The sequence below is a fragment of the Polyangiaceae bacterium genome (assembly GCA_020633235.1).
GTDB lineage: Bacteria > Myxococcota_A > Polyangia > Polyangiales > Polyangiaceae > JACKEA01.
On record JACKEA010000001.1, the window covers coordinates 1,775,301 to 1,832,971 of the forward strand.

General features: G+C 66.6%; 48 protein-coding genes, 1 tRNA gene and 1 pseudogene (2 of these 50 cut by a window edge). 29 read left to right on the forward strand and 21 right to left on the reverse strand.

Annotated features, from left to right (window positions below; all coding sequences use genetic code 11):
- The 4 genes from H6717_07750 to H6717_07765 form a co-directional block, all read left to right on the forward strand.
- Positions 1–216, forward strand: the final stretch of a protein-coding gene (locus H6717_07750) for a succinylglutamate desuccinylase/aspartoacylase family protein (GenBank protein ID MCB9576904.1). Its footprint begins 783 nt before the window's first position; 216 of the gene's 999 nt are visible here — the last part of the coding sequence; the start codon falls outside the window, past its left edge; it ends in the stop codon at positions 214–216.
- A 99-nt stretch (positions 217–315) separates the two neighbouring features.
- Entirely contained in the window at positions 316–837 is a 522-nt protein-coding gene (locus tag H6717_07755) for a DUF2179 domain-containing protein (protein MCB9576905.1), read from the forward strand.
- Positions 838–922: 85 nt separating this feature from the next.
- Entirely contained in the window at positions 923–2,401 is a 1,479-nt protein-coding gene (locus tag H6717_07760; protein ID MCB9576906.1) for a VWA domain-containing protein, read from the forward strand.
- A 52-nt stretch (positions 2,402–2,453) separates the two neighbouring features.
- Positions 2,454–6,536 (forward strand): FecR domain-containing protein, encoded by a 4,083-nt coding sequence (locus H6717_07765; GenBank protein MCB9576907.1) that lies wholly within the window; start codon positions 2,454–2,456, stop codon positions 6,534–6,536.
- Position 6,537: 1 nt separating this feature from the next.
- Here the strand turns inward: H6717_07765 and H6717_07770 are convergent, their stop codons facing one another.
- Positions 6,538–7,209, reverse strand: a complete 672-nt coding sequence (locus H6717_07770; protein MCB9576908.1) for a hypothetical protein — start codon at positions 7,207–7,209, stop codon at positions 6,538–6,540.
- Between the two features lie 80 nt (positions 7,210–7,289).
- Here H6717_07770 and H6717_07775 point away from each other — a divergent pair, with 80 nt between their 5' ends.
- From H6717_07775 to H6717_07825, 11 genes are all read left to right on the forward strand, one after another.
- On the forward strand, positions 7,290–9,419 hold the full coding sequence (locus H6717_07775) for a response regulator (protein ID MCB9576909.1): 2,130 nt from the start codon (positions 7,290–7,292) through the stop codon (positions 9,417–9,419).
- A 20-nt stretch (positions 9,420–9,439) separates the two neighbouring features.
- Complete coding sequence (locus H6717_07780; protein MCB9576910.1) at positions 9,440–11,356, forward strand: CRTAC1 family protein; 1,917 nt, start codon at positions 9,440–9,442, stop codon at positions 11,354–11,356.
- Complete coding sequence (locus tag H6717_07785) at positions 11,353–11,865, forward strand: DUF1285 domain-containing protein (protein ID MCB9576911.1); 513 nt, start codon at positions 11,353–11,355, stop codon at positions 11,863–11,865. The genes H6717_07780 and H6717_07785 overlap by 4 nt, the downstream gene beginning before the upstream one ends.
- Before the next feature lie 49 nt (positions 11,866–11,914).
- The gene (locus H6717_07790) at positions 11,915–13,126 is read left to right on the forward strand and encodes a D-3-phosphoglycerate dehydrogenase (protein ID MCB9576912.1); all 1,212 of its coding nucleotides are present in this window, start codon (positions 11,915–11,917) and stop codon (positions 13,124–13,126) included.
- A gap of 473 nt (positions 13,127–13,599) precedes the next feature.
- Positions 13,600–14,178 carry a ribosome maturation factor RimP gene (locus H6717_07795; GenBank protein ID MCB9576913.1) on the forward strand — a complete coding sequence of 193 codons (579 nt, stop codon included), beginning with the start codon at positions 13,600–13,602 and terminating at the stop codon, positions 14,176–14,178.
- Positions 14,179–14,199: 21 nt separating this feature from the next.
- Positions 14,200–15,888 carry a transcription termination/antitermination protein NusA gene (gene nusA / locus H6717_07800; protein MCB9576914.1) on the forward strand — a complete coding sequence of 563 codons (1,689 nt, stop codon included), beginning with the start codon at positions 14,200–14,202 and terminating at the stop codon, positions 15,886–15,888.
- A gap of 36 nt (positions 15,889–15,924) precedes the next feature.
- Positions 15,925–16,548, forward strand: coding sequence for a DUF448 domain-containing protein (locus H6717_07805; protein ID MCB9576915.1), 624 nt, complete (start codon positions 15,925–15,927; stop codon positions 16,546–16,548).
- Complete coding sequence (gene infB, locus H6717_07810; GenBank protein ID MCB9576916.1) at positions 16,545–19,172, forward strand: translation initiation factor IF-2; 2,628 nt, start codon at positions 16,545–16,547, stop codon at positions 19,170–19,172. Before H6717_07805 ends, infB begins: the two co-directional genes overlap by 4 nt.
- Before the next feature lie 55 nt (positions 19,173–19,227).
- Positions 19,228–19,617, forward strand: coding sequence for a DUF503 domain-containing protein (locus H6717_07815; protein MCB9576917.1), 390 nt, complete (start codon positions 19,228–19,230; stop codon positions 19,615–19,617).
- On the forward strand, positions 19,614–19,982 hold the full coding sequence (rbfA, locus tag H6717_07820) for a 30S ribosome-binding factor RbfA (protein ID MCB9576918.1): 369 nt from the start codon (positions 19,614–19,616) through the stop codon (positions 19,980–19,982). The genes H6717_07815 and rbfA overlap by 4 nt, the downstream gene beginning before the upstream one ends.
- 35 nt (positions 19,983–20,017) lie before the next feature.
- Positions 20,018–20,572, forward strand: coding sequence for a hypothetical protein (locus H6717_07825; GenBank protein ID MCB9576919.1), 555 nt, complete (start codon positions 20,018–20,020; stop codon positions 20,570–20,572).
- Between the two features lie 30 nt (positions 20,573–20,602).
- Here H6717_07825 and H6717_07830 read toward each other — a convergent pair whose 3' ends face one another.
- Complete coding sequence (locus H6717_07830) at positions 20,603–21,265, reverse strand: hypothetical protein (protein MCB9576920.1); 663 nt, start codon at positions 21,263–21,265, stop codon at positions 20,603–20,605.
- Between the two features lie 189 nt (positions 21,266–21,454).
- Positions 21,455–22,036 (reverse strand): RNA polymerase sigma factor, encoded by a 582-nt coding sequence (locus H6717_07835; GenBank protein ID MCB9576921.1) that lies wholly within the window; start codon positions 22,034–22,036, stop codon positions 21,455–21,457.
- Positions 22,037–22,146: 110 nt separating this feature from the next.
- Between H6717_07835 and H6717_07840 the strand changes: the two genes are divergently transcribed.
- A complete protein-coding gene (locus H6717_07840; GenBank protein MCB9576922.1) occupies positions 22,147–23,016 on the forward strand; it encodes a hypothetical protein in 870 nt (289 codons plus the stop codon).
- Positions 23,017–23,080: 64 nt separating this feature from the next.
- Here the strand turns inward: H6717_07840 and H6717_07845 are convergent, their stop codons facing one another.
- A complete protein-coding gene (locus tag H6717_07845) occupies positions 23,081–25,528 on the reverse strand; it encodes an OmpA family protein (protein ID MCB9576923.1) in 2,448 nt (815 codons plus the stop codon).
- Between the two features lie 164 nt (positions 25,529–25,692).
- On the opposite strand from H6717_07845, the gene H6717_07850 reads away from it, so the two are divergent.
- Positions 25,693–26,673, forward strand: a complete 981-nt coding sequence (locus H6717_07850; protein MCB9576924.1) for an ABC transporter ATP-binding protein — start codon at positions 25,693–25,695, stop codon at positions 26,671–26,673.
- 39 nt (positions 26,674–26,712) lie between these two features.
- On the opposite strand, the gene H6717_07855 is transcribed toward H6717_07850, so the two are convergent.
- Positions 26,713–27,132 (reverse strand): hypothetical protein, encoded by a 420-nt coding sequence (locus H6717_07855; GenBank protein ID MCB9576925.1) that lies wholly within the window; start codon positions 27,130–27,132, stop codon positions 26,713–26,715.
- 82 nt (positions 27,133–27,214) lie between these two features.
- On the opposite strand from H6717_07855, the gene H6717_07860 reads away from it, so the two are divergent.
- Positions 27,215–27,544 (forward strand): helix-turn-helix transcriptional regulator, encoded by a 330-nt coding sequence (locus tag H6717_07860; protein ID MCB9576926.1) that lies wholly within the window; start codon positions 27,215–27,217, stop codon positions 27,542–27,544.
- Positions 27,541–28,020, forward strand: a complete 480-nt coding sequence (locus H6717_07865) for an SRPBCC domain-containing protein (protein MCB9576927.1) — start codon at positions 27,541–27,543, stop codon at positions 28,018–28,020. Before H6717_07860 ends, H6717_07865 begins: the two co-directional genes overlap by 4 nt.
- Positions 28,021–28,041: 21 nt before the next feature.
- Here the strand turns inward: H6717_07865 and H6717_07870 are convergent, their stop codons facing one another.
- A complete protein-coding gene (locus H6717_07870; GenBank protein MCB9576928.1) occupies positions 28,042–28,761 on the reverse strand; it encodes an antibiotic biosynthesis monooxygenase in 720 nt (239 codons plus the stop codon).
- A gap of 86 nt (positions 28,762–28,847) precedes the next feature.
- On the opposite strand from H6717_07870, the gene H6717_07875 reads away from it, so the two are divergent.
- Positions 28,848–29,183, forward strand: coding sequence for a helix-turn-helix transcriptional regulator (locus H6717_07875; protein MCB9576929.1), 336 nt, complete (start codon positions 28,848–28,850; stop codon positions 29,181–29,183).
- Positions 29,184–29,321: 138 nt separating this feature from the next.
- Here the strand turns inward: H6717_07875 and H6717_07880 are convergent, their stop codons facing one another.
- The 3 genes from H6717_07880 to H6717_07890 form a co-directional block, all read right to left on the reverse strand.
- Complete coding sequence (locus H6717_07880) at positions 29,322–31,178, reverse strand: right-handed parallel beta-helix repeat-containing protein (protein ID MCB9576930.1); 1,857 nt, start codon at positions 31,176–31,178, stop codon at positions 29,322–29,324.
- Positions 31,179–31,283: 105 nt separating this feature from the next.
- The gene (locus H6717_07885) at positions 31,284–31,775 is read right to left on the reverse strand and encodes a hypothetical protein (GenBank protein ID MCB9576931.1); all 492 of its coding nucleotides are present in this window, start codon (positions 31,773–31,775) and stop codon (positions 31,284–31,286) included.
- A 53-nt stretch (positions 31,776–31,828) separates the two neighbouring features.
- On the reverse strand, positions 31,829–33,049 hold the full coding sequence (locus tag H6717_07890; protein ID MCB9576932.1) for an adenylate/guanylate cyclase domain-containing protein: 1,221 nt from the start codon (positions 33,047–33,049) through the stop codon (positions 31,829–31,831).
- Positions 33,050–33,124: 75 nt separating this feature from the next.
- On the opposite strand from H6717_07890, the gene H6717_07895 reads away from it, so the two are divergent.
- Positions 33,125–34,027 (forward strand): hypothetical protein, encoded by a 903-nt coding sequence (locus tag H6717_07895; protein ID MCB9576933.1) that lies wholly within the window; start codon positions 33,125–33,127, stop codon positions 34,025–34,027.
- 11 nt (positions 34,028–34,038) lie between these two features.
- Complete coding sequence (locus H6717_07900; protein MCB9576934.1) at positions 34,039–34,566, forward strand: hypothetical protein; 528 nt, start codon at positions 34,039–34,041, stop codon at positions 34,564–34,566.
- Positions 34,567–34,569: 3 nt separating this feature from the next.
- Here the strand turns inward: H6717_07900 and H6717_07905 are convergent, their stop codons facing one another.
- Entirely contained in the window at positions 34,570–36,120 is a 1,551-nt protein-coding gene (locus H6717_07905; GenBank protein ID MCB9576935.1) for a lipopolysaccharide biosynthesis protein, read from the reverse strand.
- Between the two features lie 12 nt (positions 36,121–36,132).
- Positions 36,133–36,975 carry an acetoacetate decarboxylase family protein gene (locus H6717_07910; protein ID MCB9576936.1) on the reverse strand — a complete coding sequence of 281 codons (843 nt, stop codon included), beginning with the start codon at positions 36,973–36,975 and terminating at the stop codon, positions 36,133–36,135.
- Positions 36,976–37,123: 148 nt separating this feature from the next.
- On the opposite strand from H6717_07910, the gene H6717_07915 reads away from it, so the two are divergent.
- Positions 37,124–37,199, forward strand: a tRNA-Asn gene (locus H6717_07915).
- A 307-nt stretch (positions 37,200–37,506) separates the two neighbouring features.
- Here H6717_07915 and H6717_07920 read toward each other — a convergent pair.
- The 10 genes from H6717_07920 to H6717_07965 form a co-directional block, all read right to left on the reverse strand.
- Positions 37,507–40,944: a DEAD/DEAH box helicase gene (locus tag H6717_07920; protein ID MCB9576937.1), complete on the reverse strand. Its 3,438-nt coding sequence runs from the start codon at positions 40,942–40,944 to the stop codon at positions 37,507–37,509.
- Entirely contained in the window at positions 40,945–41,763 is an 819-nt protein-coding gene (locus H6717_07925) for a DUF1837 domain-containing protein (protein MCB9576938.1), read from the reverse strand.
- A gap of 9 nt (positions 41,764–41,772) precedes the next feature.
- Entirely contained in the window at positions 41,773–44,748 is a 2,976-nt protein-coding gene (locus tag H6717_07930; protein ID MCB9576939.1) for a type I restriction endonuclease subunit R, read from the reverse strand.
- The gene (locus H6717_07935; GenBank protein ID MCB9576940.1) at positions 44,745–45,905 is read right to left on the reverse strand and encodes a restriction endonuclease subunit S; all 1,161 of its coding nucleotides are present in this window, start codon (positions 45,903–45,905) and stop codon (positions 44,745–44,747) included. The genes H6717_07930 and H6717_07935 overlap by 4 nt, the downstream gene beginning before the upstream one ends.
- Positions 45,898–47,412 (reverse strand): SAM-dependent DNA methyltransferase, encoded by a 1,515-nt coding sequence (locus H6717_07940; GenBank protein MCB9576941.1) that lies wholly within the window; start codon positions 47,410–47,412, stop codon positions 45,898–45,900. The genes H6717_07935 and H6717_07940 overlap by 8 nt, the downstream gene beginning before the upstream one ends.
- Positions 47,409–48,917 carry an SAM-dependent DNA methyltransferase gene (locus H6717_07945; GenBank protein MCB9576942.1) on the reverse strand — a complete coding sequence of 503 codons (1,509 nt, stop codon included), beginning with the start codon at positions 48,915–48,917 and terminating at the stop codon, positions 47,409–47,411. Before H6717_07945 ends, H6717_07940 begins: the two co-directional genes overlap by 4 nt.
- Complete coding sequence (locus H6717_07950) at positions 48,910–49,113, reverse strand: helix-turn-helix domain-containing protein (protein MCB9576943.1); 204 nt, start codon at positions 49,111–49,113, stop codon at positions 48,910–48,912. The genes H6717_07945 and H6717_07950 overlap by 8 nt, the downstream gene beginning before the upstream one ends.
- Before the next feature lie 135 nt (positions 49,114–49,248).
- Positions 49,249–49,695, reverse strand: a complete 447-nt coding sequence (locus tag H6717_07955; protein ID MCB9576944.1) for a hypothetical protein — start codon at positions 49,693–49,695, stop codon at positions 49,249–49,251.
- Positions 49,692–51,386 carry a recombinase family protein gene (locus H6717_07960; protein MCB9576945.1) on the reverse strand — a complete coding sequence of 565 codons (1,695 nt, stop codon included), beginning with the start codon at positions 51,384–51,386 and terminating at the stop codon, positions 49,692–49,694. Before H6717_07960 ends, H6717_07955 begins: the two co-directional genes overlap by 4 nt.
- The gene (locus tag H6717_07965) at positions 51,341–52,534 is read right to left on the reverse strand and encodes a phospholipase D family protein (GenBank protein MCB9576946.1); all 1,194 of its coding nucleotides are present in this window, start codon (positions 52,532–52,534) and stop codon (positions 51,341–51,343) included. The genes H6717_07960 and H6717_07965 overlap by 46 nt, the downstream gene beginning before the upstream one ends.
- 677 nt (positions 52,535–53,211) lie before the next feature.
- On the opposite strand from H6717_07965, the pseudogene H6717_07970 reads away from it, so the two are divergent.
- The 6 genes and pseudogenes from H6717_07970 to H6717_07995 form a co-directional block, all read left to right on the forward strand.
- A pseudogene (locus H6717_07970) lies at positions 53,212–53,304 on the forward strand (virulence-like protein).
- A gap of 534 nt (positions 53,305–53,838) precedes the next feature.
- Positions 53,839–55,026 carry an ImmA/IrrE family metallo-endopeptidase gene (locus H6717_07975; GenBank protein ID MCB9576947.1) on the forward strand — a complete coding sequence of 396 codons (1,188 nt, stop codon included), beginning with the start codon at positions 53,839–53,841 and terminating at the stop codon, positions 55,024–55,026.
- A gap of 23 nt (positions 55,027–55,049) precedes the next feature.
- Entirely contained in the window at positions 55,050–55,532 is a 483-nt protein-coding gene (locus H6717_07980) for a hypothetical protein (GenBank protein ID MCB9576948.1), read from the forward strand.
- 32 nt (positions 55,533–55,564) lie between these two features.
- On the forward strand, positions 55,565–55,873 hold the full coding sequence (locus H6717_07985; GenBank protein ID MCB9576949.1) for a multiubiquitin domain-containing protein: 309 nt from the start codon (positions 55,565–55,567) through the stop codon (positions 55,871–55,873).
- A 1-nt stretch (position 55,874) separates the two neighbouring features.
- The gene (locus tag H6717_07990) at positions 55,875–56,276 is read left to right on the forward strand and encodes a hypothetical protein (GenBank protein ID MCB9576950.1); all 402 of its coding nucleotides are present in this window, start codon (positions 55,875–55,877) and stop codon (positions 56,274–56,276) included.
- Positions 56,273–57,671, forward strand: partial view of a ThiF family adenylyltransferase gene (locus H6717_07995; protein MCB9576951.1) — the 5' portion only. The gene runs 5 nt beyond the window's last position; 1,399 of the gene's 1,404 nt are visible here — the first part of the coding sequence; the start codon lies at positions 56,273–56,275; its stop codon lies off the right edge, out of view. The genes H6717_07990 and H6717_07995 overlap by 4 nt, the downstream gene beginning before the upstream one ends.

Here is a 57,671-nt window from a genome sequence, read left to right on the forward strand (position 1 = left end):
GTGCTGTCCCCCGTGGCTGGCATCGTGCTCGGCATGACCACGCTCCCGGTGATGCGGCCTGGTGAGCCGATCTGCCACATCGGCATTCCAACCCGGGATTTGAAGCAGATCCGCAGCCAGATCAGTCGCTCCCCGGGCTCCTTGCACCGACAGGTACAAGAGCAGATCGCGCACGACGTACACGTCGTACCCCGCCGCCGTCGCGGCTCACGTTGACGGATTCTGGACAAAGACCGGCGACGAACTCATGTTCCGCTGCGCGCGCCCGCGTGCGGCTTCGATCTTCGCGGCGCGCCAGCTTTGAAAGGAATGGCCATGGGTCCACTTCTAGGCGCCTTGATGATCTTCGTGTTCCGGGTTTGCGACGTGTCCTTGGGAACCGCCCGCAGCCTTCTGGCAGTGCGGGGCTACAAGCGCGTGGCAGCGTTGCTCGGCTTCGTGGAGGCGAGCATCTTCGTGCTGGCCATCAGCCGGGTCGTCAATCACCTCGATAACCCCCTGAACATCATCGGCTATGCGGCAGGCTTCGCGACCGGGAACTTCGTCGGCATCACCATCGACGGCTGGATGGGCGTCGGCTATCAGACGGTGCACGTCATATCGCCGACGTGCTCCGAGGCCATCACCGAGCAGCTCCGGGAGCGTGGCTTCGGCGTGACCACCTTCGCCGGGGCTGGGCGGGCCGGACCGGTGAACCTGCTGCTGGTGATGGTGCGCCGGCGGCGGGTGGACGAGCTCATCGACCTCGTTCACGGCGTGGATCCGGCGGCGTTCGTGACGGTGGAGGAGCTCCGCTCGGTGCTGCGCGGGTATCTACCCGGCGCCAAGCGAAAATAGGGCAGATCCTCCGCACCCTTCGCCCGTCTAGCCAGAGTGTAAGGGGACCCGGCCTGGGGCCGTTGTTCCTCGAAAGGGCGAGGCGATGAAGGTACGCACGGTCGGGTTTTTGTCTTTGGTGGGGATGATGTTGTCGAGCCTGACCGTGTGGTCACTGACCCCACCGGCGCCGACCAGCGAGCCGGAAACGGTGGCGTGGACGCCGCCGGAGCCGGGTGAGACGGACCCGGTGGGGGCCAGCTTCCGCGCCGGCAACACCCTCATGGTGGAGGGGCGCTTGGGGAACGACGAGCTCGTCGCCGACCAGGACGGCGAGACGTTCCTGTTGGTCAACGTGCAAGCGGACGACTCCGGCGTTGCCGCCACGCCTGCGCCGCTGAACCTCGCCATCGTGATCGACCGTTCGGGCTCCATGCGGGGCAAGCGGCTGGAGAACGCTCTGGACGCGGCGAGCGGCATGGTGCGGCGTCTGCGCGACGACGACGTGGTGAGCGTCATCGCTTACAACACCACCACCGCGACGACGGTTCCGCCCACCACCATCGACTCGCTTTCTCGCGAGCGCGTGATCCGGTCCCTCTCCGGCATCACCGCGCAGGGCGACACTTGCATCTCCTGCGGCATCGACGCTGCCATGTCGGAGCTCCGGGGCAGAAGCGGCATGGTCAATCGCATTCTGCTGTTGTCGGACGGCGAGGCTACCGCCGGCGTGCGCGACGAACAGGGCTTTCGCCAGATCGCCGAGCGATGCAGGGGCATGGGCGCGAGCATCAGCTCCATCGGCGTGGACGTGGACTACAACGAACGTGTGATGAGCCTCTTGGCGCTGGAGTCCAACGGTCGTCACCACTTCGTGCAGAACGCATCGGACTTGCCGCGTGCCTTCGACGACGAGCTGGACACCTTGGCGAAGACCGTCGCGAAGGACGCGGAGGTGAGCGTGGAGCTCGCGCCCGGCGTACGCATGGCGCAGGTCTTCGATCGCAGCTTCCGGCGCGAGGGCGACCGCCTGGTGGTGCCCATGGGCGGGTTCAGCGCGGGGGAGCAGAAGACTCTCCTCGTGAAGCTGTCGGTGCCGCGCGGGGCGAAGGGCGTGCGTCCCATCGCGGACGTACGGATGAGCTACGACGATCTGGTGGCCGGAGGCCGCGGCAGCTGCGACGGGAAGCTCTCACTCCTGGCCGGCGACAAGAGCAGTGCGCTGGACCCCTTGGTGCAGGGCAGGCTCCTGCGCAGTGAGACCGCAAAGGCGCTGACCGAGGCCAATCAGCTGTTCTCGGCGGGGCGGACCGGGGAAGCGAAGGCGAAGCTCAGCTCGCGGCTCGCGGCTCTGGAAGAGCAGAAGAAGATCGCGCTGAAAGCGGCGCCTGCGCGGCGACGCGCGGAGCTTTCCGAGGATCTCGGGCGCCAGGCCTCGGCGTTGGGTGAGGCGGAGAGTGGTTTTGCCAGTCCGCCGCCAGCGGCTGCGGCCGCGGCGGAGCCGGCTGCGGCGCCCGAGGACTCGCGTCGTGGGCGGGCACAAGTGAAGCAGAACGCACAGGTCGCGACCGATCTCGCTTTCTGAGTCGACCTCGGCGACCGATCGCAGGAACATCGAGAGCGGAAGGGGCATCTCCATGAGCGACAAACCGAAGAAGGCGCCCATCGGGCGTACCGTGCGGCGGATCGTGCTGGCGGCGCTCGCGCTCGGCGTGATCGCGTCCGTCATCGTCTTCGTCGCGACGCGCAAACCCCCGCCCGTGAAGGCAGCACCCATCCAGGCCCGCTTGGAGCTCGCCGCCGGCCAGGTCACGGTGGACTTGGGCCAGGGACCCGAACGCGCCGTGAGCGGAGCGCCCCTTTTGGAGGACGCCAAGGTGGCCGCGGACAAGGGCGCGCGGGCGCTGATTCGACTCCCCGACGGCTCGCGCTTGTTCCTGCGCGGAGAGAGCGCGATCAGGCTGGGGGAGAGCAGCGTGGCGCTGGAGTCCGGCGAGTATTTCGTGGACGCACCACCGACGGACCGGAAGCCGACGGTGCACACCGTCGGCGGGGTGACGGTGACGGCGGTCGAAAGCGGCCTCGACGTCAAACGGCAGGGGGACGGCGCCGTGGTGTACGTGGCTCGAGGCATGGCCACCGTTACCGCCAAGGGCGGACGCGTGGAGGTGCAGGCGGGGGAGCAGGCGAGCGCCGAGGGGGACGCGGCACCGAAATCCGCGCCCCTCGCGTTCTGGGACGACTGGACCGGAGGCATGGCGGACTTCGCGTCGGGCGCGCACATCCCCGGCGCGGGCATGGGCTCCATCTACGGGGTGGACGTCGGGGCTCTCGCGGGCAGCCCGGCGCGCCCGCTGCAGATCGAGAAGCAAGCCGTTCGTGCGGTGCTTCGCGAAGGGCTCAGCGAAACGGAGGTGGATCAGACGTTCTTCAACCCGGGCGAGCGGGACGTGGAGGGCTGGTACTGGTTCACGGTTCCGGAGAGCGCCAGCGTGACCGGCTTCGCGGTGGAGACCGACGGCGTGCTGGTGGAGGGCGAGTTCACCGAGCGGCGGGAAGCCGCCGCTCAATACGGCGCGGCCAAGGCCAGTGGCCATTCGCCTGCGATACTCGAGTGGGTCGACAGCCACACCTACCGTGCGCGTATCTATCCGGTGAAGGCCGGTGGCAGCCGTCGTGTGGTGCTGCGCTACATCGAGCTTCGACCGGCCGTCGACGGAAAGCTCAGTTACGTCTACCCGATGGGGGCAGGGGAGCCGGTGCGCATTGGCGAGTTCAGCCTGTCCGTGGATCTCGGCGATGCGGGCAAGAAGATGAAGATCGCCACGCTGGCAGATGCTCGCGTGGAGAACGCGGGCAAGCACGTGACCATGCGGCGGTCCGGCTACACGCCGCGAGCCGACTTCCAGCTCGAGGCCACGATGGACGGCGAGCGGCCACCGCTGACCGTGTCGCGCTTCGCGGCGGGAGGCGAGAGCGCGGACTACGTGATGGCGCGCTACACCCCGGACATCGATTGGAACAAGGCCAAGCAGCAGCGCGCGGACGTGGTGGTGGTGGTCGACACCTCGGCAGCGGGGGACGAGTCCGCACGCCAGCTCAAGACGGCGACGGCCGAGGCCATCCTGCGCGCGCTGTCCGACGACGATCGCTTCGCGCTGGTCGCGCTGGACGTCCGCCCCACGGTGCTGCACCCGAAGGACGGGCTTTCGCCGGCTTCCGACAAGGAAATCGCGGGAGCGCTGGAGGCCCTTGCGGACCACTCCACGGGAGGCGCGACCGATCTCGCGGCGCTCTTCGACGTCGCTCTCGGTCGTCTACATGGTGCGGAGCAACCGGCGGTGGTCTACGTGGGTGACGGCATCGCAACCAGCGGCGAGATGAGCGGAGAGCAGTTGGTGGAGCGCTTGCGGCGCGCCCTCGGAACCAGCCGCGCGCGGCTGTTCACCGTGGGTGTGGGCACGGACGCGAACTACTCCCTGCTGTCGGAGCTGGCGCGGGCCGGCGGGGGTCAGAGTTTGTCGGTGGATCAAGCGGAAGAGACGACTGCCCGCGCCCTGGAGCTGGCTGCCGCCATCAAGATGCCGACGATCACGGATCTCGAGATCGACCTCGGCGCCGGGCTGGACGAGCCCTTCACGAGCGCCAGTGGAAAGGTGAGCCGCGGGTCGGAGGTGGTCGTGCTCGCTCGGACCCATCACGATCTTCCGCGCTCGGTGAAGGTCCGCGGGCGCATCGGCGGAGAAAAGTTCGAACGCGAGTACGAAACCAAGCGGGACCCGAGCGTGCTGGCCGCGTTCGTGCCGCGGCTGTGGGCCTCGGAATACGTTCGCCGTCTGCTGGGCGCCGCGGAGGGACCCGAGGCAGAGCGCGGCCGCATCGTTTCGTTGGGCATCGAGTACGGCTTGATGACGCCCTACACCAGCATCCTGGCCCTGGAGAGCGAAGCGGCCTACTCGCGCATGGGCATTCAACGGAAGCGGTCGCCCCTGCGCGGGGTGGAGCTCGGCGCCCTCGGTCCAACGGAAGAGCAGCGCCTGTCACTTCGGTTCGCCGGAGTACCCGCGGCCTCGCTGCCCATTGGCTGCAGCAAGCTGGAAGGGCTCGCAGACGAGGAGCCGGCGCCTGCCGGGCACAAGGCCCAGGCGCAGAGCGTTCCCGCCTCGCCGGCACCCGAGCAAGGCTACGCGCCCGCTGAGGACAAGGAGCTGTCGGCCGAGGTACCGGCGCCGGAGCCCGCGGCCTTCGAAGAGAAGCCAAGCGACGACATCCCGCCGCCGCCGGCGAAGATGGCCATGCGCCCGGCGCCGCTGGCGACGGGCCGAGGTGGTGCCGTTCCGTTGAGGCGCAAGAGTGGACCGGTGAAGCTCGATGGCAAGGACGAGCAGGACGAGCGCCGCGCGAACGACGGAGATCTGATCCCCGCGACCGGAAAGGTGGAGCTGTCCACCTGCAGCGATGCCGCGGAGCGTCCCCTGGCGCAGCGGGTGGTGCTTTGGACGCGACGCCTCTCCACCGCCCAGAGCCCCGCGGATCTCTTGAGTCGCTACGACGCCGCCCGCAAGGCGTGCGAGCTATCCGATTGGCGCGCGGAGCGCACGTTCTTGGACCTGATGCAGCGTCATGTGGACAGCGAGGGGGGCGCGACCCTGGTGCTCTCGCACTTCAGCGCTCGTCCGGAAGTCAAGAAGCACCTCGCGAAGCTGATCCTCCGTCGCGCGGTCGACGCCCGGCTGGTGGCTGCGGTCGAGAAGACCCTGTTCGGTTCGGCCGTGGATTGGAACGCGCTGGATCTCGAGCTGAGCGAGCTCGGGAGTGTACAGGCACGCATCGCCAAGGTCCGAGAAGCCATCGCCAAGGCGCCCGATGATCCGAACGGCGGGATGCGTCTGGTGAAGCTCCTGGTGGAGGCGGGCGACAAGGACGAGGCCGTTGCTCTCGGGCGTCGCCTTCGGGATCAGGGCATGCTCACCCCCGGCATCGCGCGACAGCTGGGCGACGTGCTCGCACGAGCAGGGCATGCGGAAGAGGCCGTGCGCACCTACTCCGAGATCGTCGAGTTCGATCCCGAGAGTACGGCGTCCCGCCGGCTGTTGGGCGACATCTATCTGGGGCACGAGTGGTACGAACCGGCGTATCGGCAATACAAGACCATCACCGAGATCGACGCCGACGACGCTCTCGGTTGGCTGCGGTTGGCGGCAGCGGCTGCGGGTACCGGCCGCGTCGACGAGGCGTTGCGGCTGGAGCGCCGAGTCGCGAGCGCTCAGGGCACGCCGGGACCGAGCGATCCGCGCCGCTGGGCCCGCCTCTGGTCGGCGGCACGGCTCGCGAGATTGATCGCGAATCCGCCCAAGTCGGCACCAGGCCCGTCGGCGATGAAGCGCGAGCTCAAGGAGCTGGGGCTGTTCAGCGGTCCGGGACACCTGGTGCTGCTCACATGGGAGGAGCTGGGCGAAGATCTGTTGGTCGTCAGCCGCGTGGACGACAAGGACGTGGGCCTCGGAGAGGCAACGGACGCCGCGAAGGCAGGCCTGTCGGCCGTGCTCCTGACGCAGGCGGACGCGGCCGATGCCAGCTTCGCAGCGCGCCTACGCAGCGTTCCCGCGGATCACGCCCTCGCGCTGCGGCGACAAGACGTGATCTGGGACGGCAAGGACTTCAAGGTGCTGGTGAAGGCCGTGGAGCTCCCGGCGCGCCAGACCGAGATCGCGCTGTAGCTCACTGGCAGGTGGCGTAGCCCGGTGGCAAACCGCTGTCGGGCTTGCAGGTCGCGGGCGCGGGGCAAAGCAATCCGTTCGGGTGGCAGAGCTCTCGCCGCGTGGTCACGACGCCCGAAACGCACTGCGCCGTCGGCCGGCAGCTGACGCTACCGTAGCCCGCCGGCACGAGCTGCGTCTCCGCGCAGCAGACCTGACCCAACATGCAGTCTTCCGGCCCGTCGCAGGTGACCTCCAAGGTGTTGCAGCCAATACCCGCGCAGCTGCAGGGATTCCCTGCGCCGGAGTTGGCGCAGTAGAGGCCCTTGCTCGACGACACACAGCAGCTGGCGCCCAGCTCGAAGCTGCACAGCGCTTGGCCGCAAGGACCAATCCCTTTCTGGATGCTCCCGCCGCCCCCGCCGGAACCTGCGGCGCCAGCGGTGCCCGCGCTGCCGGCGCTGCCGGCGCTGCCGGCGCTGCCCGCGAGCCCACCACTGCCTGAGGCGCCGGACACGCCGGCAGTCCCCGCGAGGCCCGCGGCACCACCGGCGTCGGGAGCGACGCCCGCCGCCCCGCCATCGGCAGGGCTTCCGCCGCTTTCTGCACCGTATAGGCCTGCTTCGTCCGAGCCGCCGCAGGCGGGCATCGCGGACACGCCGACCCAAACGACGCCGAGCCAGACGCGATTCACGAGGCGTAGCGTGCGCCGCCGCATGATTTTGCGCAAGCGGCGAAGGTGAAGGAATGCCCGAGTGCTAGGCTCCCGCCATCATGCCGTGGCTCGGTCCGGCCGTCGCAGCAGCCCTGATCGGCAACGTGGTGCTGCTGCTGGTGTACGCCTACCTGCTGAGCGTGGACCGCTCCCGGCATCTCTGGCTGTGGACCGCCGCCTGGCTCGCGGGCTGCATGCGCTACGCCGGCGCCGTGGTCTCCGTCACCCTCCACGGTTCTCGGAGCGTGGTCGAGATCGAGCACCTCTTCGCGCTCGCCTCGGCTTGGTTCCTGCTCCTCGGCACCTACGCGTTCGTGGACCGTCGTCTCTCGCGCGCGTGGCACGTCGTGTTCGCGGGCGTGGCGGCTTGGCAAGTGGCTGTATTCTGGTTTCCGCAGCCATTCCTCGCGGAGACCCTGCCCACGTTCGTGTTGCTCGGCGCTTCGAGCTTTGCCATTGCCGCCGCCCTCTGGCGTCGCCCCGTCAGCGGCGGCGAGCAGATGGCTGCGCGGCTGCTCGCGCTGGTGTTCGTGATCTGGGGGCTCCACCGCTTGGACTATCCGTGGCTTCGACCGATCCCCGGTGTTGCGCCCTACGGCTTCGCCTTCGCGGCGGCGCTGGAGCTGATGGCGGCTGCCGGCACTGCCATCGCCCACTTCGAGCGGTTGCGCTCCGAGCTATCCACCAGCGAGCATCGCTTCCGCGCGCTGGTCGAAAACTCTCCGCAAGGGATCTACAGCACCAGCCCGGACGGACGCATCTTGGACGCCAACCCGGCCCTGGCCCAGATGCTCGGCTACGCCTCACCAAACGAGCTGCGGGAATTGGACATGGCGCGGGACGTTTGGGCGGATCCGGCGGAGCGGGCCGTGCTCACGAAGAAGACCGCGGACGTGGATCTGATCTCCGGTGCCGAAGCCGTCTGGCGACGGAAAGACGGCGAGCACGTTCGCGTCGCCATCCACGGTCGCAAGATACGCGGCGCATCCGGCGAGGTCGTGGGCTACCAGGGCGTGGTCGTGGACGAGACGGAGCGCCATCACCTCGAACAGCGCGTGCGCCAGGTGGATCGCCTGAACGCTCTCGGTCGTTTGGCGGGTGGAGTGGCTCACGATTTCAACAACTTGTTGACCGTGATCCAGGGCGGTGCGGAGCTTGCGGGACGCGTGCGTGCTCCGGAAACGGACCGGCAACTGGCTCTGGAGCACGTCCAGGAGGCAGCGGAACGCGCAGCAACGCTCACTCGTGAGCTCTTGAGCATGAGCCGGGGCCAGGCGCTCGAGCCCCGCATCATCGACATTGGGGAGGCCGTCGTCCGCAGCGCGGGCGTGCTGGGTCGCCTGGTGGGGGAGGACATCGACATCGTGACGCAGGTCGAGGGGGGCCCTTTCACCGTCTTCGCGGACCCCAGCAAGATCGACCAGGTGCTGTTGAACCTCGCCGCCAATGCACGGGACGCGATGCCTCACGGGGGACGGCTGACCCTGATCGTGGACGCCAAGACGCTTGGAGCCGAGGAGGCGAAGAAGCGCGGCGTGGAAGCGCAGCCCTACGTGCGGCTTCGAGTTCGGGACGAAGGCGAGGGTATGGACGCTGAAACGCGCGCGCGCGCCTTCGACCCGTTCTTCACGACCAAGGGCGGCGGCACGGGACTCGGGTTGGCCACGGTGTACGGCGTCGTGCTGCAGAGCGGCGGTCACATCGACCTGCACAGCGATCCGGGCTCGGGCACCACCTTCGAGATCTTGTTCCCCCGCGACGAGGGACCGAGGGAGCGGGTCGAGGCCGCACCGCCTTCGCGTCGTCGATCCGAGCCAGGCTGTCGGGTGCTCGTCGCGGAGGACGAGCCGCTGGTTCGGAACATGGTCGTGCGCATCCTGCGCGCTGCGGGGTACGAGGTCGCGCCCGCGGGCAACGGCGTGGAAGCTCTCGCCGTTGCAGATGCCTTCGAGGCGGATCTCCTGCTCACCGACGTGGTAATGCCGGAGATGGGGGGACCAGACCTGTGCCGAGCGATGCGCCGAAGCCGCCCACGCCTTCCGGTGGTGTTCATGTCGGGATACCCGGAGGGAGGGGACGTTCCGACCCCGTCGCACTTCCTGGCCAAGCCCTTCAGCGCCGAAGCGTTGCTCACCACGGTGGACGCCGCGGTATCGGGAGCTTCCCGCAGCGCGGCGCACAGCGCTTGAGCGTGATAAGCTGCGCCAAAATGCGGCGGGCTTTTCTTCTGGGGTCGACGGTATTGGTGCTCTTTGCGTGCTCGTCGGAGAGCAGCGATGGAGGAGGTAGCGGAGGCGCTGCCGGAGCGGCCGGAGCTCCGGCGTGCGAGATGCACGCCACCAGTGGCACCCCCACGTTCACCAAACGAACGGACGAGTGGGGGCTCGCCACCGTCACGGGTAATCGTCTCGTCGCGGTGGATCTGGACGGCGACGACTACCCGGACCTGGTGGTCCACTCCGTCACCACCAACGCCAACGGCAGGGATCCGCTGGACGGCGGGACGCCGAAGCTGATGCACGTGCTGATGAACCGTCCCGGGCCGAACGGCGGGCGCACCTTCGTGGACGAGACGGTGGCCAGTGGCTATGGCACGCCGCGAGATGGCGGCGCGGGGCTCCGCTCGGCCCAGCTGGTGGTGGCCGCGGACGTGGACAACGACGGCGACTTGGACCTGTTCAGCGGCAGCTACACCGATAACTCCAAGGTGAAGTCCCCACCCGCGCCGGCGGACACGGATCGCAGCGAGATCCTCCTGAACGACGGCAGTGGCAAGTTCAGCCTGGGCCCGAAGCTCGAACCGAACGCCAGCCTCGGCTTGCCTACCAGCGCCGCGACCTTCGCGGACGTGGATCGCGATGGTCAAATCGATCTGTTCGTGGTGGGTTGGTACCAGAGCTACGGCACGTCCTACGTGGGCACCCAGGCCCGGCTGCAACTGGGCCAGGGCGACGGAAGCTTCGTGGAGAACACCGCGAATGCCGGGTTGCTCACGGACGAGGTCGGCTTCGACGAAGGCACCAACCACCGTCCCGCCTACGGCACCACTTCGTGTGACGTGGATGGGGACGGCGACATGGATCTGCTGGTGAGCGCCTATGGTCGGCAGTTCAATCAGCTGTACCTGAACGACGGCGCCGGCAATTTCTGGGATGCCGGAAAGGATACGGGCTTCGCCGGCGACGAGAACGTCGACTTCAGCGATAACCAGATGTTCTTGTGCTGGTGCACCACGAGCAACGCGCCGGAGTGCCCCGCGAACCCGCAACCCATCATCAGCTGTGACAACGCGGGCTGGAGTAGCTTCGACGAAAAACCGTGGCGCAACAACGGCAACACCTTCGCTACGGCCTGCTCGGACATCACCGGGGACGGCGTGATGGATCTGTACAACGCGGAGATCCACCACTTCTGGGCGGGGGAGGGCAGCGACAGCAGTCAGCTCTTGGTGGGCGACGTCTCGAGTGGCCAAATCCACTTCAATCGTCCCGGGAACGACGCCACCGGCATGGTGTGGCCACACCCCACCGCCGGCTGGAACGAGGGCGGCTTGATGGCAGCCGCGGCGGACCTGGACAACGACGGTCGAGACGACGTGCTCGTCGCCGCCAGCGACTACCCGGATCAGTACGGCTTGATCTTCCATCAAAAGGACGACGGCACCTTCGAGGAGGTCGGCGAGTCCTGGGGGCTGCACCATCCCTGCGCCAGCGGGCTCGCCGTCGCAGACTTCGATCGCGACGGTGATCTCGACGTCGTCGTGGGCTCGGGCACGGCCCGAGACTGCGGCAAGATCTGGAGCGACAACTTCGTCCACTTCTACGAGAACGACGCGTCCGACAAGGGCAAGTGGCTCGCCGTACGCTTGAAGGGCAAGGCGGGCGTGAACGCAGCCGCGATTGGCGCGCGCGTCACCGTCAGCGCGGGCCCGGAGTCGATCATGAAGGAAGTGGGTGGCGGCTACGGTCACTTCGGCATGCAGAACGACCTGGTGCTGTTCTTCGGAGTGGGCGCCTGCGAGAAGGTCGACGTGAGCGTGCGCTGGCCGGACGGCGCGCTGACGACCGAGGCCGTGGGGGTGAAGAACACGGGCCAGCTCGTGACCATCGAGGGACCGGAGCAGTGAAGCCGGGGGATCACCCCGAGTTCTTTCGCCTTCCGCCGCCTCCGGGACGCTCCCGGGAGAGCACCATCGTGCTGGATCGTCAGGGGCGTTTTTGGCACGACGGCGAGCTCGTGACCCACACCGGTATGGCGCGGGCGTTCGCGTCCTGGATAGACGTTCACCCGGACGACGGCCGTTTCATCCTCCAGAACGGCTATGACTGGAGCTACTTCGAGGTGGAGGACGTGCCCTACTTCGTCACCGGCATCGCCGTGCGCGACGGCGGCGTGACGCTTTCTTTGTCCGACGGAAGCGAGGAGCTCCTCGCGCCGGAGTCGGTGAGCGTGGGGGATTCGGACGCCGTCTACCTGCGGGTGAAGAACGGACGGTTCGAGGCCCGCCTGACGCCGGCGGCCCAGACTGCGCTGGCCCCCATCCTCCACGCCGGGGAGGACGGCGAGCCCGAGCTCTGGGTCGCTGGGCGCCGCCATCGGATCGGCCCTCGGAAGCGGGTTTCGTCCACGCACTGATCGTCGCCTCTCGTTTCGGGGGCCCGCTCCATGATAAAAGGGCGCCCCCATGAAGGTGCTGGTCGCGGACAAGCTCACGGAGGCGAGCCTCGACGAGATGCGCACTCTGGGCGCGGAGGTCGTCTACCGACCCGAGCTGCGCCCCGCGGATCTCGGAACGGCTCTCGAGGACGTCAACGTGCTCGTGGTACGCGGCACGCAGGTCACGGCGGAGGCGATTCGCGCTGGCAAAGCGCTGAATCTCATCATTCGCGCCGGCGCGGGAGTCAGCAAGATCGACGTGAAAACCGCCAGTGAGCGTGGCATCTACGTCGCCAACTGTCCGGGCAAGAATGCGTGGGGCGTGGCGGAGCTCACGATGACGCTCATCGGCTGCCTGGATCGCCGAGTGCCGGACGCCGTCGCCAGCCTGCGCTCCGGCAAGTGGGAGAAGGACGAGCTCGCCAAGGCTCGCGGTTTGCGCGGGCGTACCTTGGGCATCGTCGGTCTCGGTCACGTGGGGCGCGCCGTTGCCAAGATCGCGCTCGCTCACGGTATGGACGTGTGGGCGTGGAGTCGTTCGCTCACGCCTCAGCGCGCGGCAGACATCGGAGTGCAGTGTGCCGGCAGCCTTTTGGATCTCGCCAAGAAGAGCGAGGTGCTCACCGTGCACCTCGAGCTCAACGAACGCACGCAAGGCATGATCTCCAGGAAGGTGCTGGAGGCCCTGCCGGATGGGGCGTTCTTCGTGAACACCGCTCGCGCGGAGCTGGTGGACTACGAAGCACTCGCCGAGCTGGCCCCCAAGAAACGCCTGCGCCTCGGTCTGGACGTGTACCCGGGGGAACCGGAATCTCGCAGCGGGGCGTTCGATCCGGCCATTTTGAAGGCGGGTTTCGCCTACGGAACGCCCCACATCGGGGCCTCCACGGACGAAGGGCAAACCGCCATCGCCAACGAGACGGTGCGCATCCTTCGAGGCTTCATCGTGAAGGGCGACGTGCCCAACGTGGTGAACATCAGCCAGGCTTCTCGCGCGCGCTATCAGCTCGTCATCCGTCACCTCGATCGCGTCGGCGCCTTGGCCAACGTGCTGATGGTGCTCAAGCGTCACGGCATCAACATCCAGGAGCTCGAGAACACCGTGTTCGAAGGTGGCAAAGCGGGCTGCGCGAAGGTGCGTACGGATACGCGACCGAGCGAGGCGTGCCTCACGGAGATCATGGCGTTCAGTGACGAAGTCCTCCATGTGGATCTAGTGACGCTGCCGAACCTCGCCTGACCCCACTTCTTTTTTGTCGGGCCGGCGCGGAAACGACGGGTATCGCGCCGCGCCAACATCAAGAAGACGACAAGCGGGCGCCCCGAAACCCAACCTCCGTCTCAGCTTGCCGAGCGCTTCCTTGCGCTGTGCTCCGGCCTTGAAACTCGAGCCTTCGAGACGACGTCGCCGAGCTGTGCCATGCGACTTCGATCTGGGGCACGAACGCGTCCCCGAGTTTTCGTCACAGGGGGCCGAAAGAGGTCCCGGGCGGGGCTTGGCCCGCTGGCCGGGGCTGGATTTCTGCCCGATCCGCCTACAGTTGCGCGAGCCGCGGCCGTCCGCTAGATTCCCGGCCGACAACTTGGGTGGATCCTCACGGACCCCCTCCTCAGAGGGTCCGTTTTTTTTTGCCGAGGGTTGCCCGATGCGTCGCGCGTGCGGGGCTTTTCACGCACGCGAGGTCACTCCCTTCTGGAGAGGCATCGGCACGAATGCACGTTGCACACGAACGACTCACGGGTCTCGATCGCGACCGCGTCCTCGCGGTGGTGGAGCCCGTGTTGCGTGCGCACGGCGTGGAAGGTGTCGAGCTCGTGTGGCGGACGGATCGCGGCGGTTGGCTCCTCGAGCTCACCATCGAGCGGCCGGACTCTCGCATCCCGGGTGCGGGCATCACGATCGACCTCTGCTCCGAGATTTCGCGAGACCTGTCTGCGGCTCTCGACCTGGCTGACGTCATCCCCCAGCGCTACACGCTGGAGGTCGGCTCGCCGGGGTTGGAGCGCGCGCTGTACGGCGCGCGGGACTACGAGCGCTTCGCCGGACAGCTGGCCAAGATCAAGCTGGCCCAGCCCCTGGCCGACGGCCAGCGGGTGATTCGCGGAAACCTGCACGGTTTGGACGACGCCGGGCGCGTCGTCGTGGAAACGGATCACGGCGTGCAGAGCTTCGAGCTCGACGCCATCGACAGCGCACGATTGGTTTTCGATTGGAAGAGTCAGTCGTCGCAGAACGATCGGCCGAAGGGCAAGAAGAACGCCCGTCGGCGAGCAGCCGGTTCTCAGCGGTAGCCGAGAGCCGAATCACGGAGCATGAGCATGGCAGCGCAAGCGGGCTTTGACGTCGATCTCGGAGGCATTGTCGAGCAGGTTGCCCAAGAAAAGGGCATCGACAAGCAGATCCTCATCGAGACGATGGAAGCCGCCATCCTTAAGGCAGCCCAGGCCGCATTCGGTCCCAACCGCGAGCTCGAAGCACGCTTCAACGAAGACTCGGGCCACATCGACCTGTTCCAGTACATGACAGTGGTGGAAGAGGTGGAGGATCCGGAGCGCGAGATCGCTCTGGACGTGGCGCGCAAGCACGGGCTCGAAGCGGAGATCGGCGAAGAGCTCGGTTTCCAGGTGTTCTGGCACCCGCGGGACGCGGACAAGGCGCGCCAGCAGGACAAGGACTTCGGCGCCGTGCTGGACATGAAGCAGGCGCGGAGCGCCTTTGGTCGCATCGCGGCACAGACGGCAAAGCAGGTGCTGCTCCAGCGCGTGCGCGATGCCGAGCGCGACATCATCTACAACGAGTACAAGGACCGCCAGGGCCAGCTCATCCGCGGCATCATTCGTCGCTTCGAGAAGGGTCACAACATCATCGTGGACCTGGGCCGCACGGAGGGCATCTTGCCGTCCCGCGAGCAAACGCCACGAGAGACGTACCGCCCCGGGGATCGCGTGGTCGCGTTCGTGAAGGACATCGACCGAGAGGCCCGCGGCCCGATGATCATCCTCAGCCGCGCGTCGCCGCGGCTGGTGGAGAAGCTGTTCGAGGCGGAGGTGCCGGAGATCTACGAAGGCATCGTGAAGATCGTGAGCGTGGCTCGCGAGCCCGGCTCCCGCAGCAAGATCAGCGTGACCACTCGGGACTCCGACGTAGATCCGGTGGGCGCCTGTGTGGGCATCAAGGGCTCGCGGGTGCAGGCCGTGGTCCAGGAGCTTCGCGGCGAGAAGATCGACATCGTGCCTTACGACCGTGATCCGGCCCGCTACATCATCAACGCGATTCAGCCCGCGGAGGTGAACAAGGTGATCGTGGACGAGGCGGATCATCGGATGGAGCTCGTGGTTCCGGACGAGAAGCTGAGCCTCGCCATCGGCCGCAAGGGCCAGAACGTGCGCCTCGCCTCCCAGCTCACGGGCTGGAAGCTCGACATCATCAGCGAGAGCAAGTTCAAGCAGATGGAGGAAGAGAGCCTCCAAGCACTGCGCGAGATCGACGACGTGAGCGAAGAGCTGGCGCGTGCCATGTACCGCCTCGGCTTCCGCGCCCTGGAAGAGATTGCGGAAGCCACCGTGGAAGAGTTGGTACCGATCCAGGGCGTGGGCACGCCGGAAGCCGCTCAGGATCTGAAGGTCCGGGCCGAGCAGGCCATGGAACGCCTGCGCAAGAGCCGGATCGACGAAGCGTCCAGCCGTGCGGAACCGCTCACGGAGCGCGACAAGCTCCGCTTCGTGCGCGGCGTCGGCATGCGCACGCTGCAGTTGCTCGACGAAGCCGGCTACAAAACGGTCACGGATCTCGCTCGCGAGGATCCGGATCGCCTCGCCATTCGCACGGGTCTCGGGATCAAGAAGGCGCGCCAGGTACAGAACGGCGCCGTCTACTTCATGGAGACCGAGGCCAAGGAAATCGAAGAGGCACGGTTGGCTCACGCCGCCCGAGCGGCGGAGGCCGCTCCGGCAGCCGAGCCAGAGACCGCGAGCCCGACGGAAACCCCCGCAGAGAGCTGAGGCCCCTCTTACCCCATGCAAGCAGCGACACAGACCATGACGACCCGAAAGAAGCAGCCGGTGCGCACCTGCGTCGGCTGTCGGGCGGAGGACCAGTCTTCGCACCTGGTGCGGGTGGTTCTCGGCCCGGATGGAGAGGTCTTCGTGGACCTGGCCGGCCGTGCCTTCGGCCGAGGTGCTTGGGTGCACGCGACGCCCAAGTGCATCGGCCAAGCCGCTCCCCGCGGGCTTTCCCGGAGCTTCAAGACGCGCGTGACGACCACCGCGGCGGAGCTCAGCCATGGGATGGCGCAGGCCGCGGAGCGTCGGGCCACCAGCCTGATCCTGGCCGCCCGCGCCGCCGGCAAGCTGGCCGTGGGGACGGACGCGGTCGAGGCTGCGCTCGGAAACGGGACCGCCCGGCTGGTGGTGGTCGCAACGGACGCCCGGGCCGTTGCCAAGCGGCACGCGGTGCAGCAGGCCGTGAGCGATGGGCGAGCGGTCGCCCATGGAACGAAAGAGCGGTTGGGCGCGCTCCTCAATCGAGCGGAAACCGGCGTGCTTGCGGTGCTCGATGCCGGAATTGCCACCACGCTGTCACAGACTATCGCGATGATTCACATGCCTGAGCCGGAGGTACGGGAGGTTCACCGTACCGACGCTTCCAGGGAGGACGGATGAGTAAGGTGCGTGTCTACGAGGTCGCCCGCGATCTGGGCATGGACAACAAGGCTCTGGTGGCCTTGTTCCAGTCGGTAGGGGTTACCGAGGTGCGCAATCACATGAGCGCAGTTGCTCCCGAGGCGGTGGAGCGCGTGAAGCGCCACCTGGAGAAGCAGAGCAGCGAGAAGGTGGTGGAAGAGCGCATCCGCCCCACCGTCGTGAAGCGTCGTGTGAAGAAGGCCGAGGCGAGGCCGGCGCCCGCTCCCGCCCCCGAGAGGGTCAGGGAAGCGCCCGCGCCGCCGCCGCCCCCCGAGAAGAGCGTTCCCGTGCAAGCGGCGCCGGAGCCCGAGAGAGCCCCCGAGCCCGTCAGCGCCCCTGCGCCCGAGCCCGAGAAGAGCGTACCCGTGCAGGCAGCGCCGGAGCCCACACCGGAGCCGGTGAAGGAAGCGCCCACGCCGGAGTCGGAGAAGCAGCCGGCTACCGCTGCCGCGCCCGCGCCCGCGCCCGCGCCGGAACCGGTGGAGCAAGCGCCCGCGCCGGAGTCCGAGAAGAAGCCGGCCGCTGCTGCCGCACCGCCCCCCCCGCCGCCGCCAGCGCGTCCGTCGGCACCGCCGCCCCGGCCATCGAGCCCGCCGAAGACGGGCATCGACGTGTGGGAAGGTCGTCCTGGCGTGCCCATGCCGCAGCCCCCGCGCGGTGGACCCACGCCTCGCCGCGTGCAGTACGACGCCAAGGCCGGTGGCGGCCTCGGTGGTCGCGGTCGCGGTCCGATGATGGGCGGTCGCATGGGCGGCCGAGGCATGCGCAACCGCGGCCTGGGTTCGCTCTCGCGTTCCAAGGGCAGTGGTCAGCCCGTGACCCAGGAGCGTTCCGCCCACAAGAAGGTCGTCAAGATCGAGGAGAACATCGCGCTCCAGGGTCTGGCGCAGAAGATCAGCGTCAAGGCCACGGACGTGCTCATGAAGCTCATGCGCTTGGGCATGACCGGCGTGAACATCAACAGCACGCTGGACGCCGACACCGCGAAGATCGTGGCCAACGAGTTCGGCTGGGAGGTCGAGGACGTCGCGGTGAGCGAAGCGGACGCCATCGTCGCGGCCCAGGGCCTGAGCACCGAAGAGCAAGAGGACCGCGAGCCGCGGCCCCCGGTGGTGACGGTCATGGGTCACGTCGACCACGGCAAGACCAGCCTGCTGGACAAGATCCGCAAGGCGAACGTCGTGGCCGGTGAGGCCGGCGGCATCACCCAGCACATCGGCGCCTATTCCGTGGAGACGTCCAATGGGCGCATCACGTTCCTGGACACGCCCGGTCACGCGGCGTTCACCGCCATGCGCGCTCGCGGCGCTCAGACCACGGACGTGGTGATCCTGGTCTGTGCGGCGGACGACGGCGTGATGCCGCAGACCATCGAAGCCATCAACCACGCCAAAGATGCGGGCGTTCCCATCGTGGTGGCCATCAACAAGTGCGACAAGCCCGACGCGCAGCCCGAGCGGGTGCGCCGCGAGCTTTCGGAGCACGGTTTGGTGCCCGAGGAGTGGGGCGGCGAGACGCTTTCGGCAGAGGTCAGCGCCGTCACGGGGGATGGCATCGACGACCTACTCGAAAAGGTGCTGCTGCAGTCCGAGGTGCTGGAGCTGGCGGCCAACTCCGACAAGCCCGCGGTGGGCGTGGTGGTGGAGGCCGAGCTGGATCGCGGCAAGGGGCCGGTGGCGACGATCCTGGTGCAAGACGGCACGCTGCGCCGCGGCGACGTGATCTTGGCGGGCGGTGCCTACGGCAAGGTTCGCGCGATGCACGACGACCGCGGACGCAACGTTGCTGAAGCAGGGCCCTCCACTCCGGTGTCCATCATCGGTCTGAACGACGTGCCTTCCGCCGGCGATCCGGTGCACGGCGTCACGGACATGAAGAAGGCCCAGGAGATCGCCGAGACGCGCAAGACCAAGGAGCGCCGGAGCCTGTTGCCCAGCACCGGCAAGTTCAGCCTGGAAGACATCGCCAAGGCGATGGGCGAAGCCGAACAGCTGGATCTGAAGGTCATCATCAAGGCGGACGTGCAGGGCTCGGTGGAAGCGCTGGAAGAGGCGCTCACCAAGCTATCCACGGAGAAGGTGAAGGTGAGCGTCGTGAACTCGGTGGTGGGCGCCATCACCGAGGGTGACGTGAACCTCGCGGTCGCCGCCGGCGCCATCATCATCGGGTTCAACGTGCGCCCCGCGGGCAAGGCCGCGACCTTGGCTCAGAAGGAAGGCATCGAGATCCGTCAGTACAACGTCATCTACAACGTCGTGGACGACGTGAAGTTGGCGATGGAGGGCCTGCTCGCTCCGACGCTGGTGGAGAAGGTCATCGGCCAAGCCGAGGTGCGGCAGACGTTCCGCATCAGCAAGGCCGGAACCATCGCCGGCTGCATGGTCACGCAGGGTGTCGTTCGCCGCAACGCGAGCGCACGGCTCTTGCGGGAAGGTTCCGTGATCTGGTCCGGCAAGGTCTCGAGCCTCAAGCGCTTCAAGGACGACGTCCGCGAGGTGAAGGAAGGCTTCGATTGCGGTATCGGCCTCGAGGGCGAGAACGACCTCAAGGAAGGCGACATCGTCGAGTTCTTCGAGATCGAAGAAGTGAAGCAAACCCTGTGAGCTTCGGGGCCAGCGCCCCGACCCGAGTATGTTCGTTGGTGTTCTTCGACTGGTATTGCACATCCCCGGCGCTCGTTCCCTGAAGGAGCGCCGGATGGTGGTGAAGAGCTTCAAGGATCGCGTCCGCGCCCGGCTGCCCGTATCGGTGGCCGAGGTGGGGGACGTGGAGCGCTACCAGTTGGCCACACTGGGGGTGGTGGTGGTGGCGCGGGATTCCGACCGCTGTCGGGAGGTGCTGAGCGCGGCCAGCTCCGTGGCGCGGCAGCTTTCGAACGCCGTACTCTCTGACGTCAAGAGCGAGATCCTGCCCTTTGGCGAAGGCGGCAAGAGCCTCCGCGGGGGCATCGAGCACGCGCTCGAGAGCGATACCGGAGAGTTCGGCTTCACGGACGTGGAAGACCTCGCGCCGGAGACCTTCGAGGCGCCGCCAGGAGAACGGAAATGAGTGAAGGGCGTCGCGCGCGAAGGGTGGCGGAGCTGCTCCGCATGCACGTGACCCAGCTCATCGCGCGGGAGCTCGGGGATCCGAGCCTCGACGCGCTCGTGATCACCACGGTGGACGTGCCGGACGACCTCTCCATTGCCCGCATCGGCGTACGGCTGATGGTGGGGGATGATGACGACAAGGCGCGGAAACGCTCGCTCCGGAGCCTGCACCGCGCCAGCGGCAGATTGCGGCGCATGCTGGCGCCGCGGCTCGAGCTGCGGCGCGTTCCGGAGCTGTCGTTCTCCTACGACACCGGACACGACGCCGAGCGACGCGTGGAAGAGCTTCTGGAAGAGATCCACGCCGAATCCCCCGAGGACTGACCGCTCAGCTTCGCCCCGTCGGGCGACTAACGAGTATGTCCATCAAGAAGCGCGTGCTGCTCGGCACGCTGGGTATCGGTGCGCTCCTCACCGCGTTCTCCTGCAATCAGACGGACGGGGTGGGCGATCCGTGCGTTCCCGAATCCGAGCTGGATCCGACGAAGAACGGCTTTGCCATCGACGAAGTGAGCGTGGAGGCGCGCTCGGTGCAGTGCGCCTCTCGCTTGTGTCTGGTGAATCACTTCCAGGGGCGCGTGAGCTGTCCCTTGGGACAGACGGCGGGGGACGGAACCTGTTTGGTCCCTGGGACCACCGAGCCCGTTACCGTGGACGTGAAGGCGTGGGACCTCGATCGCCCGGCGGACACGGCGGTGTACTGCTCGTGTCGTTGTGACGGCCCGGACGCGAACGCGCGCTACTGCGACTGCCCGGACGGGTTCTCGTGTCAGCCGCTGATCGACGACTACGGCATGGGGCAACAAGGGCTGGTCGGGTCGTACTGCGTCCGCGACGGCACGGTGTACAGCCCGACGCAGGCGGGAGGTCCGACCTGTGCCGACATGCCCGACGATCCGGCGTGCGCGCCGTGAGCGTGCGCACGCTGCCCTTGCCGCCGCCGTTCAGCGGCACTGGCTGACGAGAGCCTGAGCACGCCGCGTGAGGGTGGGGGACGCGGCGTCGTGGATCACGCCCGCGGCCAGGGCGCGGGCCTGGGCGCAGTCGCCGCGGGACGCGGCGAGCTGCGCCAGGCCCAGCGCCGCCTTGCCGCGGGTTTGCGCGTCGTTGCTCTGCGCCAGACCGCGCAGCAACTCTGCGGCGCGTTGCTCCTTGCCGGCGCCGAGGGCGTCGCCGATCTGTTTCCAGGCGGAGTCGTCATCCGACGCGGCCGTCGGGACGTCTGTGGGGGACGCGCCGGCAGAGAGCGACGCGCAGAGCCGTCCGTGGGCGCTGCGCCGCCCGGGTGCGGCGCGCCGGCAGAGTGCGACGCGCCGTCCGTGGGCGCCGCGCCGCCCGGGGTGCGGCGCGCCGGCAGAGAGCGACGCGCCGGCCGAGTGCGGCGCGCCGGCAGAGTGCGGCGCGCCGGCAGAGTGCGGCGCGCCGGCAGAGTGCGGCGCGCCGGCAGAGAGCGGCGCGCCGGCAGAGTGCGGCGCGCCGCCCGGGTGCGACGCGCCGTCGGTTTGCGGAGCTTCGGCGCGCAGCGCCGCGCGCCTGCCGCGGCGCGCAGCGCGGCAGCGCGAGGCGCGGCACGGCCCCGTGCGTCGCGTCCGGCGCGAGCCAGGCACTGGCGGCTGCCCAAACGACGGCGCTGATACACCCGACGGCGATCGCCGTCGCGACGGAAATCACGCGGCGCGGCCGAGCGCGGCGGCGCCCGAGGCGCCGCCGCACTCGGCGCACCGCTCGGTCCACGTCGTCCTGGGACGGCTGCGCCGCGGGCCACACTCGGCGCGCGAGCTCGAGGACGTCGTCGCTCATGGCGTCACCTCCGTTCGGAACAGCGGGTCTTCGGCGAGCAGCGCCGCGAGCTTCTTTCGGGCGTCGCGCAGTCGCGACCGCACCGTTCGCTCGTTGGCCCCCACTACCTCGGCCACGTCTTTGAGCGGCATGCCCTCGAGATCGTGCAGCACCACCACGGCGCGCTTCGCCGGCGGCAGCTCGGACAGCACTTGGTGCAGGCGCCGCGCGCGACGGAGCTCCATCATGGCCGCCTCGCCGTCGAAGGAAGAGCAGCGCTCGGGCACGGGCTCGTCCTCCGCCAGCACGAAGCGTCGACGCCAGCGCCGGAACCAGCGGTCGTGATCCACCACCGCGCGGTAGGCAATGCTGTAGGTCCAGGTGGAGAGCGCCGAGCGCCCTTCGAAGCGGGGCAGGGAGCGGAGGGCACGCTCGGCGGCGGCTTGGACGATGTCGTCCAGCTCGCGCCGCGGTCCTACCAGCGCCGCCACCTGGCGGTACAAGAGCGCCAAGAGCTCGTCCGGCACGCTGCGGTCGTCGTCCCGTTCCTCGATTCGAGGGGCGGAGTCCGTCGCCAAGCTGGAAATACCGCGGCTCATGGGCATGGGGGGCGCACTACAGAGTAGCCGCCCTTCTTCGTTAGTCGACCGAGCCCCGGATCAGGATCGGTCCGGGCGATTTTTTTCCGAGGCGCCGCCGGATGGTGAAAATGGGTCGGATGCGAGGCCTGGCGCCGCTCTTCGTGCTGCTGCTGCTCGCCGCCCCGGCCCGGGCGGAGTCGATGGCGGAGGTGCGCATCCAGTGCCCGGGCCTCACACGAGAGGAGCGTGACGAGCTCTCGGCGCGTCTCTCTTTGGCGCTCCGCGCCGGGAAGGACAAGAGCCCGCGATCGGTGCTGGTGGCCTGCGACGGCCCGGAGGTGAGCATCGCCTGGAACGCCCCGCCCCTCGAGCTCCTTCGCGTGCGGCACAAGCTGGGAGTCGTGGAGGACGTTCTCGAAGCCGTGGACGCGCGGCTCTCCAAGCGACCGGTCCCGCTCCCAGAGCCGGCCATCGAAGACTACGAGCCCACGCCGGGTCGCCGCGTGTTCCGCACCGGCGGTCTGGGTCTGGGGGCCATCGCGGAGCCGCTGCCCTTCGGCCTTTCCCTGGGACCGCGCTGGGACGTTGCCGTTGCCGCGGGGGCTCTCGCCGTGAACCTGGGTGAGTCCGTGCGTTTCGGGAAGGTGGACACTGGTCCTTACTCGAGCTTCGGATTCCAGCTCGACTTCGGGCTCTCCTGGGGCGCGCCCTTCGATCCCGACGCCTGGTTCGGTGCTCGGGCGGGTGCCGGCGTGGACTGGTTCAGCATTCACGGAGAGAGGGAAGACGTCGGAACGCGTACCCACTCGGCGCTGATGCTGTCGCTGGGGCCTCGCGTCGCGACGGAGGCCGCCGGGCTTTCGCTGTGGCTCGGGCTCGACGCCGTCGTGCGGCCCAACCCGCAGGAGTTTGGCGCGCCGGTGAACGTGACCCTGCCGCGTTGGTCCGGAGCGCTGTCCGTGGGCGCGGTGCTGTTGGTGGACGATCTCGAGCGCTGAGGCACAAAACGCCGACGCCGCCGGGCTCCGAAGGAGCGCGGCGGCGTCGCCGGGGCTCAGACCTTCACTTGCCCTTTTCGAGGATCATGAGCTGCACGCGACGATTGCGCGCGCGATTGGCGGCCGACACGTTGGGGACCAGGGGCTTGTCTTGACCGTAGCCCTTGGCCTCCAGACGGCCGCTGTCCACGCCCAGCTTGACCAGGGCATCACGTACCGCGGCGGCACGCTGCTGGCTCAGGCGCTGGTTGTACACCGGCGAGCCGGTGTTGTCCGTGTGGCCCTGGATCTCGAGCTTCTGGATGTCTTCGCGCTTCTTCATCACGTCCGCGATTTCTTCCAGCAGCGCTTCCGAGTCCGGCTCGATCTGGGCGGAGTCGTGAGCGAAGTGAACCTGCTTGCGGAGCTTCACTTCCTTCGCCGCCACCACCACGTTCGGCGTCTTCGGGCGCTTGTTCAAGGAAATGGTGGCCTTGAGATCCTCTCGCGGCTTCACTTCCAGCTCGGTGACGCTGCCGAAGTATCCGGGGGCGTCCACGCTGATCTTCGCCGCGCCGGGGGGCACGTTCTCGAAGCGGAAGGTGCCCGAGGCATCGGCGGAGAGCTCCAGCTCGCGATTCAGCTTGTCGGTGATCTTGACCTTGGCATTTCCAACCGGCTGGTTGGAGGCCGCATCCATGAGCGAGCCTTGGATGTTACCGACTTTTGGGAGGGCCTCGAGCTCACATTGAATGGTGACGATGCTCGGAGCCTGGGCACCACCGGCGGCCGGCGGCGTGTACGGACCGGGCGGCGCTCCGCCGGGCGGCGTGTAGGGGCCGGGCGGCGCGCCACCAGGCTGACCGTAGGCCGGCGCGGAGTAGCCTGGCGGCGTGGAACCGTACGCCGGCGCACCCGCCATGCCCGCAGCCTGAATCGTGCCGCTGCACTGACCGTCGTGATAGCCCTCGGCCGTCACGTTGAAGGTGTACGTCCCGGGGTCGAGGTTGATGGTGCGGAAGGCGCCGTCCTCGCCAGCCACCATGCCGGTGAGGTTCCGACCCTCGAAGCGAATGATCGCGTTCGGGACCGGCGTGGTCGTGCCCTTCTCCACCACGGTGCCGGCGATGTAGCGATCCATCGCGACCGGCGCCTCGACCAGCTTCTCGACCTCGACCTCCTTGACCATCGGCTCCGGAGGTTTGGTGTCGAACGCGAACGCGGCGCCCAGGTACAAGTTCCAGGGCAGCTGCGGCGCGACCTCCTCGATGAAGCTCGAGGTGGCGCCGGTGCCGATGTCCAGGGCGGCGAGCAAGCTCAGGCCATCCAGCGGCGGGTAGGCGCGCGCACCGATGGTGACGCGCGACGGCGTGGTCTTGAAGCCGGCATCGTTTCCGAGACAGCCGTCTCCGGGGAACACGCGGCTCTCGTTGCAAGTGTAGTTCTGACGGTTGACCGGCACGTCCATCGTGTACTCGAGGAACGGTCGGATGACCTCGAAGGTGCCTTCTGCGCCGAGACCGATCTGGAACGAGTCCGTGCGATTGATGCCGAGGCCGAAGCGCTCGATGCGCGTGATGGTGCTGCCCCGGCGGTCCTCGACGTCCGTGACCAGCTTGCCGGAGTTGTCGAACTTGTAGCCCAGGTTCAGGTGCATCTTCAGGGGGATGACGTCTTGCGGGTTGCTGCGGTTCGACAGATCCGCCGTCGCCAGGCCGCGCAGGGCGAAGCTCGTGCCGCCGCCGTCGAGGCCCACGCCACCAGTGCCGTTCAACAGCCACAGCTGGGCTTCGCCGCCGGCGCTGAAGATCTGGTCGGTGTTGTGGGGCATGAAGCCCTTCAGACCAATGCTGGTGTCACCCAGCACCTGCAGCAGCTGCGGGCGGCCCTGGTCGTTGTCCGTCGCCGAGGCGTGGAAGCCGACATAACCCTCCAAGAACGGGAGGATGGTGGCGTTGATGCCCAGGTGCGACGCGATGCGAGTGACCTCGTCGCTCGCGCCGGGCGTTCCACCTGCAGGCGTGGGGCAGTTGCCGTCGCACAGGAAGCCGGAGCCCTTGAAGTACTCCGTGATGAACGACACGCGGAACGTTCCCGGCGCGCCGCTGCCGGCTTCCGAAACATGGAGCAAGCCGGTGGAGGCGCTCAACGTGTTCTGGATCTTCAGCGATGCTCGCCGCCAAGCCCGTTCCATTTCGGGATCGTTCGGGGGAGTCATCTCGCCGGAGGCACTGGCCTCACCGCCACCACCGAGCGACCAGCTGGCGTTGGCGTCGAAGCCGGCGCCGGGCTGCTGGCCCGCGGGGGGCGCCGCACCGGGCGCGCCGGCGGGGGGCTGACCCGCAGGTGGTCCAAACGGCTGTGCCCCCGCAGGTGCCGGCTGACCGGGAGCCGGAGCAGCACCCGCGGGTGGCGGCTGGGCGCCGGGATCCGTTCCTCCTGGCGGTGGGGGCAGGGGCTGCTGCGCCAGCACGGTGGCGGTGGACAGCAGTGTCCCAAGCAAAGACAACGACGCGATTCCGGAGCTCTTCATGTTCCCTCGTCAGTCGCTCACGCAGGCGTTCGAGGTCGCGACAAAACCGCGACCGGGCGCGGTTTTAACACCCTTTGCCGAAGCGCCGAAACGCGCTTTCCGAGCCGCGGCCCCGGAAAAGGCCGTCGCCGCGCCGGACCAACAAAAATACCCAATAAAAACCGATGGTTGTTGTCCTGCTACGGCGTGCTTGGCTAGAGTCGGGAGCGGTGACCGAGTCGCTCATCGTCGTGGAGGGCCTGCGCAAGGTGTTTCGTCACGGCCTCAGCCTGAAGAAGGTCGAGGCGGTGAAGGGCGTCTCCTTCGAAGTGCACGCGGGCGACATCTTCGGCTTCTTGGGGCCCAACGGTGCGGGCAAGACCACGACCATCAAGATGCTCACGGGGCTGATCTCGCCCACGGCGGGTCACGCCAAGATCTTCGGGCGCTCCATCCCGAGCCCCCGTGCGCTCGAGCGCGTCGGCTTCATGCCGGAAAATCCATACGTGTACCCGTTCCTCACCCCCACGGAGTTCGTGGAGATGTGCGGAAGGCTGTCGGGGCTGTCGCGCAAGGCGGTGCGGGATCGCGCGCGCAAGGTGCTCGATCAGGTCGGCATCCTATACGCGGCGGATCGCCCGGTGCGTCGGCTGTCCAAGGGCATGCTGCAGCGCACGGGGTTGGCGGCCGCGCTGGTGGCGGATCCCGAGCTCTTGATCTTGGACGAGCCGATGAGCGGGCTCGATCCCGTCGGGCGCAAAGAAGTGCGCGACCTGATCTTGGACGAACGCCAGAACGGTCGAACCATCTTCTTTTCCACTCACATCCTGAGTGACGTGGAGATGATGTGCGACCGTGTGACCATTCTCCGCCGTGGCAACGTGGTGGTGAGCGGGCGGCTGTCGGACTTGCTGAAGAGCGAGGTGCAGCGCACCGACATCGTGCTCGTCTCGGCCTCGGAAGAGCTGGAAAAAGCCCTGGCGGAAGCGGGCCACACGGTGCGGCGGCTGCCCGAGCGGTTGGTGGTGGAGGTGGAGGGCAAGACGCGCGTCGGCGAGGTGCTCTCGGCGGCGCTGGAAGCCAACGCCAGCGTGGTGGAGGTCACTCCCCGTCACGAAACTCTCGAAGATCTCTTCGTCCGAGAGGCCATCGAAGGCGCCTCCTGAGCGCGCTTTCTTTTTGTTGGTGCGGCGCGAACCCCGTCGCTACTCGAATCGCACGTTCGCGATCCAACTTCGCTTGCGCCGCGCGAGCCGCGCGTCGGGGGACTCCGAACCGAAGCTCGCGGGCGCGCGCTCGAGCATCTTCTCCTCGACGCCCTCCAAGGCATTGACGCTGACCACGGCGTACAAGCGACCTTCGATGTCGCTGGTCACGATGGGGACCACTCCGCAACTCGTGCACACGTGGAAGTCCGCGGTGCCCGTTCCGAAACGGTAGTGACTCACTCTTTCGGGATCCGCCGAGCGGACCCAGAGGCTGCCACCGGGGGACGTGGTCCAGACGCCGCCGTGCTTGCCGCAGAAAGAACAGTCACAGGCGCGTGCGGGGATGCGCTCCGGGTCCGGGTCGAAGCGCAGGGCGAAGGCGATGTTTCCGCAGTGGCAACGACCGGTGAGCTGCATGGTGCTTCCGAGCGTGCCAGCTCGGTTTCGGCGACGCGAGGAGTTGACGTCGCTATAGTTACAAGTATGTATATACATCGTAATGCAACTAGACGTGTTTCAGGCGCTTGCCGACCCCACGCGCCGCCAGATCATCGAGGTGCTGCAGGCCGGCGAGCAGCAGGTGAACGACGTGGTGGCGGGGCTGAGCATCCATCAGTCGGGCGTCTCGCGGCACCTCAGGATCTTGCTCGAGGCGGGCTTCGTGCAGGTGCGCCCGGACGGACAGCGGCGCTTCTACTCGCTCCGTCCCGAGCCCTTTCAAGAGCTCGATGCGTGGGTCGCGGGCTATCGGAAGTTGTGGGACGCGCGGCTGGACCGCTTTGGCCGAGCGCTCGAGAAGAAGAAGAAGCAGAAGGAGAAGCAGCGATGAGTGAGAAGAAGATCGTCCTCCAGCGCAGCTACCAGGCAGAGCTCGCCGACGTATGGGCGCTGTGGGCGACCAAAGAGGGGTTCGAGGCTTGGTGGGGTCCAGAGGGGTTTCGGGTGGAGGTGCACGACTTCGATCTGCGGGTCGGCGGTGCGCTCAGCTACGACATGATCGCCTGCACGGAGGAGACCATCGCGGCCATGAAGAACATGGGGGCGCCCGTTTCTCACGGCACCCACGGAAAGTTCGCGGAGGTCGTTCCGGAAGAGCGCTTGCGGATCACCCACGTGATCGACTTCGTCCCTGGGATCGAGCCCTACGAGCACGACATTCAGGTGGAGCTCCGGGCCGAGGGCGAGACCGTGCACATGGTGGTGACCATCGATCCGCACCAGAGCGAAGAGCTCACCCGCATGGCCACCCAGGGCATGGAGAGTCAGCTCGAAAAGGTGCCCGGCATCTTGGCGCGTGGAAAGTAGCGGCGCGCGGTTTCCGCGGCGTCAAAACCCCCAAGAAGGAACGCCAGCGCTGGGATCGCCCACGTGATCCGGCTTGGAGTTCTCCACCGCCACTCGAGAGCCCCAGTCGAAATACCGGCTCACGGCAGCCAGCGCGACCTCGCCGGCATCGGGGCACGCGAGGCGCGCTGCGTCCGCCGCGAGGTCGACGAAGCGCGTGCGCTCGGGCTCGGTGATGTAGAGCCCCGCGTGGCGCGCCAGCATGGGTCCGATGTCGTCCAGCGTTTCGGAGTAGAGCTTGGGCCCACCGAAGACCTCGCACAGCCACATCCCGAGGTGCGGTACGTGGGTGGGCGCCACGCTCGCGAAGCGGGGCGCGAGCAGGGGGTCGCGTTTGGCGAGCGTATGGAGCTCGCGAGCGAGGCGGAAGCACGCTCCCACACCGCCGAGCGCTTGGCACAAGGAAGCGGAGGAGACGTCCGTGGATTCGTAGTGGAGCATCTCTTCGATGTGATCCATGTACGGGCGAACGTGCTGGAAGAACGCGGCAAATTCCGCGCTGTGGCGGAAGCTCTGCAAGTGCGCGTCGAGGGAACGCCACTCGATGCGGAGCACGTAGCGCTCCGGTTCCTCTACGCAGCGACGGAGCTCCCAAGCGCGACACGCGGGCGCCGCGCGCAGGGCCTCGGACGCTCGTCGATAGGCGTCCTCGAAACCCGCGGCTTCTTCGGCGATGCGATAGCGAATGTACTCGACGATCATTTCGGGCTTTTCCCACGTCGTTGCCGGCCGTCGCAACGAACCAAACGGTGCGTGCGGTAGAGGTCCGAGTCTGCCACCATCCACGCATGCTGAAGGACGTGCTGCAGCCCCGCTACGGATGCGCCGTCGAGCTCGCGCTCGATGTCATCGGTGGCAAGTGGAAGGTGGTGGTCTTGGCGCACCTGAAGGAAGCGCCGCGCCGCTATGGTGAGCTGCGGAGCTTGGTTCCCGGCGTGAGCGACAAGATGCTCACGCAGCGCTTGAGCGAGCTGACCTCGGCGGGGCTGGTGGAGCGGGATCGAGCCGGCGAGTACGTGCTGTCCTCGGAGGGGCAGCGCCTCGCGCCCGCGCTGCAGGCGCTCTACGACTACGGCACTCGAATCGCCGCGGAGAACGGCGTCGAGCTGACGACGCCGGGATAGGGCGGGGGGCGAAAAAGCCCGGGGGTCGCCCCGCACGGGCCTGGGCCTGATCTTCTTCGTCTTCGGCCTCGATCTGTTCCAGCTGGTGAAGGGCACGGAGGTGGTGGCGGGTGCTCGCTCTCCGGGCGACGCCGGACTTCAGTTGAATCCGGCGCGGATGTAGTCGTTCACGGCGCTGGCCTCCAGATCGCTGCGCCAGGTGAGCCGGCTCTGCTTGCGGGCTTCGCCGAGGTACCCTTCCAAGGTGGCGGGCAAGCCCAGCGTGCCGGCGTAGGTGCCCACGGTGCGATCGGGATCGCTGAAGCTGCCGCTCCACTGGCTGGCGGTCGACTCGCCCGAGGCGGCCTTCCAGCCTGCGAGATCCACGTCCTTGTTGTCCACGCATAGGCGCAGGGTTCCGCCGTACTGGTTGTCCGCGTAGCTGACGTTGGCGAAGGAGCCTTGGTGATCCACGAGACAGGAGCCGTTGGTTGCATCGATGATGCGGTTCTTGGTGACCTTCACGTTGGACCAACCGCTCTGGGGCTTCAGGGAGATGCCGCGACCCTTGAGGTCGTAGAACAGGTTGCTGCTGATGGTGATGTCGCTGGCGGAGCCGCTGGCCATCGAGATGCCGTAGGCGTTTTGGTACCAGGGCTGGTGCAGGAAGTAGTTGCCCTCCACCATGGCCGTGGCGTTGTCCGCGATGTCCAGCATCCAGGCGAAGTTCCGGTTGGTCGGGTTCCCGAGGCCGATCTGCGTGAACACGTTGTTCTTGAGCTGCACGTTGGAGAAGCGATCCGGCTCGCTGCTGTTGCCGCCGATGCCGATGCCGATCTCGCCGTCTACCAGCAGGTTGTCTTCGAACACCAGGTCGTCCGCGTCCCCGGTGGTGTCGGAGCGCATCTTGATGCCCATGCTGGAGGCGCGGGCGATGACATTGCCGCGGATCACCAAGTGGTCCGCGTTCAGGTACATGTCGTGGTTGAACATGGACGCGCAGGCGCTGCTCACGTCCTCGTTCCAGCCGTTGTGGTCGAGCACGTTCTCTTCGATGAGCAGATTCTGCACGTGGCTCGAGTAGATGCCGGACGGCCGATAGGTCGAGCTCTGGCCGCAGGTGTCCACGTGGTAGCTCTGCTCGATGACGTTGCGGCGCACCTCGATGCCGTCGTAGTGCTCCGTTCCGAAGGACTGCAGCACCATCTCGCCGTACAAGAGATGGCAGCCTTCGATGAGCAGGCCGTCTCCGCCGCCCACGTAGCGGAAGCCACCGCCCGTCGCGCCGTCGAAATCCGCACCCCCGGGGATCTTGGGGTAGGAGACGATCTCCAGGCCCACCACGTGGACGAAGCTCCGCGGCTTGCCGTTGTGGTCGATGAAGTTCGTATCCACCTCGACGCGCGGCATCTTCTCCGACTCGCCGTAAGAAGCGATCACCAGTGGGTGCGTCGCGTCCTTGCCGGACTTGAAGCGATCGAGCTTCTCTCCGTGCCAGGTGTCGCCCCGCTTCAGCAGCATGAAGTCGTTCTCGCCGTCGCGCACCAGCTCCGCGCCGCGGGCCAAGGTCTTCACGGCCTTGTCGGGGGAGCTGCCGTCGTTCGCGTCGTCGCCGCCGCTCGAGCTCACGTAGATGAGCAAGCTGTCGGCGCCCGGGTCGTAGGTCGTGAAGCCGCCCTCTTGGTCGCGCGGCCCCGAAATCTCGTCGTCGTTCGCGTTGGCGCAGCCGAGGTCCATGCCCCAGTCGGTGTAGCCGTCGCCGTCGTTGTCGATGCCGTCGTTGCAGTCGCCCACCGGCGTGGAGCCTGCCGCGCCGCCGCCCCCCGCTGCGCCGCCGCTGCCGCCCGTCGCGCCGCCGCTGCCGTTGCCGGCTGCTCCCCCGCTGCCGCCGCCCGTTGCGCCGTTGCCGCCGCTGGAGCTGCCGCCTCCGCCGTCACTCGACGAGTCACTGCCGCAGGCGACGGCGCCCGCGGCCGTCAGGATCGAGACCAAGAACCAAGGGACGAGCTTTCGCATGATGGAGTCCTCCAGCGTGGGAGCCCGACCATTGTACACGCCGCTGCATCCGAGGCCGCAGGCTGTTGGTCCGCCGCGGAAACGCCCGGTTCCGGACGTCGCGGTTCAGCGGATGCGCACGTCCATGCGCTGGACGTCCCAGCGCGGATTGTACTTGGCGTTGGGCGCCACGCGACGGATCTCCGCCACCACGGCTTGGACGTCCGCGCTTCGCACCAAGAGCTCGACGTTCTCGCGGCTGTCGATCTCGAGCACGATCCACGAGTGGGCGGCGGTCTTGGCGCCTGCCACGGTGGACTCCGTGCGCTTCAGCCCGATGACCTTGACGCGCTCGGGGTACTCCGACAGCGCCCGCACGATCGGCGCACCTCGAATCGAGAGCCGTGGGACCAGGAGCACGAGCCCGATGAGCAACAGGACGGGGCCGACCACGGCGAAGGAGATGACGTAGCCCTTCAGCTCGCCGCCACTCTGCAGGTACAGGCCCAGCGCCGCCGTGAGCACCGCGCCGGCCGCGGTGACCCAGAGATAGATCGCACGCCAGCGGCGAAGGTTCGATTCTATGAGCGGCAGCTCGGCAGGGACGGCTTCTCCCATCTCCCCGAGGGTCGCACGAAAGTGGTTCCGCGCCGAACCAACAAACACGGCGATCAAGTCAGGGCAGGGCGGAGGGCGAAGACGCGCAAGGCGTCTTGCTTGCCGCGGACGCTCATGGCGGCGAGCTCTTCGACTCCGCCGTCGAGGTGCTCCGCGGTGCTGCTGCTGATGAGCACGCTTTCACCGGCTTCCTTGGTGAGGCCTTCCAAGCGGGCGGCGGTGTTGACCGTGTCGCCGATGACGGTGAACTCCATGCGGTCCGCGGCGCCGATGCTGCCGGCGACCACGGGGCCGGTATGCACGCCGATGCCGGCGCGGAGGGGCGCGAGGCCGGCGGCGCGCCGCGTGGCGTTCAGCTCCGCGAGGGCGAGCAGCATGTCCCGCGCGCAGCCAACGGCGGCGCGGGCGCCGGGCGCGGGGTCGTCGTCGCGCAGGCCGAACACGACGAGCATGCCGTCGCCGATGAACTTGTCGAGCATGCCACCGTGCCCATGCACGACGTCGAGCATGGTGCGATGGTAGTCGTTCAGTTGACGCACGATCTCCTTCGGCGAGAGGCGTTCGCTCATCGCGGTGAAGCCGCGCAGATCACTGGCAAGCACGGTGACGACGCGCTCGCGGTCGTCGAGTTGACTATCACCGTCGACCATTTCGCTGACGAGCTGTTCGGGGACGTAGCGGCGGAGCAGGCGCGTCCGCGCGAAGATTTCCAGCGTGGTGCGCGTTTGGCGCGCCATGGCGGCGCCGATCACGCCCATCAGAGCCAGGATGATGGCGACCGGCAGCTGCGCCGGCTCGAAGCCGCGCAGCGGGAGCAGCACGCCGAAGAAGGCGACGAGCGCCGCGGCGGAGCCGATCAGAGCGCTCTTGCCGTCGTCACGCAGGAAGTTGAGCGCCAGGATGGCGACCAGCGAGGCGCCGAACACGTACAGCGCGAAGCGTTCGGCCATGACGGGATCGGCGGCGCCGGTGGCGCTCATGGGGAACACGAGGGACATGGCCGCGACGTCCAGCACCAGCGCCGTGGAGCGGAGCCAGGGGCGGGCGCCCAGCCGGCGGACGACGACGCGAAGCCCGAGGGCAACGAGCAGCCAGACCGCGAAGTAGACGGCCACGGCGAAATTGCCGGCGCCGGCCACGGTCGCCACCACGAAGGCGAGGGGAGTGACGCTGGCGTACACCCACACGCGGTAGCGGGCGATCTCGAGCTCGGTGCGGTCCCGCGCTTGGCGCAGCGTGTCGTCGATGTCGCGGGACGCGAGCGGCTCGACCATCGAGTGCGAGGGTAGCCCAGGTGGCGAAGCCGGCGGTCTACTTCTTGGCGCGCGGGCCGTGTACTGTGCCTGGCGATGAAGGCCGTCGTCGCAGCGCTGCTCTTGGCATTCGTTTCGTGCGGGTGCTCCGATGAAGGCTCGGCCCCTGCCGCCGGGCAGCCAGCCGTGCCCCAGGCGGAGCTGACGCCGCTCGACGGCGGCAACGGCGTGTTCATCGCGTCGCCCCTGGGTGGCGTGGCTCTTGGGTACGAGGAGCACGAGTACCTGGCGAGCGGAATTGCGACGTCATGGCAGAGCTCCGAGGCGCTGACGGACGATGGCCTGTGGAGCTTCGAGCCCGACTCCACGGCGGAGTATCGCACGCGCGTTCTGGTGCGGCGGCCGTCGGATGCCGCGGCGGCGAGCGGTACCGTGATCGTGGAGTGGCTGAACGTCAGCGGTGGGGTCGACGCGGATCCGGAGTACGCGAGCTTGTCCGAAGAAGTCACGCGCGAGGGGCACGTGTGGGTCGGCGTCTCGGCGCAGCTCGTCGGGGTCGAGGGCGGACCGGTGCTGGTGGCCGCGGGCGGCTCGGACTTGGCCGGCAAGGGACTGAAGGCGATCGACCCCGCGCGCTATGGATCGCTGCACCACCCGGGAGACGGCTACGCCTTCGACATTTTCACGCAGGTCGCGCGAGCAGTGCGCGGGGGCGGCGAAGTCCTGGGCGGCATCCATCCGGATCGAGTGATCGCCGCAGGCGAGTCCCAATCGGCCTTCGCGCTGACGACGTACTACGACGGCGTGCAGCCGCTCTCCAAGGCCTTCGACGCGTTCTTCGTGCACAGCCGCGCGGCGGTGCCGCTGCCGCTGGTGGGCGACGGCGAGTACGCGGATATCGTCAAGGCCATCTTGAGCCCCGTGCACCCCGTTTTCCGAGATGATCTCCAAGTCCCCGTGCTCGATCTCCAGTCCGAGAGCGCGTCACCGGGATCTTGAAGTCGGCCACGGTGCGCCAGCCGGACAGCGATCGCTTCCGGCTGTGGGAGGTCGCCGGCACGTCGCACGCCGACGCCCACTTGTTGGGCTCCGCCGCGAGCGGCGTGGATTGCGGCGTGGCGATCAACGACGGCCCCATGCACCTGGTCGCCAAGGCGGCGTTCCATTCCTTGGAAGCGTGGGCGCGGGGCGGCACGCCGCCGACGAGCGCGCCGCTCTTGGACGTGGACACCGCCGCCCTCGCGATCCAGCGCGACGCAGACGGCATCGCCCGGGCGGGGATCCGCACGCCGCCGGTGGACGTCCCGGTGGACGTGCTCTCCGGCGAGCCGGCGCCGAAGGCGAGTCTGTTCTGCACGCTGCTCGGCTCCACCACGCCGCTGCCGGACGCCCGCATCGCCGAGCTGTACGCGAACCGCGCGGACTACGAAGCGAAGTACCAAGCGGACGCGGATCAGACGATCACGTCGGGCTTCGTGCTGGAGGCCGACCGAGACGCGCTCTCCGGCTTTGCTCAGCCGCTGCGGGTGGCGCCGTAGTGCCTACTTCTTGGCGCGCCGCGCGATCACGGCCTTCACCATGCCGAGATCGTCCTTGCCGAGCTCGCGGCTGACCAACAAAACCAGCAAGTAGACGACGGCCACGACGGCGCTGAGCACGATCGTCATCAGCTTGGAGGCGTGGGCGAACTGGCGGCCCACGGCCACGGCGGCGCCCAGGGCCACGAGCACGCGCAGCAGCGAGACGGGGGAGACCAGGGCGCCGGCGGCGCGGCGCACCAAGACCGCCGCCGTGAGCGTGGCGACGCCGAGGCCCGCGGTGGTGGCCCACGCGGTGCGCACCAAGAGATCTGCCCCGAACTCCTGACCGCGGACGCGCAAGAAGCAGAGCAGCACCACGAGGCCGAAGGCGATGGCGGTGACCAACGCGCTGGCGCGCTCGTGCTTCAAGCTGTTCAGCACCGTGGTGAGGATGCCGAAGATGGCGAACGCTCCGAAGCCGAGGGTCAGGATCTGCATCGACTGCGTGCCGTACTCGGCGGCCGCCGGCGGGAACACCAGGCGAAGCAGGGGGCCCGAGAGGCCCGAGGTGACGCTCACCATCAGCCCCGCGAGCACCAGCGCGAGGCGCATGCCGGTGCGCACGTACTTGGCCACGGCCTGGCGATCGCCTTCGTGCTCCGCCTTGGCCAGCATCGGGAACAGGATGAACGTGACGCTGATGAGCATCTGGTAGGGCAGAAAGCAGAACAGCTGCGTGGCGCGGTAGGCGCCCACCAACGGATCCGCCGCCGTGAGGGGCTTGCCGGCGGCGGACGCGGCCTCTGCGGCGAAGGCGCCGAGCAGCGTGAGATCCGCCTGCAGCAGCAGGTTCAAGAGGATCTGGCCGCCGAACACCGGCGCGATGAACACCAGGTGCTCCTTCACGCTCACGCCGCCGCTGCCGCCCTTGCCGAGGCCCACCATGCCGATGGCAACCAGGAACACCAGCGCGCTGGAGAGCACGAAGCCGGCGGTGGAGCCTTCCACGCCGCGGCCCGCCATCTTCATGAACAGCCAGCCCAGGCCGATGAGCCCGATGGTGCGCAGGGTGGCCGCCGTCATGTCCAGGGCGGCCTGACGCACGAACAGCTTCTTGCCGTTCAGCACGCCGATGAGCGGTGCGTAGATGGAGTAGAAGAAGAGCACGCCGCCCAAGATGCGCAGCGCCGGGATGATGTGGGGCGCGCCGATGGCACTGCCGATGGGCGCCGCCAGGGCGAAGAAGCCGACGCCCAGCACGATGGCCACGATGGCGTGGACCTTCACGACGCGGCGAATGGTGTGCGGCTGCTCGGCCTCGCTGGACGCCGCGACGGCGCGGCTCACGCCCTGGATGCTGGTGGTGACGACGGGGTTGTAGGCGATGCTCGAGACGGAGAGCGCGCGGGACAGCGCGCCGTAGCCGCCCATGCCGAGCACGCGGGGCAGGAGGATCTGCTGCACCAGGCCGAGCAGGATGAAGTAGACCTTCGCGAAGGTGATCGCGAGGCCCCCGCGCCCCGCGGTGCGCGCAACGCTGTCGCCTTCGGGCTTCTTTTCTTCGTCCGCCACGCTGGTCGGGCGCTATGGCATTGTCGCCGCCGCTGCGTCAACTGGGCGGCGCTCCGCGGGATCGCGGAAGCCGGCGGCGTGACTGGGCGCCGGTCGCCCGATGACGCGGCCGATGGACAGCCGGCCCTGGGCTTTCGGCACGTACCAGTGGCTTCGGCTGCGGGCCTGCACGCCGAGCTCCCGCAGCCCCGCCGCGATGGCGTGGGGGCCGAGGGACAGGTGCGCGCCGCCGGCGGCTTCGCTCCTGGCGATTTGTCCGTCGATGTCGAAGGTGGAGGCGACGAGCCGGTCGTCCCCGCGCAGCGTGAAGTTCTGGAAGGCCATGTGTCCCGCGGCGGGGATCATCTCGCCCACCTCCAGGGTGAGCACGTGCACGCCCTCGGCGTGGAGCGTGGCGCGCATCCCGCCTTCGCCCTGGCCGATGCGCACGCTGTGCACCGCCTTCGGGAAGCCGTAGTTCTCCACGCCGCCCCAGCGCGCGTCTTCCGTGGTGACGGGCAAGTGCAGGAGCACCATGCCGCGCTCGCCCTGGCGCTCCACCGGCACGCCGATGGAGATCTCTTGATAGGGAAGCAGGAGGTCCGGCGCGCGATGATCGAAGGCGAGCACGACGACCTCCGTCTTTCCTGCTGCGTGCTCGATCACGTGCAGGTCCCGCGAGGGCATGCGCGCCTGCGCCGCCTGTGCGTTCGCCTCGAAGCTGCCGCCGAACATCGACAGGTCGAAGATCCCGAGCGGCAGCTGCAGCCGTTTCCCGGTTAGGGAGTACACGGCGCTCCACACCGGTCGCTTGACGGTACGCAGGATGGAGAGCGTCGCGCCCACCACGAGCTTGGTCGGAATGCCCCGTCGCATGCCGCGGGCGGCTGCAAGCTGCGTACCCGCGGCAGAGCCGGAACTCCGCCCCTTTCGGCCGCATGGATTGCGCCCGGCGCCCGGGGCGGCGCACAAACGGCGGTTTTGCTTGACGAAGGGCCCGGCGTGGCTAACCTTCCGGCCCCATTCCGGTGTAGCTCAGTCGGTAGAGCAGGCGGCTGTTAACCGCCGGGTCGTAGGTTCGAGTCCTACCGCCGGAGCCATTTACGGCGGTCCACCAAAAGGTGGGCCGCCACCAGTTCACAGGAGCCCCGGTCGGAAACGCCCGGGGCTTTTTCTTGAATCCCCCAGTCTTCGCAGGCTTCTACGCGACCGGTGACGCTCGCGATGGTCTCGGCCGCGAGCTCGCAGAGATCACGCGCGGTCACGTCGAAGGCGGTCTCGGGGCGTTCTCGGCTCTCTGTCTCTGAGATCGGGGAGAGAGCGCGGGGGCCTGGTTTACAGCGCGGCCCGTTTCGTCGTCGCGAGGCTCGAAGGCGGGTTTACTGCGGGATGGGGACAGTGCTTCCGTCACCGCAGTGTCCTCGGGCCGAAGTACTCGACGTCCACCGTGTTGGGCCTCCCGCCGACGGTCGCACGCACCACGTCCCGGCGTGGGCGCTTCAGGGCCCTCACGAGCGATCCGAGCGGCTCGAACGACGGCGTCAGCAAGAGCCCGCCCCCGTCGACGGGTTCCACCACCACGTGCTCGCCAACGTCCGGAGGTTCACCGTCCCACTCCACCCGTACCCGCTGCGTCTCGCGGCTCCACTTGCGACGGTCGCCCTTGGTCTCGCCTTCGTAGAACTGCAGCCAAGCATGACGACTCTGGGGCGTTGGCCAGGTCTCGTCAGGGTGAAGCGCCTCGACCTCGTCGGACCCCAGCCACATCATCAGGCCGGCACGATCCTCGAAGGTGGCACCCGTCGAACTGACCGCCTCGAACGCTGCCTCTCTCGAGTTCAAGCCGGCCCGGAGGAGCACGATCACGCTCTTGTCGCAGCTCCCGGCCTCCACGGCGAGCGCTGCCAACCCTGTGATGGCATCCGCTCCTTCGCAGGAGACTGCACTTGCGTGCACGCGTACGGCTTCCATCGCCCATGGAAGCCTGTAAGTCAGCGCTTCCTGCAGGAGGTCGACCCCGTCGTCATCACAGATGCCGATGACGTCGGCCGATGACTTGCCCCGCATCCAGGCGTCCAGCGCATCGGTCCACTTGGCAGGGAGGTCCTTGGGCGCGCGGAACGGGGCCGTCTGGAAGACGAGCTCTGCAAAGGCGACCACCGCGGACGACGCATCATCGAGATTGCTCTCGGAAATCGCCGTCTCGGCATTACCGAGGAGCTCCACGAGGCCCGGCAAGTTCGCGTCGAGGAACTGGCCCGCCGTCAGTCCAATGCCGGCAGCGTGATAGCCCCTGCGCTGCGGCTCCGTCGTCTGCGCCCATACCCGAGCAGCCCGTGCCGTCACGAACCCACGAATCAGCTTCTGCTCGGCTTCCTGATACTGCTCCACCTGCCGGGCAAAGAGCGAGCCGGCCAGCGCCTGATCCAAGCTGCTCGCAAGCTCGGCCTCATCGGTACCCGCGTCCAAGAGCGCCAGTATTGCGGCATCGAGCGACGCCAGATCGCGGTCCCAGTCTGCGGCAGATACCTCCAGCTTCTCTGCCGCCGCGTCGCTGAAGTCCCAGGCGCTGGAGTTGCCCATGACGTACTCGACGAGTTCCTCGACAGGGACTCCAGCTACCCCCGCGATTCGCCCGTAGATGTTCAGCGAGAGCTTCAGGATCCCGCTCTGCACCAACGGTGCCTTAGCCTCGTCGACGAGCTTCTGCCACTTGCGAACGACCTGGTTGGTCTTGCGTGTGGTCTTCTCCCAGACGACGTGCAGCACCAACCCCTCGACGTCGACGAAGGCCCGGCCTGCACGGCCCGCGACGTTGGCGAACTCCGCGGTCGGGATGATCTCCCGATTGCGCCAGATGGAAGGCACCAGAAGAACGCTCGCAGAGAGGTTGAGTCCTTGCGCCAGCGTCGGCGACGCCACCGTCAACCGGCAGTCGCCCGATCGCAGCAGGCGCTCCACCTCGGTGAGGAATGGACGAGGAAGCCCCCCGTGGTGCAGGGCGACCCCATGCTGTAGGCACTGCACCGCCGGATGGTCCTCGCCTAGCCACTCGGCCCCGGTTGCCATCGCATTCCGGATGCGCTCGTTGGGAGCCGCAAGCGGCACAAGAACCTCGTGCTTGATGCACTTGAGGATCAGCCGCCCCAGGGTCTCGACTGACTTTCGCAGCGAGCAGTAGATGAGGACGTCCTTCTCCTGGGCTACGAACCGCCACGCCGTGGCCAGCGTCAGCTCGTTCTTGTCGGACGGGAATGCTTTGCGCCGCCGGGAGCCCTCGGGCGGGTCGGCGGCCTCGATGAAGCGCGGCACAAACGGGCGCTCGTCCTCGACCTTCACGTCGAGTCGGGCGGCGTTCGACATCCACCGCAGCACTCCGAAGCGCTGTCTCGTCGGTCGCCACATCGAATGCACAGGATCGCCAGGGTCGTCCTGGCGAATCCACGCCACCAGGTCACTCATCTCCTCCGGAGTCGGGAACAAGGCGGACAAGCAGACGATTCGCCGACCGTCTGCGTCGTCCCGGCGCAGCAGTCGCTGTACGAGAGCCTCGTAGCGAACCTCGCGCTCGTTCGGCCCGAGCATGTGCCCCTCGTCGAGCACGATGAGACCGACGTCGTCGATGATCGAGTTGTCGTTGCGAAGCGCGAAGTCGAGTTTCTCCGGGGTGGACACCACGATCTTGCCCTCGCGGAGGGTCTCTGTGTCGCCGCTCTCGACGCCAGCAGAGCCGTACAGGGACGACACCGAGAAGCCGAGCGGAGCAAAGGTCTCCGAGAGGTCGCGCTCGACCTGAGCCGAGAGCGCCCGCAAGGGGGTCACGTACACCACGCGCTCATCGGAAGCGAGCGTGCGCAGAATACAGAGCTCGGCGATCCGAGTCTTGCCCGCACTCGTCGGGAGGGCGACCACGAGGTCGTCGGCCGGATCTACGGCCCGTTGCACTGCCTCAAGTTGCGAGGGCCATAGCTCGATTGCCGATCGCTTCCCAGCGCGGAGCCGCTGGACGTAGTTTCGCCGGAGGTCACTCCATCGCTCCGCATCGTCATGATCGGGGGGTAGCAGCGGAACCTGTTGGTGCAGGCTCAACCCCCAGAGTTCATCGAGGAGATGAAGCGCAAGGGTTGTCGTCCACCAATGGCTGACGGCGTGCACATCGCGGGCTGTGTCAGCTGCACGCTGAAGGAGTTCCTTGGCTGCTACCGCCGACACGTCCTCGCCAGTTGTTATCGCGTGGTCGAAGAGGGCCAGCGCGCGCATGAAGGCCGAAACGATCACTTCGCCGCAGGCGTCCGCCGCGTCGAAGTCTTCGTCCTCGCGCAGACGTTCCGCGATTCGGTCATCCGAGTGCCCCACATCGAGGAGCCAACCTGCGTAGAGCTGATGTAGGTCGTCGAGCTTGCGACGCAGAAGCTGCACGAGAGCGGTCTCGGTCGGGGCAAGGTTCGTCGCTCCGGCCCCAGTCGGAAGCATCGAGTACGCCCTCGCGGAGTACCGCGCGAGATGAAAGGCCACCGCCGCACTGACTCGATGAAAGCCGCCCTCATGCCCATCGGCCCCGCGGTGAACGGCTGCTTCGATCGCTTCGCCCGCTACCAGAAATGGGCGCTCGAGATTCGCCTCTACGTTCTGCGATCGGAGCCGTAGCGCCATGTTCAGGACGGTGTGAGCATAGTCGAGCAGATCCTCCGTCAGACTGTCCGGAAAGGCGGGCGAACCCGGGGGCATGACGCCGTCGCGCCAGATCATCCCGCGGGCAAGCCCCTTGTCGAGAAGGCGTTCCCTGAAGCCAGGCCGCGTTGCTGTGCCCAGGCGCTCAGTGAGGCGTTCGACCGACTCTGCCATCTAGAGCCCCCCGAACAGGAGTTCGATGAACTTCGCGTGGTCCTTGATGCGAACCCCGATGGCGTGCCGGAGCCGCTTCTTCTTCGCGGCGTCTTTCAAGTGGCCTTCAAGGAGGTTCTTCGGTGGACCACCGGTAAGGACGAACAACATGTGGGCGACTGGAATTCCACGGAAGCTTCCCAGGGCCGCCTCTTCGAGTTCCTCCGCGAGGCTATCCTCACCGCGCTCACGAAGCCGCTCAGCGACAAAGAGCACGGAGTGCCGCGTTGGTCGGCCACGGTCGCGGTCCAACGCGTCGCTCGCCTCATCCAACACAGCCGCGGAAAGCTTCGCACGGCTCTTGGACTCTCCCTTCAGGAGCATGAGCTTGTCCTTGCTGTCGCGTGCGACGCCAATAATGTCGTCACCGCGTAGCGCCATTTCTCGATCGTCCTTCCATTGAAGCCGACGGATAGGGACCTCGTACTTCAGCTCTTGCTCTGCGAGCTCCGTGGCCAGAACCTCCCCCAGGTCCCCCGAGCGCGAAGTCTTCCCCTTCGGGACATGCTCACGAAGCAGCGCCGCTGTCTGGACTGCTCCGAGCGAAGCTACGCGTTTGGCTACGATCTGCGGGTCCACATAATGCCCGCGCACCAGCTCTCGGAGGTCGCCCAGAATCGACGCGCGGCTGCCGTCACGTTCCGCGAGCACCCGAAGAGAATGCCGACCAACCGCGGATGTGCTGACGTCCAACCACTGCGAAACAGGATGAGCCGGTGTGGTTGCCTTGGGCTTCGCGGGCGCCTTCTTTGCCTTCGTCTTGGTCTTCGCCCCGGCCACGCCTTCCCCCTAGTAGTATTGCTTGATGTACCCGTAGGCCTTCTCGAACAGCTCGGCGTCGGCGTGGAGCTTGTACTTGAAGAGCGTCTTGCGGAGGGCCTTCTTGACCTCGCGCTCGCCGGCGCTGGTTTGCTGCCAGCCGGGGAAGCGTACGAGGCGCACGATCTCGTCGATGTCGTTGACGATGCGCGCGACCACGACGGGAGTGCTGTCGTTCTTGACCTCCTGGAACAGCTCGGTGAGAGCCGCTTTGCCGCGGTCCTCGTCTTCTTCGGGCGGGGTCTCCTTCTCGGCCGCGACAACATCGCGGGCGATGTCGAGGAGCTCCTTGAGGAAGGCTATGCTGTGGAGCTGCCCGGCTTCGTGGCGCTCCTTCAGCTTTTCGAGACGCTCGCTGAGCGCCTTGTAGTTCGGGTTGCCCATGTGCTTACGAAGGCGTTGTCCGAGCTTGATTTCCAGCTCCTTCGCCTTCTTCTTGGGATCGGGCGAGCCCAGAACGGCCTCGAGCAGCTCGGCATCCACGACGATCTCTTCGAGGTCGTCCCGCACGGTCTCGACGTGCACGTTCTCGTGGATGAGCTCGATGGTCTTTGCGCCGAGCGCGTGCCAGATGAGCTTGCCTTGGCCCGTGGTGGGCTGTACCGAGACGTACACCTGCGACAGCCAGCGGTAGTCGGTCTCGTGCTGTTGCAGAGCCGGGTCGGGCGAGAGCGCCTCCCAGAGCTTTCCGAGGTAGCTGTAGTCCGCCGCGAAGGCGTCGCGGACATCGTTGTTGGGCAAGCAGTCTTGGGCGGCGATCAGCCCTTCGTAGCCGCTCACGGTCCGGTCCACGCCAGGGAAGTATGCGAGGCACTTCTGCATGGCACCCGGTAGCTTGTCCTTGAGCCCGGCGATGTTGCCGACCACCTGGCGGAAGCCCTTCTCGTCGAACTCCAGGGCCTTGGCCACATCGTCGAACACGCCCAGGTAATCGACGATTAGGCCGTGGGTCTTCTCGTTCCCGTAGGTGCGGTTCGTGCGGCAGATGGCCTGCAACAGCGTGTGGTCCCTCAACGGCTTGTCGAGGTACATCGCCTGCAGGATCGGTGCATCGAAGCCGGTCAACAGCTTCGCGGTGACCACCAGAACCTGCAGGGGGTCATTCGGGTCGCGGAACCGGTCGAGGAGCTTCTCCTCGGCATCTCGGTCACGCTTGTAGGGTTTGTAGCGGTCGTCGTCCTTCTCCTTGCCGGAGACGGAGATGACGACGTCGCTGGCTTCTGGCGCCAGGTGCTTGTCGAGCTCGTCTTTGTAGAGCAGGCAGGTCTCTTGGTCGAAGGTCACGACCATGGCCTTGAAGCCGTTGGGCTCCACCTTCTCGACGAAGTGCTTGGCTACGTCCGCGCAGATGGCGCGCACTCGGTCGGGTGTCTTCACGAGCACGGCCATCTTCGAGGCCGCCTTGGCGAGGTTGTCCTTGTCCAGGTCGGAGAGCTCACCGGTGAGGTCCGCGTAGGCTTCGTCGATGCCTTCCTTGTCGATGTGCAACTCGATGAGCCGTGGCTCGAAGTGCAACGGCAAGGTGGCGCCGTCACGGATCGACTCCTCGAAACCGTAGCGGCTCATGTAGCCGCGCTCGTCTTCCTCGGCGCCGAAGGCGTAGAAGGTGTTCCGGTCGCGCTTGTTGATGGGCGTTCCAGTCAACCCGAAGAGGAACGCGTTCGGCATCGCCGCGCGCATCTTCATGCCCAGGTCGCCCTCCTGGGTGCGGTGGGCCTCGTCGACCAGGGCGATGATGTTGTCGCGGTCGTTCAGCACGCCGTCGGCTTCGCCGAACTTGAAGATGGTCGTGATGATGATCTTCCGCGTGTCCTGCTTAAGCAGGCGCTCGAGCTCTTCACGTGACGCCGCCTTCACCAGGTTCGGGATGTCCGAAGCGTGGAAGGTAGAGCTGATCTGCGCATCAAGGTCGACGCGGTCGACGATGATGAGCACCGTCGGGTTCTTGAGCGCCGGATGCAGGCGCAGCTTCTGGGCGGCGAAGACCATCAGCAGCGACTTGCCCGAACCCTGGAAGTGCCAGATCAGGCCTTTGCGTGGCTGCCCGGCAACGACGCGATCGACCAGGCGGTTTGCGCCCTCGTACTGCTGGTAGCGGCAGACAATCTTGAGGCGGCGCTTCTTCTTGTCCGTCGCGAAGAGCGTGAAGTTGGCGAGGATGTCGAGCAGCGTCGTCGGCCTAAGCAGGCCAGCGACGGCGCGCTGGAGATCCGAGAGGCCCTTGGGGGCAGCGTGCTCGTCGGCGCGCCACGGGCCCCAGAGCTCCACCGGCATGCGAACGGATCCGTAGCGCAGCTCCTTGCCCTCGGTAGCGACGCTGAGAATGTTGGGCGCGAACAGCTCCGGGACGAACTTCTCGTAGTCATCGTGCACCTGGAGCGCGCCGTCGACCCAGCTCACCGCGTTGCGGACTGGCGTCTTGGCCTCGATGACGACGACCGGCAGCCCGTTGATGAGCAGCACCAGGTCGGCGCGGCGCTCGGCAGCGCCGGCGCGGAAGGTGTACTGCGTGGTGACGACGTACTGGTTGTTCTCGGGGTTCTCGAAGTCCACGAGACGCACCGTCGTGTGCTCGTGGTTCTTTCCGAACGGCATGGACCGGTCACCACGGAGCCACGCGGCGAACTCCTCGTTCGCCTTGATGATGCCATCGCTGCGGACCGAGAGGACGATGGCGCGCAGCTTGTAGAGGACCTCGTCGGAGCGGTCGGGGTTCTGGGCGATCTCGGGGTTGAGGCGAATCAACGCTTCACGGACAAAGGACTCGGTGAACACCTCGTGGGTCTGTCGGGGCACATCACTGGGAGCGAGGTAATGCCAACCCAAGCCGGAGACCTTCCCGGCGCGCCGAGCCAGTCCGGGGCCTACTGCGGTGTGATGGGTGATGCCACCGCAGAGCAGGTCACGTACGTACGCTTCAACGGTGTTGGCCTCATTGAAGGTCATGATGGCCCTCCCGCCAGAATACTCTCTCGAATCATCCCCAATGCCTCCCAAGCCATGGTTGCCCGACCCTCAGCTTGTTCGTGGGCCAAGTCTGCTGTGCGGAGGACGTCCACGATTTCGCGCTGTCGCTGAACGCTGGGCACCCAAAACGGGAACGCAGACACAAGTCGGCAGTTTAGCGCTTGCTGATTGGTTCCCTGGCTCCACAGCCGAAGCAGCTGGTACTTGGCTTCGAGCTGGTAGAAAAGAAACTCTGGCTCAACTTCATTGCCAGGAACGACCGCCGCGAAGTTCTGATTGATCGTCGCCTCAAAAGAAAGGAAGGCGGCCATGCCACGCGTCTTTCCTTGGCCAATCATGGCGATGAGTGTGGATGACGCTGGAATCAGATCGAGCGAGCACTCACTAAGTGCCTTCTCGGTAATGAACTCATCGGCTGCTGTGATCTTTCGTTCGTTCACTTTGCCAGTGGGAAGCCACGCAACATCTCCGCCCCAATACTCGTCGCGTCCGCGACGAGGCGTCGTGCCGTTGCGAACATCTGCAATCTGACCGACCGTCGTGTTCGCTTCGTCGTGTGCGTCGAGGAAATATCCCTTCTGAAGCGACCGGCGTACTTGCAGAGCCGCGCGTGCGGTGTGCTGAACTGCCTCGGTCGTCTCGCGCGCGGCGTCAAGTACAGCGGCCATGCGTCGCTGTTCGTCCAATGGCGGCAGCGAGAACTCATATCTTGCCGCATCAGACCAGTTCACGAAGAGATTCGTCGAGCCGCGGAAGTTCCGCCGAAGGTGGTCCTGAAACCCCTCAGATCTGGCGACGGCCTCGACGAGGCTCGGAAGGATTACCCCCTCGTCCAGTGGACGGAGAATGAAGTTGGTGTGAGCTGAAAGACAGTCGAAGGTCGCGACCGCGACACGCAGCTTTGGCCCCCGCGTGGTGCAGATCACATCACCTGCACGGACAATTGTTCGAATCCTCGATCCAAAGTCTCCGTCGCCGACGGGACTCCACTCGCTGATTCTTCCGTCCTCGGGAATGTGTTTTCCAATAATGTAGCGAGAAAAGCCGTCTGCCTCGTAGTCCTTGGTAGCGGCTGTCGAATTCGTGACGACGTCTCCCAGCTTCACTCGCTGCCATGATTTCTTGCGTTCAGCCATGAGAGGCCTCTTCGCTCTGCAGTCCCTCCAGCACGTCGACCAAGGCGTCCATGTGCTGCCAGAACGAGCGCCCGCCTTGCTCCCATTCGGACCATACTTCGGTGAGAGTCTGCGTGTTGCGCCCTTTCGTCTTGCTTGCTGGTGCGCGCCTAACATACAGGGGGATTGAAAGGCTGTGCCCGTGGGTCGCAATTTCGGGCAGGGTCGCAACCGCGGCAAATCCGGGTTCGTCCGCGAAGGCTTTGTAGGCCGTGCGGATTCGTTGCTGGTGTTCGGGTCTAAGAAAGCTGACCCCACGCTCTCTAGCGATCTCGTTGACAGCATCGATAAAGAGAATCCGCCCCCTCCTGGCAGCAGGCTTTCGGGCTCTGCAGAACACCACGCAGGCCTCCATCGCAGAATTGAAGAACAGATTCGGACCAAGGCCGAGGACGCATTCGATAAGGTCGGCCTCGATGAGCTTTCGCCGAAGTTCGGCCTCGACGTCCCGGAACAGGACGCCGTGCGGGAAGAGAATCGCGCAACGTCCGGTTTGGGCGTCCAAGCTCTTCAATATGTGCTGAAAGAACGCATAGTCGGCGCGGCCCTGTGGTGGCGTGCCGAGGAAGTTGCGACCCCATGGATCAGACGCCCATGCCTCTCGGTTCCACCGCTTTATGGAATACGGCGGATTCGCCAGAACAACATTGAACGTGCGCAGCCTGTCTCCATCGGCAAAGATCGGCCGCTCCAGGGTGTCGCCACGTTGAATGTCGAAATCCTCAACCCCGTGGAGCACCAAGTTCATGCGGGCGATGGAAGCGGTCATGTGGTTGCGCTCCTGGCCATACAGCTTCAGGGTGCGATACTCGCCGCCGGAGCGTTTCACCTCAGCGAGCGCTGACAGCAGCATTCCGCCGGTCCCGCACGTAGGGTCGTAGATGCTCTCGCCGTCGCGGGGCTGGAGTAACTGGGCCATAAGGTGGACAAGCGTGCGGTTGGTGTAAAACTCCTGGGCAGTGCTTCCGCCGTCGTCGGCAAACTTGCCAACGAGATACTCGTAACCGTCTCCGAGTGAGTCCTCCGGAACCCGCGCAATAGAGAGTGTCTCGCTGGAGAAGTGCTCAAGTAGGTTCTTCAGGGTGTGGTCGGGCAAACGTTCCTTGTTTGTCCATGGTGCATCTCCGAAGATGCCGTCGAGCCGGCCTGGATTGCCGGCCTCAATGGCTCTCATCGCGTCTTGAATAGCCCGGCCGACGTTTTTCGGTGTTGTCCGGACCTGCTTCCAGTGAGCGCCATCAGGGATCCGAAATCGCTCGTCAGCTTCGGCCTTGGCCAGAAGCTCGGACCCGTCATATGCGCCTAGCGCATTGGCGTAGTCCTCGTCCCACACGTCGGATAGCCGCTTGTAGAATACCAACGGAAAGATGAACTGCTTGTAGTCGCCAGCATCGACAAGACCCCGAAGGATCGTGGCTGCGCCCCAGAGGTAAGACTCGAGTCGCTCTTGGGTCAGGACTGTCGTCATTCGAGCCAACCTCCCTCACTGAGCTCGCGTCGCAGCCGCTCTTCCGCGTCACGGCAGCGGGCTAGAGTTGCCTTGAACTCCGATATCGCGTGGTCGAGAGGAGGTATGTCCTCGCCGATCGGTGGAAGGACGTAGCGGCTGATATTCAGCGTCCAATCCTCTCGCTCGATCTCCCCGACGGTCACGACTCGAGCTTGGTGTTCGACGTCACGGAAGCCGGTGACCCAGGATAGGATCTGCGCGACGTGACCAGGTTCCATGTGGTTCTGGGCTCGGTCCTTGCGGAACAAGGCCGACGCATCCGCGATCAAGACTCTGCCGGCACGGGGCCGAGGCTTCTTCATGCGGAGCACTAGGATGCAGGCAGCTAGGCCTGTGCCATAGAAGAGATTGGGGGCGAGGCCGATCACCGCTTCTACACGGTCCTCCTCAAGCAGCTTCTGGCGGATCTGCCCCTCAACTCCCGCTCGAAAGAGAGCGCCCTGCGGAAGCACGACGGCCATGCGCCCACTGCTTGGAGCCATCGACGCGACCATATGTTGCACCCAGGCGAAATCGCCCGACTTATCCGAAGGAAGTCCCGCAAAGGCGCGACCCCACGGGTCGCTTTCCCAAACATCACGCCCCCAATTCTCTAGTGAGAACGGGGGATTTGCGATGACAACGTCGAACGTCGCCAAGCCGCCCGTGCTTGGGTCGGAGAACACGGGACTGCGCAGCGTGTCACCTCGCTCCACTTGGAAATCCTCGACGCCGTGTAGAAGAAGATTCATCCGCGCCACCGCAGACGTGGTTAGGTTCTTCTCTTGTCCGAACAGTCTTCCGAAGAATGTTCGGGGATCTCCTCCGGCCGCCCGTACATGCTCGACAGCGGCAAGCAACATACCGCCGGTGCCACACGCGGGGTCGTAGACGGTCTCGCCTTCCTTTGGGTCGAGGATGTCGACCATCAGGCGCACGACGCTGCGAGGGGTGTAGAACTCGCCGGCCTTCTTGTTCGTCGTGTCGGCGAACTTCTTGATCAGGTACTCGTAGGCATCGCCGATCACGTCGTTGCGGACGGTCTTGTTACCGAGGGGCAGTGCCGAGAAGTGCTCGACGAGATCCTTCAGTAGGTCGTCGGCCAAACGGTCCTTGTTCGTCCACTGGGCGTCACCAAAAACGCCGTAGAGGTGCTTTTGGTTGGCTCGTTCAAGTCCGCGCATGGCGTTCTGGAGCTTCTTGCCGACATTCGACGCGGTCTCGCGCACGTCGCGCCAGTGGCAGCCCTCGGGCACCTGGAACCGGTGCTCGTCCTCGAAGTCCTCGCCATACGTCTCGACCGCCTCGGCATACTCCTCGTCCCAGACGTCGCAGATGCGCTTGAAGAAGAGCAGCGGCAGGATGTAGCTCTTCCAGTCGGTGCGATCGACGGGGCTGCCGCGGAGGATGTTGGCGGCCTCCCAGAGGTGGGACTCGAGCTGCTGGAGGGTCAGCTCGAGCGGGAGCGATGACTGGTCATTCATCGGCACCGCCTCCGTCCTTCTGCTCTCCGGAGACCTGGCGCTCGATCCACGCATCGATGTCCGAGCGGCGGAAGCGCCACTGGCCGCGGACCCTAAAGCATGGAATTTCAGTGCGTTGCGCCATCGTGTACACGGTCTTCTCGGCGACCTTCAGCAGCTCGGCCACTTCGGCCACGGTTAGGATCTCATCCGGCATGGGTGCTCCGCCCGCCTCCGGTCAGTCGTTGGCAAAGGATTCCAACGGCTGCCATCATACGGCTGAAAATGGCTGCGGCGCAATGGCCCATCCGAGGGACATGCGCCTTCAAGCCTGTAGAACGATCTCGGGTGGTTACGCGGCCGTGGAGAGTTCTCGCCACTGCGCCCGCTGCGCGCCCCAGTCCCCGGCGTAGATCACCGTCCTGAGGTCCCGCTCGCTCATAGGCTCCCGGCCATCGACGGCCTCGAGGAACAGCACCTGCTCCTGGATGTCCGGGGCCAGCAGCGTGAGGTTCATGAGCTGGGTGATCCGGGCCCGGGTCAGCTGGAAGTGCCGGGCAGCGTCGGCCTGGTCGCGGAAGTCGCCCCGCTCGATGGCAGCACCGAGTCCGTGGGCGAAGGCCAGCATCTGGGCCACCCGGGCTGGCCGACGGACGGGGTCGTGGACGGGCTCGGGGGGCTTCTCGGTGAAGACGTAGCCTCGGCCGCGACGCTTGCGGAAGAGCTTACCGGTCAGCACGAGGGTGTCGCCGTCGGTCCTTCCGGCGGGCTGGGTGGTGAACACGGCTTCGTCAGTCATGGGCTGGCCTCCATCGCAGCCGTGGCTGGCACGGCCTCGCCGGCCCCGGCTTCATCCGTTCGGTCGTCTTGGCGATCGGGTGCGCCGAGGTCGTTGAGCATCACGGTGACCTCGTTCTCGGGCTCGTTGACGATCACCTTCTTCACGACGGCCTCGATGAGGCGCATGCGGTTGGCCGGCGACATCACGTCCCAGACGGTGTCGAAGGTCTTCAGCGCGCCGCTGACCCAGCGGCCCTCAGACTGAAGGTCGTCGAGCCCGGTGAGCGTGCGCTCCACCTCCACCAGGCGCATCTCGTGCTTGGCCATAGCCTGCCCGAGCTCGTCGATGCGCGTCTCGATTTGCCGCCGCGCCGACTCGTTGACGCCGATGATGGTGTCGATGAGCTTCTTGATCTCCGACGACAGCTCCGCGATCAGCGCGGGCAGCTTCTTCTGCTCGCGCTCGAGGGCGTCACGCTTCTGCTCGAAGTAGGCGTCCATGCGACGGGTCACTTCGTCGGCGAGGTTGCCGTCGGCGGTCACGTCGCGGATGCGGGTCACCACGAAGCTCTCGATGGCATTGGCGGGTAGCGGTCGCGCGTCGCAGGCACGCCGGCCTCGCTTATCTCGGTTGACGCACTGGTAGTAGCGGTAGCGCTTGGTGTTGCCCTTCTTCTTGCTGGTGCTCTTGCCGGTCATGGCGTAACCACAGACACAGAAGAGCCGCCCGGACAGCAGGTACTCGCCGCTGCGCGGCTTGCCAGTCCGGCCCGCGCCGAACTTCTTCAGGTAGACCTGCACGCGGTGGAAGATGGCCGGCTCGATGATGGCCTCGTGTTCGCCCTCGAAGACCTCGTCGCGGTACGGCATCAGCCCGGCGTACACGGGGTTCTTCAGAATCCGAAGGACGACGTCCTTGCTCCATGCCCGCCCCGGCCGGACGTGCCCCTTGCGGGTGGTGCGCTGTTTGGTGAGCTGGTGCGCCTCGTTGAGATGCTGGGCGATCGACAGGGCCGACTGACGGTCGAGGTAGCGCTCGAAGATGTCGCGCACCACGTGGGCCTCGTGCTCGATGATGACCAGCTTCTTGTCCTGTGCCTCGTAGCCGATGGGCACCGCGCCGCCGGTCCACTTGCCGCGTCGGCGCGACCCGGCAATCTTGTCCCGGGTTCGCTCGCTGATCATTTCGCGCTCGAACTCCGCGAAGGACATCAGGACGTTGAGCGTGAGACGGCCCATGGCGTCGGCCGTCGAGAAGTTCTGGGTGACCGACACGAAGGCGGCGCCGGCCTTGTTGAACCGGTCCATCACCTTGGCAAAGTCGAGTAACGAGCGGCTGAGGCGATCGACCTTGTAGACCACCACCACGTCGACGCGGCCGGCGTCGATGTCGTTGAGCAGGCGGGCAAATGCGGGCCGGTCGATGTTTGCCCCGGTGAAGCCGCCGTCGTCGTAGCGAGTGTCGGTGAGCTTCCAGCCGAGGTGCGCTTGGCTCTTGATGTACTGCTCGCAGGCCTCCCGCTGGGCGTCGAGGGAGTTGAAGTCGCGCTCGAGGCCCTTGTCCGTCGACTTGCGCGTGTAGATCTCATCCGCGACCTCGACCACGAGAAGCACGCGGCGGTGAACCGGCGCGCATGATGCCGTGGCGGCGGTAAGCTGTCGGCTCAGTCGGGCGAGTAGAAACGCACGTCCAAGAAGGCCGCTCGGCATCGCCAAATGCGTCGCTCGAGACCGCCGGACGGTTCCGGGGCGTTCCACCAGTTCGAGTCCATGATGCGCTCGATCACCCTCGACCAGTAGTCGTCGAGATCGACGTTCTTCGGGATGTCGAACGCCTCGCAGAGCTGTTTGCGGTTCTTCGAGTCCAGACACACGAAGTAGTCGGGGCGCTTGAGCGCCAGCAGCCTCGTCGCTGTAGCTGTTCCCGACCTCTCGAATGCAGAGCTGAACCGCTCAACGAATGCATCGAAGTCCGCTCGGCCGACCTCGCCCGTGAGGGGGATGCGGTCGAGAGCATCCGAGAGCTGCGCGTTGTTCTCGTTCACTGCCTGCTTGAAGTAGCCCGCGCCCTTCATGCTTCCGAACCAGAGCCAGTCGAATTCGTCGGTTCGCCCGAAACCAGCGATGCCCCGGCGACCATCGTCATCGATGTCGGAGAATCGCCCATGCTTGCGGAAGAGCCGGGCGGCTTCTTCCAGGACGGCGAGCCTACCGTCTGTGGTGTGCTCGGTGTCCTCTTTCACCGTGCGGAAGTACTGCTTCCACCTCTCCCTGAAGATGGGCACTTCCAGCGGTGACCGCGGCGCCTTCTTTGAGTTCGTTGGAGGCGAGTACGTACCGGAGAGCGGGCCCAGGCGCTTCTGCTGGCGAGCCCAGACCGCTCGGTACGCTTCGAGATCTTCCGGGGCGACACTGCTCCCGAGGGTTCGATACCCGTCCAACGCGCAGACGATGTCCTCGTGTGCCTCGACGGCGCCCGCGTCCTCTTGGTTGACCCACACGGCGGACTCCGAGTTCGAGCTGAATGCCGCCTGCGTGAAGTTGGGGCTGCCCACGACGCAGTCCCAACGGCTACCTCCGTGCTCGAAGTAGTACAGCTTTGGGTGGAAGACCCCGCTGGGGTTGAGGACGAACTGCGCGTTCGAGTGCTCGATGAATGCGGCGATGAACTCGGGGTCGGTCTGGTAGAAGTGGGTGCCGACGGTGAGCTGGGCGATCTTCGACTGATGTTGCGTGAGCAGCTTGAAGCCTGGCGCGCTGCTTGAAGCCCAGGCCACCGCCCATCGGGCGCGCTTGCAGCTCTTCAGAAGGCTTGCCACCGCTGCCTTGAGCTCGGAGTTGGTAGCCAGGAACCGCATGTCGTAGATCTTTCAGTGAACTCGGGGCGCTAGGCAACCCTTGTGTGCGTCGAGGATCTGGCGCGCTCAACCGGAGCCTACACGCGAGGCGGCCACTCCCCGAGCAGCGTCCACTCGCGTCCGCGCTCGGGCACATCGACCGCCACGAGGTTCCCGGGCATCCGCACCTTGTTGAGGCCGAGGCAGGGCACGCCGTCGATCTTTGAGTCGACGCGCGTGTGATGGTGGCCGAAGAAGCAGACGCGGGGACGCGTGCCTCGAAGAAGGTCATCGGGCCGACGGCCTCACTCGCCCAGTTGAAGCCGCGTCGGTGCCGGGGGAACACCACGCCCGCGGGCGCGTCGTGCGTGAGGAGCACGTCGATCCGCTGCCGCCCGAGTAGCATGTCGATGTCCTCCCGCGTGTAGTGCCGCTTGGCGTAGCCCTGGAGGTCCTTCGACCTTCGCTCGTAGTTCGAGGGGCCGTGGCAACCGCCCAGGCCGCCGACAACGATGCCGCCGAGGCCGAAGGTCTCCCCGTTGCGGGGATAGAACAGGTTCGGGAGCACCTCCGGCTCGGGCTGGGCGTCGAGCCAGACGCAGTCCTCGTGGTTGCCCTTGATGAACATCGTGCGCCGCGGGGCCTCGCGGCGCTCGGACCACCAGGTTGCCGCAGATTTTCCGGAACCATCAGCAGCTCACGACGTGGACGTCCGCACCATCAACTATCACCTGAAAAAGGTGTTTTCGGAAAGCGAGCTGGAGGAGGTGGCAGTTATCCGAAATTTTCGCCGCGACGTCGCCCAGCACGCCGCCTCGTAGATTTGAATCCTGCCAACCAGCGACTGTTCGGGCTGGTCCTTCGGGCGCGGGCGAGCTGTCGCTGGGTCAATGGACAGCAGCCCGTGGGTCACAAGAATTCAGACGTTGGCTCCGTGACTTGACGGGGTATGTTTCAAATACTAACCTCAGATGACAAATGGAGGAGCAAATGTCAGATGAGCGAACCTGCCGAGCGCTTGGAAGCCGCGCCGAAGGGGGTGAGCCCTCATGCGCGCAAGCGCGGCTTCGCGCCGAAGCCGATCGTTGCGCGGCCCTGCGCGCGCAGGCCAACACGCCACCGCCGCGTCTCTGGCAGCAACTCCTCGAGAGCCCTTGCTGGGTTGCGCGCGGTGCTCTGGCCGGGCTCCTCGGCGCCTACGGCGCGCACATCGCCCTCGATGCATTCGCTCCCGCCGGTCTACTCCTTCTCGCGTGAGCCCATCGATGACCATCACCCAAGAAGAGCTCGGACGACGAATCCGTGCGGCACGTGAGGCGTGTCGCATGACCCAAGACGACGCTGCGAAGCACCTCGGCGTCTCCCGGCCGACCTTTGTCCAGATCGAGGCGGGCAAACGCTCGGTCTCCAGCCTCGAGCTCGACAAGCTCGCGTACCTGTTCGGGCGCGACATCCGCGAATTCGTGGCCAACGAGTTCCACCAGGAGGATTCGCTCACCGCGCTGTTCCGTGCGCAAGCCGCCGTCGTGAGCGAGCCCGATGTGCTCGACAAGCTTCGCGAGTGCATGGCGCTCGGGCGTGAGCTGACGAACCTCGAGCGGCTCGTCGGCATCGACCGCGATCTGTCGGCGGTCGCCTCCTACCCATTCCCGACGCCAAAAGCGCGCTGGGAGGCGGTGCAGCAGGGGCAGCGCCTTGCGGAGGAGGAGCGCCGTCGTCTGGGCCTGGGCTTCGCGCCGCTCCCTGACATGACCGAGCTACTCGAGTCGCAGGGCGTGCGCACCGCGATGGTCGAGTTGCCGAACGACGTCTCCGGGCTGACGCTCAGCGACCGGAAGGTGGGCCTCTTCGTCGTCGCGAACGACGTGCACCACTACCTGCGTCGCCGCTTCTCGTTCGCCCACGAATACGCCCACGTCGTCGCCGATCGCGACCGCCCCGGGCTCATCAGCCAGACCTCCGCGCGCGACGACCTCGTGGAGGTTCGGGCCAACTCGTTCGCCGCGAACTTCCTCATGCCGGAGGACGGTGTCCGTCAGTTCGTCGCGGGCCTCGGCAAGGGCAAGCCGAGCCGCCTCTTCGCCGAGGTGTTCGACGAGGACACGGCGCTCAACGTGGAGGGGCGCTCGGAGCCTGGCACGCAAACCATCCAGCTGTACGACGTCCTGCTGCTCGCCCACCACTTCGGCGTGAGCCGAATCTCCGCGCTGTACCGGCTGCGCAACCTGCGGCTGCTGTCGAAGGCCGAGTTCACCCACCTCAAGGCGCTCGACGACCAGGGCAAGGCCAAGCAGCTCGCCACGGCGCTCGGGCTCCCGGAGCCCGACCACGCGGAGATGCGCAGCGAGTTCAAGCACCGCTTCCTGGGGCTCGCGCTCGAAGCCTACCGTCGTGACGAGATCTCACGCGGCAAGCTCCGGGAGCTCGTGGCGATGGTCGGCCTCAGCGTCGACGACCTGGACCAACTCCTCGATGACGCCGGTCTTGACGGCGAAGACGACCCGACGCCGTGAGCACACCTCTCCTCCGCATCGTCGTGACCGACGCCAACGTGCTCATCAACCTGATGCACGTGTCGCGGCTTGGGCTGCTGGCCCAGATCCCGAACTACGAGTTCGTGGTTCCAGATCACGTGCGCGAGGAAATTACGCTCCGCGAGCAGCGGACGACGCTCGATGCGGCGGTCACTGCGGGCTGGCTGAAGCTCGAGGTCATCGATGACCTCGGCGCCATCACCGTTTTCACGGAGCTGATCGCTCACATCGGTCGTGGCGAAGCGGCGTGCATCGCGATCGCCGCGCAGAAGGGCTGGCTCATCGCCTCCGATGAGAAGAAGCGGTTCCTCCGCGAGGCCGAGGCCCGCGTCGGAGTCGGCCACGTCATCACCACGGTCGACGTCTTCGTCCTCGCGATCAACGCGGGGCTCCTCACCGTCGAGGAGGCAGACGCCGACAAGGTCACGCTCGAAGGCAGACGGTTCAAGGTGTCATTCGCATCGTTTCGGGAACTCGTGAAGTAACCCCACCAGGGGAAGGAGCAGTCCACATGGCAATGGAAGCTGAAGTCGACGAGATCGAGATCGAACTCCACACCCAGCAGGTCAGCGGGAAGGAGAAGGCGCCGAAGGCGAAGAAGTACGTCATCCGAATCGACAAGACGAAGTTCACCGTCGAGGTCTCGTCGATGACTGGGCGTGAGATCCTCACCCTCGCCGGCAAGACACCGGTCGAGCAGTACAAGCTGACCCAGAAGATGCACGGCGGCGCGGCGAAGACGATCAACCTCGACGACCCGGTCGACTTCACGGAGCCCGGCGTCGAGCGCTTCATGACGCTGAAGCGTGACCAAACCGAGGGCTGACATGCGCCGGCAGTTCGAGCTGCCGTCGTTCGACACGCAGTACCTGGAGACGACCGGCCTCGAGTGGGAGACCATCGTCGAGGGCGCGGGACGGTGGCTGCTTCTCCACGATCGTCCCGTACCCAACGGGTACAACGTCGAGCGCGCCATCGTCGCGCTGCAGATCCCGCCCGGGTATCCCGACGCGCAGATCGACATGGTGTACTTCTTCCCCGCACTCGCGAGGAAGGACAATCAGGCCATCGGCGCGACCCAAAGCGCGCAGGTTCTCGACGGGAAGTCGTTCCAGCGTTGGTCTCGACACCGCACTCCTGCTGCCCCGTGGCGGCCGGGCGAGGACGACATCTCGAGCCACCTCGTGCTCGTCGACGACTGGCTCGAACGAGAGTTCAAGATCCGATGAAGAACCGTCCAGCTCATCTCCGCCTCGCGGGCATTCACGTTGAGGAACTTCATCGTCACCTGTTCCCCGGTGACGGCAAGGAAGCCGTGGCGTTCGCGCTCTGCGGTCGTCACCACGCTACCGAACACGACGTCCTACTCGTGCAGGAGGTGCTCCCGGTCCCCTACGCAGATTGTCCGGTCCGCAAGGCCGACCAAATCACCTGGCGCACGGAGGCCATCGAACCGCTCCTGCTGCGGGCGTCTACGGCCACGCCGAAGCTTGCGGTGGTGAAGTTCCACAGCCACCCCACGGGTTACGACGACTTCTCGCGCACCGACGACATCTCGGACCGGGACCTCTTCCCCTCGATCTACGGATGGGTCCATGACGATGCACCTCACGCCAGCGTCGTCATACTCCCAGACCGCCGCATGTTCGGTCGCAGCATCGACAGCGAAAATCGCTTCCACCGCCTCCAGCAGATCCTCGTCGCTGACCACGACATCGGCCTCTTTGGGACAAGCGCTTCGGGAGCTTTGCCCGCTCACGCGGAGCGCCACGCGCAGGTCTTTAGCGACAGTACGACCAGCCGTCTTCGGCAACTCGCCATCGGGGTGGTCGGGTGCTCTGGCACGGGCAGCTTCGTCATCGAGATGCTGACCCGCCTCGGCGTGAGAAAGCTGGTGCTGGTTGACCCTGATCGCGTCGAGTACAGGAACCTCAACCGGATCGTCGGCACGACGGCCGCTGACGCGGCGACGGGCAGGAGCAAGGTCGAGGTGATTGGCGAGCACGTGGCCCGCATTGGCCTCGACACTCGCGTCGAGATCGTGCCGCGCGAGTTGGCTTCGGTAGAGGCCGTTCGCGCGCTGGCAGGTTGCGACGTTCTCTTCGGCTGCATGGACAGCCACGACGGTCGCCGCACGCTTAACCGGCTCGCGTCCTTCTACGTGCTGCCGTACTTTGACTGCGGCGTCGGCTTGGTGGCCGACGGATGCGGCAACATCGACGACGTCACAGCGGCGTCGCACTACGTCCAGCCGGGGCGATCGACGTTGCTCGCACGCAGAGTAATTTCGCAGAAGCGGGCCGACGCTGAAGCGATGGCCCGCCGCGATCCTGAGCAGTACCGAGCGCTTCACGCCGAGAAATACATCGAGGGAGCAGAGATCGACAGCCCCGCCGTAATCAGCGTCAACGCGCTCGCAGCCTCTCTGGTAGTGAACGAGTTCCTTGCGCGACTTCACCCGTTCCGCCAGACGGCAAATGCGGACTACGCGTCCGTCCGTCTGAAGTACGACGCGATGCTGCTCGACGTGGAGCGAGAGACGAATGCCACCCCCCTTCGCAGGGCGCTCGGGCGCGGCGACGTCCACCCGCTCCTGGACTTGCCCGAGCTGTCGTCGGTAGGAG

Coding starts and splice junctions, on each gene's coding strand:
- H6717_07855 (MCB9576925.1), bottom strand. CDS start 27,132: ATGCAGCTCACCGGTCGTTGCCACTGCGGAAACATCGCCTTCGCCCTG.
- H6717_07965 (MCB9576946.1), bottom strand. CDS start 52,534: ATGCGGTTCCTGGCTACCAACTCCGAGCTCAAGGCAGCGGTGGCAAGC.
- H6717_07975 (MCB9576947.1), top strand. CDS start 53,839: ATGACCCAAGACGACGCTGCGAAGCACCTCGGCGTCTCCCGGCCGACC.
- H6717_07885 (MCB9576931.1), bottom strand. CDS start 31,775: ATGGGAGAAGCCGTCCCTGCCGAGCTGCCGCTCATAGAATCGAACCTT.
- H6717_07760 (MCB9576906.1), top strand. CDS start 923: ATGAAGGTACGCACGGTCGGGTTTTTGTCTTTGGTGGGGATGATGTTG.
- H6717_07895 (MCB9576933.1), top strand. CDS start 33,125: ATGAAGGCCGTCGTCGCAGCGCTGCTCTTGGCATTCGTTTCGTGCGGG.
- H6717_07910 (MCB9576936.1), bottom strand. CDS start 36,975: ATGCGACGGGGCATTCCGACCAAGCTCGTGGTGGGCGCGACGCTCTCC.
- H6717_07755 (MCB9576905.1), top strand. CDS start 316: ATGGGTCCACTTCTAGGCGCCTTGATGATCTTCGTGTTCCGGGTTTGC.
- H6717_07940 (MCB9576941.1), bottom strand. CDS start 47,412: ATGACGACAGTCCTGACCCAAGAGCGACTCGAGTCTTACCTCTGGGGC.
- H6717_07825 (MCB9576919.1), top strand. CDS start 20,018: ATGTCCATCAAGAAGCGCGTGCTGCTCGGCACGCTGGGTATCGGTGCG.
- H6717_07870 (MCB9576928.1), bottom strand. CDS start 28,761: ATGATCGTCGAGTACATTCGCTATCGCATCGCCGAAGAAGCCGCGGGT.
- H6717_07990 (MCB9576950.1), top strand. CDS start 55,875: ATGCGCCGGCAGTTCGAGCTGCCGTCGTTCGACACGCAGTACCTGGAG.
- H6717_07865 (MCB9576927.1), top strand. CDS start 27,541: ATGAGTGAGAAGAAGATCGTCCTCCAGCGCAGCTACCAGGCAGAGCTC.
- rbfA (MCB9576918.1), top strand. CDS start 19,614: ATGAGTGAAGGGCGTCGCGCGCGAAGGGTGGCGGAGCTGCTCCGCATG.
- H6717_07775 (MCB9576909.1), top strand. CDS start 7,290: ATGCCGTGGCTCGGTCCGGCCGTCGCAGCAGCCCTGATCGGCAACGTG.
- H6717_07780 (MCB9576910.1), top strand. CDS start 9,440: ATGCGGCGGGCTTTTCTTCTGGGGTCGACGGTATTGGTGCTCTTTGCG.
- H6717_07945 (MCB9576942.1), bottom strand. CDS start 48,917: ATGAATGACCAGTCATCGCTCCCGCTCGAGCTGACCCTCCAGCAGCTC.
- H6717_07840 (MCB9576922.1), top strand. CDS start 22,147: ATGGGTCGGATGCGAGGCCTGGCGCCGCTCTTCGTGCTGCTGCTGCTC.
- nusA (MCB9576914.1), top strand. CDS start 14,200: ATGAGCATGGCAGCGCAAGCGGGCTTTGACGTCGATCTCGGAGGCATT.
- H6717_07850 (MCB9576924.1), top strand. CDS start 25,693: ATGGTTGTTGTCCTGCTACGGCGTGCTTGGCTAGAGTCGGGAGCGGTG.
- H6717_07805 (MCB9576915.1), top strand. CDS start 15,925: ATGACGACCCGAAAGAAGCAGCCGGTGCGCACCTGCGTCGGCTGTCGG.
- H6717_07930 (MCB9576939.1), bottom strand. CDS start 44,748: ATGACCTTCAATGAGGCCAACACCGTTGAAGCGTACGTACGTGACCTG.
- H6717_07765 (MCB9576907.1), top strand. CDS start 2,454: ATGAGCGACAAACCGAAGAAGGCGCCCATCGGGCGTACCGTGCGGCGG.
- H6717_07845 (MCB9576923.1), bottom strand. CDS start 25,528: ATGAAGAGCTCCGGAATCGCGTCGTTGTCTTTGCTTGGGACACTGCTG.
- H6717_07985 (MCB9576949.1), top strand. CDS start 55,565: ATGGAAGCTGAAGTCGACGAGATCGAGATCGAACTCCACACCCAGCAG.
- H6717_07875 (MCB9576929.1), top strand. CDS start 28,848: ATGCTGAAGGACGTGCTGCAGCCCCGCTACGGATGCGCCGTCGAGCTC.
- H6717_07955 (MCB9576944.1), bottom strand. CDS start 49,695: ATGACTGACGAAGCCGTGTTCACCACCCAGCCCGCCGGAAGGACCGAC.
- H6717_07950 (MCB9576943.1), bottom strand. CDS start 49,113: ATGCCGGATGAGATCCTAACCGTGGCCGAAGTGGCCGAGCTGCTGAAG.
- H6717_07835 (MCB9576921.1), bottom strand. CDS start 22,036: ATGAGCCGCGGTATTTCCAGCTTGGCGACGGACTCCGCCCCTCGAATC.
- H6717_07920 (MCB9576937.1), bottom strand. CDS start 40,944: ATGGCAGAGTCGGTCGAACGCCTCACTGAGCGCCTGGGCACAGCAACG.
- H6717_07890 (MCB9576932.1), bottom strand. CDS start 33,049: ATGGTCGAGCCGCTCGCGTCCCGCGACATCGACGACACGCTGCGCCAA.
- infB (MCB9576916.1), top strand. CDS start 16,545: ATGAGTAAGGTGCGTGTCTACGAGGTCGCCCGCGATCTGGGCATGGAC.
- H6717_07960 (MCB9576945.1), bottom strand. CDS start 51,386: ATGCCGAGCGGCCTTCTTGGACGTGCGTTTCTACTCGCCCGACTGAGC.
- H6717_07790 (MCB9576912.1), top strand. CDS start 11,915: ATGAAGGTGCTGGTCGCGGACAAGCTCACGGAGGCGAGCCTCGACGAG.
- H6717_07795 (MCB9576913.1), top strand. CDS start 13,600: ATGCACGTTGCACACGAACGACTCACGGGTCTCGATCGCGACCGCGTC.
- H6717_07860 (MCB9576926.1), top strand. CDS start 27,215: ATGCAACTAGACGTGTTTCAGGCGCTTGCCGACCCCACGCGCCGCCAG.
- H6717_07935 (MCB9576940.1), bottom strand. CDS start 45,905: ATGGCTGAACGCAAGAAATCATGGCAGCGAGTGAAGCTGGGAGACGTC.
- H6717_07880 (MCB9576930.1), bottom strand. CDS start 31,178: ATGCGAAAGCTCGTCCCTTGGTTCTTGGTCTCGATCCTGACGGCCGCG.